Genomic DNA, 56,696 nt, shown 5'->3' on the forward strand with positions numbered 1-56,696 from the left:
AGACCGAGGGCGTGAACGAGCGCGAGCACTCCATCACCGGCACGGTGTTCGAGGGCACCTACCAGTGGTTCACCACCAGCCGGGAACTGCTCAGGATGACCTCGCCCTACTTCGTGCCGGACGACAAGGCCCTGCAATCGCTGGCCGAAGCACGCCAGCACGGGGTGCGCCTGCAATTGGTGACCAACGCGCTGGCCGCCACCGATGAGCCCTGGGTGCATGTGGGCTACTCGCGCCAGCGCCGGGCGCTACTCAAGATGGGGGTCGAGATCTTCGAGATCAGCCCCAGCCTGAGCGCCAAGCGCCGGCGCCTGGGCGTGATCGGCAAGAGCCTGAGCGCCCTGCACATGAAGAGCGCCATCCTCGACCACCGGCAGGTGTTCCTCGGCTCGATGAACCTCGATCCGCGCTCGGTGCGGCTGAACACCGAGCTGGGCCTGATCATCGACAGCCCCGAGATGGCCGCCCAGTTGGAGGCCATGAGCGACCTGGCCAGCGTCTACCAGCTGCGGCTGGCCGCCGATGGCCAGGGCATCGAATGGATAGAACGCAATGGCGAGGGCCAGGAGACGGTGCACTCCGAAGAGCCCGAGACCAGCCCCTGGCTGCGCTTCAAACTGTGGCTGCTGGGGCCGCTGGTGCCCCTGGGCGAACTCTGAACTCTGAACTCTGAACTCTGAACTCTGAATCGTGGCGTGACGCTCAGCGCAGGCTGCCCTGCACACCCTCGACCAGCCAGTTCAGGCTCAGGATCTGCTCGTCGCTCAGGGCCTGGCCGGGCTCGATCACGGTGTGGCCCTGGTTGTCGCGCACCGGCTGGGCCCCGGCCTTGAAGGGCTGCAGGCGGCCGGCCGCCATGTCCTTCTGCCGCGCCAGCACCTCGTTTTGCACTGCTTGGGGCACCTGGGGCCCGAAGTCGCCGACCCGGATCATGCCCTCGCGCACGCCGCCCCACAGGGCCGTGGGCTTCCAGCTGCCCTCAGCCACCGCCTTCACGCGGGCCGTGTAGTAAGCGCCCCACTCGTGGGTCACGGCCAGGATCTGCGCCTGTGGCGCCACCTTGCGCATGTCCGAGTGGTAGGCCACGGCCAGCTTGCCACGCTCCTGCGCCGCCGCCATCACGGCCGACGAGCCGGTGTGGAAGGCCAGCACGTCGGCGCCCTGGTTCATCAGCGTCATGGCGGCATCGCGCTCGCGCGGTGGGTCGAACCAGGCGTTGAGCCACACCACCTTCACGCTGGCCTGCGGATCGACCGAGCGCATGCCCAGCGTGAAGGCATTCAGCCCTTGCAGCACCTCGGGGATGGGAAAGCCCGCCACATAACCCGCCACATGGGTTTTGCTCAGGCGGCCGGCCGCGATGCCCGCCAGGTAGCGCCCCTCGTAGTAGCGGGCATTGGCCACCGCCACATTGGCCGCCGTCTTGTAGCCGGTGATGGACTCGAACTTCACCAGCGGAAACTCCCGCGCCACCTTGAGCGTGGGCTCCATGTAGCCGAAGCTGGGCGTGAAGATGATCTGGTGGCCCTGCTGGGCCAGGTCGCGGATCACGCGCTCGGCGTCGGCCCCCTCGGGCACGTCCTGCACATAGGTGGTCTTCACCCGGTCGCCCAGCGCGGCCTCGACCGCCAGGCGCCCCTGCTCGTGCTGGCGCACCCAGCCGGCCTCGGTGATGGGAGCCACATAGACAAAGGCCGCCTTGACGGGGGGCGTAGCGGGGGCCGCAAGAGCGGCTTGGTGAGTGACAAGGGGCGTGAAAAAACAGGCGGCCATGAGGGCGCTGCGGCCCCTGGCGGCGAGGTTTTTGTACATGGTGTTCCTCGACATGGCCCCGGAATGCAAAAGCCCCAGCGGCCGGGGCACCCGCTGGGGGTCGTGATTTTAAGCCCCGCCCCGATCGCGATGGCAGGGCCCGCAAAGCGGCAAGAGACAAGGCCGGCAGCGCCATGAACAATGCCTGCATGAACACCCCACCCTCACCGGCACCCACCGGTTCAGCCCATTGGAAACGCAACCTCTGGGTCTGCATGTTCGGCTCCTTCACCACCATCGTGGCCATGACCCTGCTGCTGCCCTTTTTGCCGCTGTACGTGGAGCAACTGGGCGTGCACGACCCGGCCGCCATCGTGCAATGGTCGGGGGCGGCGTATGCCGCCTCCTTTCTGTCGGCCGCCCTGGTGGCACCGCTGTGGGGCCGGCTGGCCGACCGCTATGGCCGCAAGCTGATGCTGATCCGCGCCAGCCTGGGCATGGCCGTGGCCATGGCCCTGATCGGCCTGGCCAGCAATGTCTGGCAACTGGTGCTGCTGCGCCTGCTGGCGGGCTTTCTGGGCGGTTATGCCTCGGGCTCGACCGTGATGGTGGCCACCCAGACGCCCAAGGCCCAGTCGGGCTGGGCGCTGGGCACGCTGTCGTCCGCCGTGATGGCGGGCAGCCTGGTCGGCCCGCTGGTGGGCGGCGTGCTGCCCCAGTGGATCGGCATCCGCTGGACCTTCTTTGCCGCCGGCGCCGTGATCTTTGTGGCCTTCATCGCCACCTGCACCCTGATCCGTGAAGACGTGCGCCCTCCGGCCCGCCCGGCCGCCGGGGCCCCCAGCCGCTGGCAGGCCATTCCCGACCGGCGCCCGCTGCTGGCCATGCTGTTCACCGGCATGCTGCTGATGCTGGCCAACATGTCGATCGAACCCATCATCACCGTCTACGTGGCCACCCTGGCGCCCGACCCGGCCCAGGTCACCCTGCACGCGGGCCTGGTGATGTCGGCCGCCGCGCTGGGCAGCATCGTGTCGGCCTCGCGCCTGGGGCGCCTGGCCGACCGGGTGGGCCACTGGAACGTGATCATCGCCTGCCTGGTGGTGGCGGCCCTGCTGCTGCTGCCCCAGGCCTTCGTCACGGCCACCTGGCAACTGGTGGGCCTGCGCTTTCTCATGGGCCTGTCGCTGGGCGGCCTGCTGCCCTGCATTGCGGCGGTGATCCGGCACAACGTGCCCGAAGGCACGGCCGGCCAGATGCTGGGCTACTCCACCTCGGCCCAGTACACAGGGCAGGTCACCGGCCCCATGCTGGGCGGGCTGATCGGCGGCCACCTGGGTATGCGCTGGGTGTTCCTGGGCACCAGCGTGCTGCTGGCCTTGGGGGCGGCCTGGAACTGGCGCACCCAGCGCCGCATCCGCTAGACCAGCGGCAGGGCCTCTCGCAGCAGCCGCGCCAGTTGCTCCACCACCGGCGGCACCTGGGACTCGCCCCGGTAAAGCACCAGGCTGATGGAGGGCAGGGCCGGCAGGCCGCAGGCCGCGGCCTCCAGCCTTTGCACCCCGGGCGGGCAACCCAGCGCCGTGCGCACCGTCAGCCCCAGGCCCGCCGAGCTGGCCGCCCACAGGGCCGCCAGGCTGGCACTGGTGAAGGCATGGCGCCAGGCGGTGCCCTGGGCATCCAGGGCCGCCATGGCCATGCGCCGCACCGGGCAGGGTTCGTCCAGCAGCACCAGGGGCAAGGGTTCATCGCTGCGCCAGCCGGCTGCATCGGCGCCCCACCAGGCCGGTCGATCGCTGCCATGGGCCTCGGCCGGCCCGATCCAATGCAGCGGCGTCTCCAGCCAGCGCTCGGCGCCCGGCAACAGGGGCTGATCGCCCGTCTCCCACACCAGGGCCAGGTCCAGTTGGCCCTGGCTCAGCCGCTCGCGCAAGCCGGCGCACCGCATCATGCTGGCCTCGATGCGCACCTGCGGGTGGGCCCGGGCGAAGCGCCCCAGCACCTGGGGCAGCAGCACCTCGCCGAACTCCTCCTGCAGGCCCAGGCGCACACGGCCCTGCAGGTGCAGCCCTCGCAGGGCCGCGCTGGCCTCGTCGTTCAGGTCGATCAGGCGCTGGGCATAGGCCAGCAGGGTCTCGCCCGCCTCGGTCAGGGCCAGTCCTCGGCCTGCCTTGCGGAACAGCACCGCCTCGGCCTGGGCTTCCAACTTCTTGAGCTGCGCGCTCACGGCCGAGGTGGAGCGGCCCAGCCGGTCGGCGGCCTTGGCATAGCTGCCCAGGCGCACACCGGTCACGAAAGTGCGCAGAACGTCCAGGTCAAACAAGGCTTGCGGCATTGAATCGTCCCATTTTTCAAAACAATTGATCCTGAATTTTCTGATTTTCAAAATCATTGTGCCAGCCCACACTGCGGGCCATGTCCTGTCCCCTTCCCTTGCCCCTGGTCTCCCGCCCGCCGCTTCACCGATGGAAAGTGCTTGCCGCCGGGGTGGCGGCCAATGCGGCTTTTTCCGTGGCCTTCAGTGGCCTGCCCATGACGGCCGTGCTGCTGCGCCAGGCCTACCAGCTCGACAACGCCCAGCTGGGTCTGATGCTGGGCCTGATGGGCCTGGGCATCGCACTGAGCGAACTGCCCTGGGGCCTGCTGACCGACCGATTGGGCGACCGCCCCGTGCTGCTGGCGGGCCTGGGCGGCACCGCACTGGCCCTGCTCGCCCTGGCCGGGTGGGCCGCGCCGGGCGCCCCCTTGTGGGCGCTGGGCGCCGGCTTGCTGGGGGTGGGCCTGTTGGGGGGCAGCGTCAATGGCGCCAGCGGCCGGGCCGTGATGGGCTGGTTTCCGGCCTCCGAGCGCGGCCTGGCCATGAGCATCCGCCAGACCGCCGTGCCCCTGGGCGGCGGCGTGGGGGCCTTGCTGCTGCCCTGGCTGGCCTGGCAGGGGGGCTTTGCCTGCCTGTTCGGGGTGCTGGCCGGCCTGTGTGGCGCAGCGGCCCTGCTGTGTGCGGCCTGGGTGCACGAGCCCGCCCATGACGCCCCCGCCCCGGGTGCCGGCCCGCTGGCCCCGGCCCCACGCGCCCTGCGCGACCGCCGGGTGTGGCGCCTGGCCAGCGGCATCGGCCTGCTGTGCGCGCCGCAATTCGCCGTGATCTCGTTCGGCACGGTCTTCCTGCACGACTTCGGCGGCCTCAGCCTGCCGGCCTGCACCGGGGCCATGGCGCTGGTGCAGGTGGGCGCCATGGGCCTGCGGGTGTGGAGCGGCCGCTGGACCGATCGCCACGGCAACCGCCCGGCCTACCTGCGTGCCTGCGTCGCTGCGGTGATCGCGGTGTTCCTGGGCCTGGCGGCGCTGAGTGCCCTGCAACAGGCATCACCGGGCGGCGGCTGGGGGCTGTTGACCCGCACGCCCCAAGCGCTCCCACTGCTGCTGGCCGCCTGCCTGGTGCTGGCCGGCCTCGTGGTGTCGGCCTGGCACGGCGTGGCCTATGCCGAACTGGCCACCCTGGCCGGGGCCCGGCAATCCGGCACCGCCCTGGGCCTGGCCAACACCTGGGTGTTTGTGGTGTGCTTTGTCACCCCCAGCGTACTGCCCGGCTTGCTGCAGTGGCAGGGCTGGCCCGCGGTGTGGCTGGCGGCCAGCGCCTGCGCGGCCCTGGCCGGTCCCTTGTTGCTGGGGCCTGGGGCCAGTGTCAGTAATCGTTCTCGGAAAAGCTCAGGAACACCTCTTTGAGCTCGCGCTCCCACTGGTGGCGCTGGGCCTCGGTGACAAAGCTGGCCTCGAAGCTGTTGCGCGCCAGCGTGTAGGCATGGTGGGCGTCCAGCCCGGTGGCGGCAAAGGTCTGCACGAAGTTGTCGTTCAGGTAGCCGCCAAAGTAGGCCGGGTCGTCGGAGTTGACGGTGGCCACCAGGCCCGCATCGAGCAGCTGGCGCAGGTTCGAGCTGGCCAGGTCGGGGAACACGCACAGCTTGACGTTGGAGAAGGGGCACACGGTCAGCGGGATGCGGTCCTGGGCCAGGCGCTGCATCAGGGCCGGGTCTTTCAGGGCCTGCACGCCGTGGTCGATGCGCTCGACCTTCAGCACGTCGAGGGCGCTCCAGATGTAGGCCGGCGGGCCTTCTTCGCCGGCGTGGGCCACCAGGCGCAGGCCCAACTCGCGGCAGCGCGCAAACACGCGGGCAAACTTTTCGGGCGGGTGGCCCAGCTCGCTCGAATCCAGGCCCACGCCGATGAAGTGCTCACGCCAGGGCAAGGCCTGCTCCAGCGTGGCCAGGGCGTCTTCCTCGCTGAGGTGGCGCAGAAAGCACAGGATCAGCGAGGCATCCACCCCCAGCTGGCTGGCCGCGTCGGTGCAGGCCCGGTGCAGGCCCTGGATCACGGTGGCCATGGGCACGCCGCGGGCGGTGTGGGTCTGGGGGTCGAAGAACAGCTCGGCATGCACCACGTGGTCGGCCGCGGCCCGCTGCAGGTAGGCCCAGGCCATGTCGTAGAAATCCTGCTCGTGCAGCAGCACGCTGGCGCCGGCGTAGTAGATGTCGAGAAAGCTCTGCAGGTTGGTGAAGGCGTAGGCCCGGCGCAGGCTGTCCACATCGGCGTAGGGCAGGCTCACACCATTGCGCTGGGCCAGGGCAAAGATCAACTCGGGCTCGAGCGAGCCCTCGATGTGGATGTGCAGCTCGGCCTTGGGCATGCGGCGCAGCAGCTCGGGCAGGCGGGCTGGGGCGATGTGGGGAATCTTGAACATGGGGGCCTTCCGGAGAGTTTGAAGTTTTTTACCACAGCGCCCAGGGCGCGACAGAGCGTTTTCCCGCCCTGCGGCCCTGGCCGATGCGCTGTCTTGCGCTGCGTCAGATCACGCCGAAGCGAACACCGCGGCGCGCCAGCATGCGGCGATAGGCCACCGACACCCGGTCGGTGGCGGCATGGCGTTCGGCCTGCAGGTCCAACGGCAGTCGCTTGGGGGTCTGCGACTCGAGCACCGGCTGGTCCTGGGTGAAGATGGTGTGCTGGAAAGCAGCCAGCTTCTCGTCGGGTGATTCGAAATCGGCCACCGCCAGGCGGAACCAGACCCGGCTGGTCTCGGGCGTGAGCGGGCAGATGTAGAGCGCGATCGACTCGCGCCACCCTGCCACCGCCGTGGTGCCGGCCTCGGGCACCTTGGTCAGCAAGGCGCAATAGGGGTCGGTCACCTCGTAGCCGTACTCCACCTGGGCCGGCGCGGTGGAATGCAGGTTGGACTGGGGCTGCCAGGCCTTGCAGCCGGTGGCGCGCAGGCCCCGCGGGGTGTCGTGCACCTCGTAGGCATCGATCTCGGGCCGCGCACGCAGGCCCAGCCAGCCCTCGTGCACGAACGAGAAATGCGCCATGTCCAGAAAGTTCTCGACGATGCGCGGGGCGCTGGCCGCCACGTCGTAGGGGCCGCAATTCATCTTGCGCAGGGCGGCATCGGCCTCGGCCTCGAACGGAGGCAGTCCCGGGTCTTCGCCGGTGGCCTCCAGCCGCACCCAGACCAGGCCATGGGCTTCGCGGCAGGCGTGGGCGGTGGCGCAGTGCGAGGCCGGGGGCGTGAAATCCGGCAGGGCCGGCACCTGCACGCAGCGCCCGCCCGACTCGAACTGCCAGCCGTGGTAGGGGCATTCCAGCCGACCCGCCTGCACCTGGCCGAGCGACAGGCGCGCACCCCGGTGGGGGCAACGATCGGCCCAGGCCTGCACCCGGCCATCGGCGTCACGCCACAGCACCAGAGGCTGCTCCAGCAGGGTCACGGCCACCGGGCCGGGTTGCACCGCGCTGGCCAAGGCCACCGGGTGCCAAAGAGTTGTTTCCATGGCTACTCCTGAACTTTTCAACACCCCAATCGAAAAGAGCTGCCCGGAGGCAGCTCTTGCAAGGCCTGGGGCCGAGGCCCACAGGGGTTCAGTCTTACTTCTTGTCGCCGCCGGGGACCTTGCCTTCCACGCCCTTGACGTAGAAGTTGATGCCGCCGAGGAACTTGTCGTCGGCCACTTCGTCCTTCTTCAGCAGTTCCTTGCCGGCCTGGTCCTTGATCGGGCCCTTCCAGATCGCGAAGCTGCCGTCGGTCAGGCCCTTCTTGATCTCTTCGACCTTGGCCTTGGTTTCAGCCGGCACGTCTTCGGCGATCGACACCAGGTCGATCGCGCCTTCCTTCACACCCCACCAGCTTTGGCCGGTTTCCCACTTGCCTTCGAGCACGTCCTTGGTGGCCTTGATGTAGTAAGGGCCCCAGTTGATGATCGAGGAGGCCAGGTGGGCCTTGGGACCGTAGGCGGTCATGTCGGAATCCCAGCCGAAGGCACGCTTGCCTTTTTCTTCGGCGGTCTTCAGCACGGCCGGCGAGTCGGTGTTCTGGAACAGGATGTCGGCGCCGCCGTTGATCAGGGCGGTGGCGGCTTCGGTTTCCTTGGGCGGGCTGAACCATTCGTTCACCCACACCACCTTGGTCTTGATCTTCGGATTCACGCTCTGGGCACCCAGGGTGAAGCTGTTGATGTTGCGGATCACCTCGGGGATCGGCACCGAGCCCACCACGCCCAGCGTGTTGGTCTTGGTCATGGCGCCCGCGATCACGCCGGCCATGTAGGCGCCTTCGTAGGTGCGGCTGTCGTAGGTGCGCATGTTGGGCGCCGTCTTGTAGCCGGTGGCGTGTTCGAACTTCACGTCCGGGGTGTCGGCGGCGACCTTGAGCATGGTCTCCATGTAGCCGAAGGTGGTGCCGAAGATCAGCTTGTTGCCCTGGCCGGCCATGTCGCGCAGCACGCGCTCGGCATCGGCCGATTCAGGCACGCTTTCCACGAACGAGGTCTGGACCTTGTCACCGAACTCTTTTTCGAGCGCCTTGCGGCCGTTGTCGTGGGCGAAGGACCAGCCGCCATCACCCACCGGGCCGACGTAGGCGAAGGCGATCTTCAGCGGCTCGGGCTTGGGTGCCGGGGCAGCTGCAGCCGGGGCCGGAGCAGGCGCCGGTGCCGGCTCTTCCTTCTTGCCGCAACCCACCAGGGCCGCTGCGGCAACCGCAGACAGGGCGGCTACCTTGAGCAGGGAGCGTTTGTTCAGGTCAGTCATGTCTAATCCTTGTTGAGGTCGGTGACGAGGGTTGAAAAATTGATTATCCAGTCAGGAAAAACAAAACAGCAAGGCCTTTGCCCCGCTTCAGGCGCCGGGATAGAAAGGCTTGCCCAGTGATGCCGGCATGTTCACGCGGATCCACACCGGGTTGCGCGAGATCAGGGCCAGCACCACCACGGTGGCGAGGTAGGGCAGCATGCTCAGGATCTGGCTGGGCACGTTGACCCCCACCCCCTGCAGATGGAACTGCAGCATGGTGACGCCACCGAACAGATAAGCCCCAAGCAACACCCGTGCCGGGCGCCAGGTGGCGAAGGTGGTCAGGGCCAGGGCGATCCAGCCGCGCCCGGCCACCATGCCCTCCACCCACAGCGGGGTGTAGGAGATCGAGATGAAGGCGCCAGCCAGGCCGCACAGCGCGCCGCCCACCACCACCGCCCCCAATCGGATGCGCCGCACCGGGTAACCCAGCGCGTGGGCCGACTCGGGCGACTCGCCCACCGAGCGCAGCACCAGGCCGGCGCGTGAGCGGTACAGGAACCAGCTCAGGCCCAGCATCAGCGCGATGGCCCCATACACCAGCGGGTGCTGGCGGAACAAGGCCTGGCCCAGCAGCGGGATGTCGCCCAGCAGCGGGATCGAGAACTGCGGCCGCTCGGGCAGCTTGGCCTGCACGTAGTTGATGCCGGCAAAGGCCGAGAAGCCCACCCCGAACAGGCTCAGCGCCAGCCCGGTGGCGTACTGGTTGGTGTTGAGCCAGATCACCAGCACACCGAACAGCGCGGCCAGCACGGCGCCCGCACCCATGCCGGCGGCAAAGCCCAGCCAGTCGCTGCCCGTGTGCGACACGGTGGCGAAGCCGGCGATGGCCGCACACAGCATCAGGCCCTCGGCGCCCAGGTTGACGATGCCGGCCTTTTCGTTGATCAGCAGGCCCAGGGCCGCAATGGCCAGCACGGTGCCCGCATTCAGCGTGGCCCCCAGAAGCAGTGCATAGGACTCCATCAGCGGGCCCCTCCCGTGGAACGCGTGGTGACAAAACGGACCCGGTACGCAATCAGCGTGTCACAAGCCAGCAAAGAGAACAGCAGCAGGCCCTGGAACACCCCGGTCAGCGACTTGGGCAGGCCCAGGCGCGACTGCGCCAGCTCGCCACCGATGTAGAACATGCTCATCAGGATGGCCGAAAACACCATGCCCACCGGGTGCAGACGCCCCACATAGGCCACGATGATGGCGGCAAAACCGTAGCCCGCCGGCACATAGGGCGTCAGCTGGCCGATCGGGCCGGCCACCTCCAGCGCGCCAGCCAGGCCGGCTGCGCCGCCCGACACCAGCAGCGCCAGCCACAGGGCGCGGCGCGACGAAAAGCCTGCGTAGCGCGCCGCAGCCGGGGCCAGCCCGCCCACCTGCTGGGCAAAGCCCGCCTTGGTGCGGAACAAAAACACCCACAGCGCGGCCGAGCCGGCCAGCGCGATCAGCAGGCCCACGCTGACGCGCGAGCCTTTCATGAGGCGCGGGATCTGGGTGGCCGCATCGAACATGCGGGTCTGCGGAAAGTTGTAGCCCGCCGGGTCTTTCCAGGGGCCGAACACCAGGTAGCTCAGCAGTTGCACGGCCACGTACACCAGCATCAGGCTGACCAGGATCTCGCTGGCATTGAAGCGGTCGCGCAGCAGCGCCGTGATGCCGGCCCACACCATGCCGCCCAGCACGCCGGCCAGCAAAATGGGCACGATGATCCAGCTGCCCGTGCCCTTGTCGGCCAGCAGGGCCACACCGCCCGCGGCCAGCGCGCCGATCACGAACTGGCCTTCGGCCCCGATGTTCCAGACATTGGAGCGGTAGCACACGGCCAGGCCGAGTGCAATCAGCAGCAGCGGCGTGGCTTTGACCATCAACTCGCCGATGGCGTAGGCGCTTTTCAGGGGCTCCCAGAAGAACACCTGCAGCCCGCGCAGCGGGTCTTTGCCCAGCAGCATGAACAAGGCTACACCGATCAGCACGGTGATGGCCAGCGCCAGCAGCGGCGAGCCCAGGCCCCACCAGCGCGAGGCCTGCGGCCGGGGTTCAAGCTTGAACATGGCTCACCTCCGCTGCGGCACCATGGGCCTGGTCCAGTTCGGCCAGGTGGGCCTGCACGTCTTCATTCCAGAGTCCACTCATCCATTCGCCTATCTTTTCCACCGTGGCCTGGGTGCGCGCCACCGAGGGCGACAGACGGCCCTTGGCGATCACATGCAGCCGGTCACTGATCTCGAACAATTCATCGAGCTCCTCGCTCACCACCAGCACCGCGCAGCCCGCATCGCGCAGGGCCAGGATCTCGCCGCGGATCTGGGCCGCCGCGCCCACATCCACCCCCCAGGTGGGTTGCGAGACGATCAAAAGCCGGGGCTTGGCGTCAATCTCGCGGCCCACGATGAACTTCTGCAGATTGCCACCCGACAGCGACTTGGCCGCCGCCTGGGGCCCACCGGCCTTGACGTTGAAGCGGCGGATGATGTCGGCCGCCTGCGCCTCGAGGGCGCCCAGCTTGAGCCAGCCGCCCCCGCCCACCGCCTCGTCGCGGGTGAGCAGCAGGTTGTGCGCCAGGCCCATGGTGGGCACCGCCCCCCGGCCCAGGCGCTCTTCAGGCACGAAATACAGGCCCAGGGCACGGCGCCGCTGCGGTGGCAGTTGGCCGGCCGCCTGCCCGGCCACGCTGATGGCCGCCGGCGCGGCACGCGTGTCTTCGCCCGACAGGGCATACAGCAGCTCCTGCTGGCCGTTGCCGGAGACGCCGGCAATGCCGACCACCTCGCCGGCGCGCACCTCCAGGTTCACGTCGATCAGGTCGACACCGAACTGGTCCAGGCGCGGCAGCGACAGGCCCGACACCCCCAGCACCGTGGCGCCCAGCTTGGCGGGCCGGTGTTCGAGTGCCGGCGGCTCGGCACCGATCATCAGGCGCGACAGCGAGGCATTCGATTCTTCGGCCGGGTTGCACACCCCGGTCACCTTGCCGCCGCGCAGCACGGTGCAGGCGGTGCAGAGTTCACGGATCTCGTGCAGCTTGTGGCTGATGTAGAGGATGCTGCAGCCCTCGGCCGCCAGCTTCTTGAGCACCACGAACAGCTTTTCGACCGCCTGCGGGGTCAGCACCGAGGTGGGCTCGTCCAGGATCAGCAGCTTGGGGTCGGTCAGCAGGGCGCGGATGATCTCCACCCGCTGCATCTCGCCCACCGACAGGGTGTGCACCGGGCGACTGGGGTCGATGTCCAGCCCGTATTCAGAGGCCTTCTGGGTGATGCGGCGCGTCACCTCGGCCAGCTTGAAGTGCTTGTCCAGGCCCAGCCACACGTTTTCGGCCACGGTCAGGGTGTCGAACAGGCTGAAATGCTGGAACACCATGCTGATGCCCAGGGCCCGCGCCTCCTGCGGGTTGCGCACATTCACGGACTGCCCATTGAACAGCACCGTGCCCTCGTCGGGCTTGACCGAGCCGTAGATGATCTTCATCAGGGTCGACTTGCCGGCGCCGTTCTCGCCCAGCACGGCATGGGTTTCGCCGGGCTGCACGGTCAGCGAGACCCCGCTGTTGGCCACCACCGAGGGGTAGCGCTTGGTGATGCCCTGCAGCACCAGGCGGGCGCTGGGCGGGGGTGAAGCGTGCGTGTTCATGCCGCGGATTTTCTCAAAGTTTGGCGGGTCACAAGGGGCTCCTGTGGGGGATCTGTTGCTACTCTTTTCGAAGCGAAGCGGCGACCGACTTGACCCGGTCGCGCAGCCAGGCCGCCGCCACCGAGGTGTGCGTGCGCTCGTGCCAGAGCTGGTAATACATGAGCCGCGGAAAGGCCACCGGGCAGGGCAGGATGCGCAGCGGGTAGCGGTCCACAAAGCGTTCGCAGAACTGCCGGCCCGTGGTCAGCACCAGCAGGCTGGAGGCCACCATGGCCGGGATCAGGCTGAAATGCGCGCAGCGCGCCGTGATCTGCCGCTGGACGCCCAGCGTGTCGAGGTGATCGTCGATCACACCCCGTGCACCGGGGTGGGTGGGCGTGGGGGCGATGTGTTCGGAGGCCAGCCAGGCGGCCTGGTCCCAACCCCGGCGCACCGCCGGGTGCTCGGCCGCCACCAGGCACACCACCTCGTCGCCGAACAGGCGCCCCATGTGCAGGTCCTCGGGCGGCTTGGGCCAGTTGCCGATCACCACGTCGAGCTGGCCCTGGGACAGGTGGGCGTGGTAGTGCGTGTCGGCCGACAGCGGGTGGATCTCGATCTGGCAGAACGGGGCCTGCACCTTGATCTGCGACACCAGCTGGGGCAGGAACAGCGGGTCGAGGTAATCGCTGGCCGCCACCCGGAAGGTGTTGCTGGCCGTGCGCGGGTCAAAGCCACGCACATCGGTGAACAGCACCTCGGCCGCCCGCAGGATGCTGGCGGCCGGCTCGACCATGCGCAGGCCGGCGTCGGTGGGCGTCATGCCCGAGCCCGAGCGCACCAGCAGCGGGTCGTCGGCCAGATCACGCAGGCGCTTCAGCGCCGCCGAGACGGCGGGCTGGTGCATCCCCAGGCGGATGGCGGCGCGAGAAACGCTGCGTTCGGTTAACACGGTGTGCAAGACCCTTATCAAATGGAGGTCTATCTTGTCGAAAAGGGCTTGGTCTCTCATAGCAGGGGCTGCATTCTTGTCATACGTCAACGCTTATGCTGGCGACCATGGCTCGCCCTACCCTCTGAACCAGACGGCAGTCATCCAGGGGATTTCCCCAGGCTGCCAAACACCACTCCAGGGATCACACACCACCCATGCAACACAGACCGATTCGCTTTCTGCGCCGTGGCCAGCTTGTCTCGCTGGGCAATGTAACACCCACTCACACCTTGCTGGGGCTGCTCAGGGAAGACCTGCACTGCACCGGCACCAAGGAAGGCTGCGGCGAAGGCGATTGCGGCGCCTGCACCGTGGTCCTGGGCGAGTTGGACCCAGCTCAAGGCCCGGATGCAATCAAATACCGTGCCATCAACAGCTGCATCCGCCTGGCCCACTCGGTCGACGGCATGGCGCTGTGGACGGCCGAAGACCTGGCGCAAGACCCGCTGATCAAGCCCGACGCAGGAGAACCCGAGGCCGAGGCCCTGCACCCGGTGCAGCAGGCCCTGGTCCAGTGCCATGGCTCGCAATGCGGCTTCTGCACCCCGGGCTTTGTGATGAGCCTGTTCGGGCTTTACCAGAACCAGGTCTGCCAGCAGGGCCAGCCCGTGAGCCGCACCCAGGCGGTGGAGGCCTTGTCGGGCAACCTGTGCCGCTGCACCGGCTACCGCCCGATCTTCGATGCCGCCGAGGCCATGGCCGACCTGCCGCGCCGACGCGTGGACGAGGCCGCCCTGGCCCAGCAGTTGCGCGCCCTGCAAGCCGAGCCAGCCGAGCCAGCGGATGGCGCGGAAGGCCCCAGCTACCTGGCCCCCACCACCCTGCAGGCCTTGCTGCAGGCACGCCAGCAGCACCCGCAGGCCCAGGTGGTGGCCGGCTGCACCGATGTGGGGCTGTGGGTGACCAAGCAGCACCGCCAGTTCAAGCAAGTGCTGGACGTGACCCGGGCCGCCGAGCTGCGGCGCGTCGAGCCCTACCCCCACCACATCGCGATCGGCGCGGCCGTGCCCCTGGCCGATGCCTTTGCCGCGCTGGAGGCCGACCGCCCCGGTCTGCATGGCTTTGCCGCCCGCTTTGCCGGCCTGCCGGTGCGCAACTCGGGCACCTTGGGCGGCAATGTGGCCAACGGCTCGCCCATCGGCGACTCGATGCCGCTGCTGATCGCCCTGGGCGCCAACGTGGTGCTGGTGCGCTGGGAGCCCGCACCGGGCAATCGCTCTGGCCGCCGCCCGGGCCGCATCGTGCACCGTGAAATGCCGCTCGAATCGCTCTACACCGGCTACCGCCAGAACGTGATGCGGCCCGACGAGCTGCTGGCCTGGATCAAGGTGCCCCGCCCCGCCCCGGGCGAGCTGCTGCGCGCCTACAAGATCTCCAAGCGCCAGGATGACGACATCTCGGCCGTGTGCCTGGTGCTGCGCCTGCACCTGGCCGAGGGTGGGGTGCAGAGCGCCTCCATCGGCGTGGGCGGCGTGGCCGCCACCCCGGTGCGGGCCCGCGCCACCGAGGCCGCACTCGCCGGCCAGCCCTGGACCGAGGCCACCGTGGCCGCCGCCACCGAGGTGCTGCGCGGCGAGTTCTCGCCCATCTCCGACATGCGCGCCAGCAGTGCCTACCGCCGCGAGGTGCTGGGCAACCTGCTGCGCCGCCTGTGGCTGGACAGCCAGGGCCTGCAGACCGTGGAGCTGCAACGCCTGGACCCCGCCACCCTCGACACGCAACCCCTGTCCGGGGCCCAGCCTTTGACCCGCAAGGAGGCCGCATGAACGCCAGCACCAGCCCCCACCAACCCCAGACACTGGCCGCAGGCCGCTCCCAGCAACACGAAAGCGCCGCCGCCCAGGTGGCCGGTGCCGCCACCTACATCGATGACCTGCCCGAGGTGCGCGGCACCCTGCACGCCGCGCCCATCCTCTCGCCCGTGGCCCATGGCCGCCTGCGCGGGCTGGACACCCGGGCCGCCCTGGCCGTGCCCGGCGTGCGCGATGTGATCGTGTCGGCCGATGTGCCCGGCGACAAGTTGCTGGCCGCCTTTGCCCACGACGAGCCGGTGTTCGCCTTCGACACCGTGCAGCACGTGGGCCAGGTGCTGGGCCTGGTGGTGGCCGACAGCGTGATGGCCGCCCGCCGTGCCGCCCGTCTGGTGAAGGCCGACATCGAAGCCCTGCCCGCGGTGCTGACGCCGCGCGCCGCGCACGCGGCCCAGAGCTATGTGCTGCCCCCGGTCACGGTGCGCCGCGGCGAGCCCGAGGCCGCGCTGCAAGGCGCCCTGCACACCCTGAGCGGCAGCCTTGAGGTGGGCGGTCAGGAGCACTTCTACCTGGAAGGCCAGATCGCCTACGCCCTGCCGCTGGAGCAACACCAGTGGTGGATCTACTCCAGCACCCAGCACCCCGGCGAGGTGCAGCACTGGGTGGCCCACGCCCTGGGCCTGGCCAACCACGATGTGCGGGTCGAATGCCGGCGCATGGGCGGTGGCTTTGGCGGCAAGGAGACCCAGGCCGGCCACCTGGCGGTGTGGGCCGCGGTGGCCGCGCACAAGCTGAAACGCCCGGTCAAGCTGCGCCTGGACCGCGACGACGACTTCATGGTCACCGGCAAGCGCCACCCCTTTGCCTACGACTACACGGTGGGCTTTGACGAACGCGGGCGCCTGAGCGGCCTCAAGCTGCAGATGCTGGCCAACTGCGGCTTCAGCGCCGACCTCAGCGGGCCGGTGGCCGACCGCGCCATCTTCCATGCCGACAACGCCTACTTTCTAGAAGACGTCGAGATCGTCTCGTACCGCTGCAAGACCAACACCCAGAGCCACACCGCGTTCCGCGGCTTCGGCGGGCCGCAGGGCGTGATCGTGATCGAGAGCATCCTGGGCGACATTGCCCGCCACCTGGGGCTGGACCCGCTGGATGTGCGCCGCGCCAACCTGTATGGCATCGACGATCGCAACGTCACCCACTACCAGATGACGGTGGAGGACAACATCCTCGAGCCCCTGCTGAGCCGCCTGGAGCAGACCGCCCGCTACCGCGAGCGCCGCCAGGCCATCGAGGCCTGGAACGCCCGCGAGCCGGTGCTCAAGCGCGGGCTGGCCATCACGCCGGTGAAGTTCGGCATCTCCTTCACCGCCACCCTGTTCAACCAGGCCGGCGCCCTGGTGCATGTGTACACCGACGGCAGCGTGCTGGTGAACCACGGTGGCACCGAAATGGGGCAAGGCCTGCACACCAAAGTGGCGCAGATCGTGGCCGACGAACTGGGCGTGCGTTTCGAGACGGTGCGGGTCAGCGCCAGCGACACCGCCAAGGTGCCCAATGCCAGCGCCACCGCGGCCAGCAGCGGCACCGATCTGAACGGCCGGGCCGCCCAGTTTGCCGCCCGCCATGTGCGCGACAACCTGGCCAGCTTTGTCTGCGGGCTGGATGGCTGCGGCGCGGGCGCCATCCGCTTCGTCGATGGACAGGTGATCTCGCCGGTGGCCACGCGGCGCTTCGAGGACGTGGTGCAGATGGCCTACGCCAACCGCATCCAGCTGTGGAGCGACGGCTTCTACCGCACGCCCAAGATCCATTACGACAAGACCACGCTGACCGGGCGCCCCTTCTATTACTTCAGCTACGGCGCGGCCTGCACCGAGGTGGCCATCGACACCCTGACCGGCGAGAGCCGGGTGCTGAAGGTGGACATCCTGCACGACGTGGGCCACAGCATCAACCCGGCCATCGACATCGGTCAGATCGAGGGCGGCTTCGTGCAGGGCATGGGCTGGCTGACCACCGAAGAGCTGGTCTGGAACGACAAGGGTCACCTGGCCACCCACGCGCCCAGCACCTACAAGATCCCGGCCACCGGCGACATCCCGGCGCATTTCAAGGTGGACCTGTGGCCCGAGCCCAACCGCGAGGACAACGTGCTGGGCAGCAAGGCGGTGGGCGAGCCCCCGTTCATGCTGGCCATCAGCGTGTTCGAAGCCTTGAAGGATGCCCTGGCCCAGGCGCGCAGCCTGGCGGGCCGCCCGGGCCCGGTGCAACTGGAGGCCCCGGCCACGGCGGAGCATGTGCTGCAGGCGCTGAACCTGCCCTGAAGCCGGCGATGAAGTGAGGGCAGAGCGGGCCTTCAGCCGCCCGCCACCGACAGCCCGGCCCGCGTGACCACCACCTGGTTGCGCCCGCCGCGCTTGGCCTGGTAGCAGGCCATGTCGGCCGCATGCAGCACCGCGGCCACGTCGGGGTACTGCGGGCCCAGCTCGATCAGACCGATGCTGCAGCCGATGGCATGGGCCTGGGTGCCCTGCTCGAGGGGCAGATGGATAGGCAGGGCCTCGATGTGGCTGCGCAAGGCCTCGGCGATGTGGGTGGCGCGTTCCAGCGTGCAGCCCGGCAGCAACAGGGCAAACTCATCCCCGCCCAGGCGGCCCACCGTGTCGGTCTGGCGCACCAGGCCCTCCATGACCCGGGCCACCTGGCGCAACACCTGGTCGCCTGCAGCGTGGCCAGCCAGGTCATTGACGGCCTTGAAGTGGTCCAGATCGACAAACAGCACACAGCCCCCAGCCTCAGCCACCTCACCCGCCTCGTCTCGCGACAGGGCCGCGGGACCGGCCTGAACTCGATGCTGCAACTGCAGCAGCAGCCGATGCTCCAGCTCACGCCGATTGACCAGACCGGTCAGGCTGTCGTGGCTGGCGCTCCAGGACAGGGCGCGGCGCGCCTCGCGCTCGGCGGTGATGTCGTCAAAGATCCAGATCGTGCCGCCCTCGGGGTCGCCCGGCACCACACCGCGGCCCAGCATGTGCACCCAGAAATCGTGGCCATCCTTGCGCCGGAACACCAGCTCACCGTCAAAAAAGCCCTGGCCGCCGAACTGCTCACGCACCTGGCGCCCCAGTTCCTCGTAGGCGGCATCGCTGGGGTACAGCACACGGGCCGGCTGCCCATGCAGCTCGCCGGGGGCATAACCCATCATGGCGCTGGCCCGGTGACTCAAGAGTTCCAGCGTGCGGTGGCGCGTCACCACGATGCCCACCGAGGCGTGCTCGAGAATGGCCTCCAACTGCCCCACCATCACGCGCAGGCTTTGCTGCTCGCGCTCCTGCGCCGTGGCCACCTGGCGCAGCATGGCCACCAACTGCCCCAGCTCGCCACCCACCTGAGGCCAGTTGCGTGCCGCCGGCACCGAGCGGTCCAGCACCTGGTGCATGCGCCGGAGCACCTGGCTGATGGGCCGCGTCAGCCACAGGATCAGCCAGCCCCCCAGCGCGGCACACACCAGGGCCACACCGGCGGTCAAGCACCAGGCCCAGCGCCCCACCTCCTGGTAAGGGGCCAGGGCCTGCTGCAGGGGGGTGACCCGGGCCACGCCCCAGGGGGCCACCGACAGGCCAGCCAGGCTGCTCAGGTGGCGGGCGTCCAACAGGCTCTGTGCCTCGGTCGCCATCGGGCTGCCCTGGGCCTTCCAGCGGGTCAGCAACCCGGCCAGACCCGGCTCCTCGTGGGCCTGCCCCAGCAGCCTGGCGGCGCTGGGATGGGCCAGCAAGACCCCGTCGGCATTGAAGACCATCACCGCCTCGCCCCCCAGCGTGGCCCGGGTGAGCTGGGGCGGCAGGAGTTGGGCGGAGTACAGCGACACCCCGCCCACCAACACCGCCTGCAGCTGGCCCGCAGCGTTCTTCAGGGGCTGGGCCAGCAGGACCAGGGGCTTTTCATCTGGCCAGCGCCCCACGGGGGCCCACACATGGGCCTGACCATCGGCCAGCGCCTGCAGGCGGACCTGCTCCACCGCAACATCCAGCGACTGAGGCAGCGCCGGGGCCTGGACATGGCGCAACACGGGCACACCGTCGGCCCGGGCCAGGTCCAGAAAATCAAACACGGGAAAGGCTTGGCGCTGTTGCGCCCAGGCCTCTGGCAGGCCGGCGGGATGCTGCAGGCGTTCGGGGCTCACGGCCTGCCCCAGTAGGACCAGCAGGGCCTCGATGTTCTGCAATCGGGCATCGAGCAGGGCGGCCAGCAACTGCAGCTCCTGCGCCTGCTGGCGGCTGGCGCTGCCCAGGGCCTCGTGCTCGCTGGCCTGGAGGATGAAGAAGACCGACACCGCGCTGGCCAGCCAGCCCGACAGCACGGCCACCACCACCACCCGCAGCTTGAGCGTGTCGGTGGCCCGATGCAGCCCTGCGCCCAGGCGCCGCGCCCAGCGTGTCCATGTCACAGCCGCAGGCCTCCACCCACAGCAGCGCCCGTCTTGACACATACCCAGCAGCAATCAGGACGAGACACCGGCAAAAAGCACTTCCGCATTTGTAACAATGCGCCGACTATAAGGAGTTGCGCCCGGTACAACCAGACGGTCTAGGGACAACCCCTAGCGGAGGCCCGAACCGGGGCCAGGGCCGCTTCAACCGCCCGCCAGGCTTTGCAGGCCGCTGGGGTCCAGCAAAGTGAGGTTGCGCCCGGAGCCTGCGATCAGGCTGCGCTCGCGCAGGTGGCGCAGCACGCGCGACAAGGTTTCCGGGGCGATGCCCAGTTCGGCAGCGATCAGGCGCTTGCGCTGGTTCAGCAGCACGTTCACCACGCCCTGGCTGGCCTGCTCGGCATGGTTGAGCAGCCAGCGCGCGCAGCGCGCCTCGGCGTCCATGGCCAGGCGGCTCACGGCCAGTTCGGTCTGCTGGCGCTGGGAGCGCGACACATCCTGCAGCAGCTTGCGGGCCGGCGGCGCCAGGGTGGCCAGGGTGCGCTGGAAGGCCGGCAGGGGCATGCGGCGCACGATGACGGGGGTATCGCTCATGGCGTCCACCACCTCCGGCAGGCCGAGCACCGCCGAGGCGGCTTCCAGCCAGAAGGGCCCTTCGACCACGCCCAGCTGATGGCTCATCTCGGAGCCGTCATACAGGCCGAGGACCACGCGCCCTGAATCGATGAAGTGCACCCAGGGTGAGGTGGTCTGGCGCGCGAGCAAGACCTGACCCGGGGGGACAACCTCGTGTTCGAGGGACAAACCGAAATACTCAGAGGGCAACATGGAGGCGACTTTGCCCGACCCGCCTGCGCCCGATATTGAGGCATGTCAAAGGGCCTGACTGGGCTCGCGCCCGACCATGCCCCTGTTTGATCTCACTGCGTTCGCCGCGCCCACGTGCGGCACGGCGCGCCTGAGCGGGGGTCACGGCCTCTGGACGAAGCCCAGTTGCCGTGCCAGGTGATCGGCCAGCCGCAGGCCCAGGGCCACGGCCAGCAAGGTCGGATTGGCCTCGCCCGAGGTGCAGAACACGCTGCTGGAGGCGATGTACAGGTTGTCCAGCCCATGCACGCGCAGTTGGCCATCCACCACGCCCTGGGTCGGGTCCGCGCTCATGCGGGTGGTGCCGATCTGGTGAAAGCCGTCCGTCGCCTGCTCGAACACATGGGCCGCGCGCTCAGCTTCGGGCCGCTCGTACTCGAGGTGGCCCAGGCCGGCCGCGCGCAGGTCGTGGTCCAGCAGGGCATGGGCGCGCAGCACCGAGTCGACATCCTGCGGCTGATAGCAGAAGTCGACCCGCAGGTCGCCCGCCTCGTTTTTCAGGGTGACGCGGCTGTCGGGGTGGGGAATCTGCTCGGCGTGGTAGACCAGCGCATAGGTGCCCCCGGCGTTGCGCAGCACAAAGCCCGGCTTGCGCACCGACGACAGGTAACGGTTGCGCAGGATGTCGATCACATCGAGCGCGGCGCGCCAGGGGCGGCGCGCGATGTTGAGGCCATGGGCCAGCCAGCGGTAAGGCCGGGGTCCGATGTGCTTGAGGCGCATCGCCTCGGCCACCAGGCGGCGACCGATGGGCGCAATGGCCAGACCCATGAACACCGCCGACAGCGTGGGGTTGCGGTGGCTGGGCTCGTAGAAAGGGGGGTTGTCGATGTAGAACGAGGTGTTGAGCAAGCCCTGGGCACGCTGCAGGGCCGGGCTGGGCGTCAGGCGGCGGCGCACATAGGTGCCGCAGCTGTCGCGGCTGAAATCCAGCCAGCGCACATCCTCGGGCTGCTTCAGCACCAGGCGCGCGATGCTGCCCAGGATGTGGCCCATGTAATGGCGCCCCAGCGGCCCCTCCGGGCCGCCAAACAGTGCCGGCCGGCCGGCCTGGGCCTTCAGCAGCAGGCGGGTCACGCCCAGGGCGCCGCCCGCCAGCACGAAGGCGCGCGCGCGCAACTCGACACGCTGCCCCCGGCATTCGGCCTGCAGGGCCTCGAGCCGCCCTCCGTCCGGGCTGAAGACCAGCGCCTCGACCCGCGTGTCGAACAACAGATCCAGGCCCTCGCAGGCCAGGGCCTGCTGGCCCAGGCTGCCCAGCAGACGCGGTTGATGGGCCCAGCGCTCGATCTGCGTCAGCTCGAAATCCGTGAGCCGGGTGACCGGGCCCCGCGCCTCGGAGGGCAGCGGCCGGCGGAACTCGGCCGAGCCGCAATCCACACAACGGGCGGCCGCCTGGTACCAGGGCTGCACCTCGGGCCAGCTCAGCGGCCACTGCACGCCCGGCACCTGCGGCCGCACCTCGAAGTCGTGCGCCTCGAACGGCACACAGCGCCCGCCCCACAGCCAGGTGGTGCCGCCCAGACCGGTGTGGGTGGCCAGTTCCAGCGGCGCGTGGTGCTGCGGCTTGACACAGGTGGAGCCGCTCCAATCGGGCGCCGACTGGGCCGGGTCCAGGCCACCGCCCTCCACCACCAGCACCCGCAGGCCTGATGCCTGCGCTGCCAGTGCCAGCGACAGGCCCACCGGGCCGGCCCCCATCACACACAGGTCGTAAACCACGCGCTCGCCCGGAGCCTGTTGCAGCACGCTCATGACAGCAGCCCCCGCCACAAGACCACGTTCAATGCAGGCGCGTGCGGCAGCCGCACAGCTTTCAGAAGGGCATAGGAGGTCATCGCAGGCATGCAGAATCGGGTGAGGTGAGCGCTGCGCCAGCAAGCCGTCCAGGCCGGGCGAGGGGCCTGCCGGAAGCGGCTGACCGCTCCAAATTTTACAGTTTGCAACAATACCGGCCCATGAATGCCTTGGCCCGGCCATGACAGACATCACGAAAAGCGGCCGATTCCGGTCACCATTCAAGCCCGCCCTTCAATCCGTTCTTCAACCCGCCCTCCGCCCGGCCCTGCCCAGCCACCGCCCATGTCCGCCAGCCCCGACGCCCTGCCCGCTCTCCCCGCGCTTGAACAAGGCCGCCAGCAGATCGCCCGCCTGCAGGCCGCCCTGGCCCAGGCGGGCCTGAGCCTGCGCCCACCGCCGCCCGAGCCCCAGACCTGCTGCGGGCGCGGCTGCAACGGTTGTGTGTGGGAGGGCTTCTACGCCGCGCTCGCGTTCTGGTGCGAAGACGCCGAGGCCTTGCTGGCGGGCTCGGTGAACAGCTGAGATCTGCCCGGCACCCAGGGCCGTTGACCACCCTCCGTCAACACCGCAGCGGGGCCAAGAGCGGCCGCTGGAGGTTATGCACGGCCGGCATGGGATCAGCCGGACTTGGCATTTCTCTTGCATGACGCTTACAACAACAATACCGCCCACCACGCTGCGGGGCCCGCCTGCGAGATCCGTGGGGTCACCGGGGTGATCCGGGAGTGGGCTCAGGGGTTTTCCTGGGTCCGGGCTTGGCGCGGGTGGCAGAACATTGGCATTGCAAACGGCAGGGCGGCGCACGCCACACATGCTGAAAGCCAGGCATCAGGGACTTGTTTTCTTTTCAAGGTTTTTCACATGAGCGCTCTCAAGTCTTTGTCCCTCAGCCATCGGCTCAGCCTCGGTTTCGGCAGCGTGCTGGCGCTGTTGCTGGTGGTGGTGGCGGTGGATCAGTGGTCGGCCAGGGATTTGCATGGGCGGCTGCAGCGCATCACCAGCACCAGCGCCGAAAAGACCCGGCTGATGAACAACATGCTGCAGGATGTGGACTCGCTGGGTCTGCGCGGCCGCTCGGCGGTGATGCTGTCGGAGAGCGACACCAAACGTTCGACCGAGCAGGCCGACAAGCTCAAGGCCACGCTGGACCAGTACCTCAAGCAGCAGACCGAGCTGGCCACCCTGGCGCGCGCCAGCGGCGCCAATGCCGATGAGCTGAAACTGCTGGACGACATCAAGGCGATCGCCGATGCGACCCTGCCCGAGCTTCAACAGTCGGTGAAGACGGCCCTGGAGGGCGACAACGTGGGCGCCTCGATCGCGATGATGAACCGGGTCGAGCCCAGCGAGGTCAAGTGGCGCGCCCGCCTGAGCGACCTGATCGAGTACCAGAACCGCCTCAACCAGGCCGAGGCCCAGGGCGCCGAAGACAGCATGGCCCGCGCCCAGATCACGGCGGCCCTGCTGGTGCTGACCTCGATCACGGTTGGCGTGCTGGTGGCCTGGCGCATCACGCAAAGCGTCACCGCGCCGATCGGGCGCGCCGTGGTGGTGGCCGAGCGCATTGCCGCGGGCGACCTGACCTCCCAGGTGGAGGTGCGCATCCATGACGAGACCGGCCGCCTGCTGGAGGCGATTGCCGCCATGCAGCAGCGCCTGCGCGAACTCGTGGGCGAGATCGGCGGCACGGCCGAATCGATCAAGGACGCCAGTGCCGAGGTGGCTGCCGGCAACCTGGACCTGAGCCAGCGCACCGAAGAGGCCTCGCACAACCTGCAGACAGCCGCCCACACCCTGACCGACCTGACCCAGATGGTGGGCCACAGCACGGCCTCGGCCCGCGAGGTGAACCGCCTGGCGGCCACCGCCTCGACCCACGCCATCAGTGGCGGGCAGATGGTATCGGAGGTGGTGCAGACCATGGAGGGCATCAGCGTGAGCTCGCGCAAGATCGCCGACATCGTGGGTGTGATCGACGGGATTGCCTTCCAGACCAACATCCTGGCGTTGAACGCGGCGGTCGAAGCGGCCCGGGCCGGCGAACAAGGCCGCGGCTTTGCCGTGGTGGCCAGCGAGGTGCGGCGCCTGGCCGGCCACGCCACCAGTTCGTCGAAAGAGATCAAGAGCCTGATCACCGACAGCGTGGAGCGCGTGGCCGTGGGCGAAGACCTGGTGCGCCGTGCGGGCGACACCATCCACGAGCTGGTGAGCTCGGTGCAGAACGTGTCCTCGATCATGTCCGAGGTGGCGGCCGCGGCCGACGAGCAGAGTGGCCGCATCGCCGACATCAGCGCCACCGTGGGCAAGCTCGACGAGGTGACGCAGCAGAACGCAGCCCTGGTCGAGGAGAGTGCGGCGGCGGCCGACAGCCTGCGCGATCAGGCACACCGGCTGACCGAGATCGTGCACACCTTCCGCCTCAGCCGCGACACACCGGTGGCGGCACCGGCACCGGCGCCCGCGCTGGCGCGCGCCCCGCAGACCTTGCGCCTGAGCTGATCAAACGGGTTTCTGGCCCACTTCGAAGTTCGACAGCCGCTCGAGCGCTTTGACCATGCCCGAGTGATCCCAGGCGGCACCGCCCTGGGCCACGCAGGCGCTGAACAATTGCTGGGCCTGCGCCGTGGCAGGCAGGGCCAGGCCCAGGGCGCGGGCACTGTCCAGCGCCAGGCCCAGGTCTTTCTGGTGCAGGGCAATGCGAAAGCCCGGCTCAAAGCTACGGCGGATCATGCGCTCGCCATGCACCTCGAGGATGCGCGAGGCGGCAAAGCCGCCCATCAAGGCCTGGCGCACCTTGGCCGGGTCGGCCCCGGCGCGTGAGGCGAACAGCAAGGCCTCGGCCACCGCCTCGATGTTGAGGGCCACCACGATCTGATTGGCCACCTTGGTGGTCTGCCCGGCGCCGTTGGGGCCCACCAGGGTGATGTTCTGCCCCAGCAGCTCGAACAGCGGCCTGGCCCTGGCAAAGGCGGCCTCGGGCCCGCCCACCATGATCGACAGCGTGCCCTTTTGCGCCCCCACCTCGCCACCTGACACCGGAGCATCGAGGTACTGGCAGCCCAGTTGTTCGATGCGCCGGGCAAAGTCCTGCGTGGGCAGGGGCGCGATCGAGCTCATGTCGATCACCAGCTTGCCCGGGCTCAGGCCCAGGGCCAGGCCGTCATCACCGAACAGCACCTGTTCGACATCGGGGGTGTCGGGCAGCATGGTGAAGACGATGTCGGCCCGTTCGGCCACGCCGCGGGCGCTCAGGCATTGGGTGGCCGGGGTGTCGGCCAGCGCGGCCGATACCTTGCCGCGGGTGTGCACAAACAGCTGGTGGCCGGCGCGGATCAGGTTCAGGCACATCGGCGTGCCCATGATGCCCAGGCCGATGAAGCCGAGTTGAAGCGGTTTTTGAGTCATGAGAGGTCTCCGTTGTCAGGTCACAGTTGATTGAAAGCGGTCTGTTCAGGCCATGGCGCGGCGCCAGCCCAGGCCGGCCAGGGTGTCGGCGGCGGGCTTGTACTCGCAGCCGATCCAGCCCGCATAGCCCAGCCGGTCGATGTGGCGCAGCAGCCAGGGGTAGTTGATCTCGCCCGTGCCGGGCTCATGCCGACCCGGGTTGTCGGCCAGCTGGATGTGGCCGATGCGCGGCAGGGCCCGTTGCAGCGTGGCCGCCAGTTCGCCCTCCACGCGTTGGGCGTGGTAGATGTCGTACTGCACGAACAGGTTGTCGGCCCCAACCTCGTCGAGCAGGGCCAGGGCCTGGTCGGTGCGGGTGAGGTAGAAGCCCGGGATGTCGAAGGGGTTGATGGGCTCGATCAGCAGGCGCAGCCCGGCCTGGCGCAGCGCCGCGGCGGCAAAGCGCAGGTTGCTCACCAAGGTCTGGTGCAGCAGCGGCTCGGCCACGCCGGCTGGCGCCTTGCCGGCCAGGCAGTTGAGCTGGGGCACGCCCAGTGCCTGGGCATAGGCCAGGGCCTGGCCCACGCCGGCCCGGAACTCGGCCACCCGGGTCGGGTCGCAGGCGATGCCGCGCTCGCCCGCGTCCCAGTCGCCCGCGGGCAGGTTGTGCAGCACCAGTTGCAGCCGGTGCTGATCGAGGCGCGAGCGGATCTCGCTCACCTCGTAGGCGTAGGGGAACAGAAATTCGACGGCCTCGAAGCCGGCGTTCGCCGCGGCTTCAAAACGGTCCAGAAAAGGCCGTTCGGTGAACAGCATGGTGAGGTTGGCAGCAAAGCGGGGCATGGGTGGGCTCTCCCTGAAGATTGGACAAAAACAGACGGCCGGGGGGCGCTCAATCGAGCATGGCAATCGCGGTGGGCGCGTCCGCCGCACTGCCAGCCAAGTCTTCGAACTCGTTGATCTGGTCGATCTCGGTGCCCATGGCGATGTTGGTCACCCGCTCCAGCAACAGCTCAATCACCACCGGCGTGCGGTGCTCGGCCATCCAGGCCTCGGCCTGTTGCACCGCGGGGGCAAACTCGTCGGGGCGGTGCACGCGGATGGCCTTGCAGCCCAGGCCCTCGACCACCTTCACGTGGTCCACGCCGTAGCTGCGGGCCGGCTCGTCGGCCTCGGTGTTGAGGTTGTCGAAGGCCAGTTGCACGCAGTAGTCCATCGAGAAGCTGCGCTGCGCCTGGCGGATCAGGCCCAGGTAGCTGTTGTTGACCAGCACATGGATGTAGGGCAGCTTGAACTGCGCGCCCACGGCCAGCTCTTCGAGCATGAACTGGAAGTCGTAATCGCCCGACAGCGCCACGATCTTGCGCGCCGGGTCGGCCACCCGCACGCCCAGGGCAGCCGGCAGGGTCCAGCCCAGCGGGCCGGCCTGGCCGCAGTTGATCCAATGCCGCGGGTGGTAGACGTGCAGGAACTGCGCGGCCGCGATCTGCGACAGGCCGATGGTCGAGACATAGCAGGTGTCGCGACCAAAGGCGTTGTTCATGCACTGGTAGACGCGCTGCGGCTTCATGGGCACTTGGTCGAAGTGGGTCTTGCGCAGGTAATCGAGGCTTTGCTTGCGGGCCTGGCATTCGGCCAGCCAGGCGCTGCGCGGGCGCAGGCGGCCTTCGGCCAGCCACTCGCGGGCCACCTCGACCAGCAGGGCCAGGGCTGCACCGGCGTCGGACACGATGCCGTAGTCGGGGGCGAACACACGGCCGATCTGGGTGGGCTCGATGTCGATGTGCACGAACTTGCGCCCCCGGGTGTAGACCTCGACCGAGCCGGTGTGGCGGTTCGCCCAGCGGTTGCCGATGCCCAGCACGAAGTCGCTGGCCAGCAGGTTGGCATTGCCGTAGCGGTGGCTGGTCTGCAGGCCGCACATGCCCACCATCAGCGGGTGGTCGTCGGGGATGCTGCCCCAGCCCATCAGGGTGGGGATCACGGGCAGCTGCAGCAGCTCGGCCAGTTCGACCAGCAGGCCGCAGGCATCGGCGTTGATGATGCCGCCACCGGCCACCAGCAAGGGGCGATCGGCCTGGCTCAGCAGCTGCAGCGCGTGCTCCACCTGGGCCCGGGTGGCCTGGGGCTTCCAGGCCGGCAAGGGGGCGTAGGTAGCGGGGTCGAAGTCGATCTCGGCCAACTGCACATCGATCGGCAGGTCGATCAGCACCGGGCCGGGGCGGCCCGAGCGCATCAGGTGAAAGGCCTGCTGGAACACCCCCGGCACCTGGGCCGGCTCCATCACGGTGGTGGCCCATTTGGTGACCGGGCGGGCAATGGCGCTGATGTCCACGGCCTGGAAATCCTCCTTGTGCAAGCGGGCCCGTGGCGCCTGGCCGGTGATGCACAGAATCGGGATGGAGTCGGCACTGGCCGAGTACAGCCCGGTGACCATGTCGGTGCCGGCCGGACCGCTGGTGCCGATGCACACGCCGATGTTGCCGGCCACGGCGCGGGTGTAGCCCTCGGCCATGTGCGAGGCGGCCTCCACGTGGCGCGCCAGGATGTGGCCGATGCCACCGTGCGCCTTGAGCGCCGCATACAGCGGGTTGATGGCGGCGCCGGGCACGCCGAACGCCACACTCACACCTTCTTTTTCGAGGATGCAGACCGCTGCCTCGATCGCCTTCATTCTTGCCATGTCGTCTCCTTGGGTGAACCCTGTCGGGGTGGACGAAATTTAGGCGGCACCGGCCCTGGCCGGAATGCCCGGGCGGGCCATAAAATTTATTCGCTGCTGGAATGACTGCCGGATCGACGGCAGCGCACACTGCAAGCCCCAAGAAGAGCCAGGAGACTGCGATGGACCGTTTCGACGCCATGAATCTGTTTGTGCGGGTGGTGGAATCCGGCAGCTTCACCAAGGTGGCGAAAGAGTTCGCCACCACCCAGCCCACCGTCACCAAGCAGGTGGCGGCCCTGGAGGCCCAGCTCAAGGTGAGGCTGCTCAACCGCAACACGCGCGGGGTCAGCCTGACCGAGCCCGGCGCGCTGTACTACGAGCGTTGCAAAGCCATCCTGGGCCAGGTGAGCGAGGCCGAAGAGGTGGTCCAGGTGCGCCAGACGCAGGTGAACGGTTTGCTGCGCGTGGGCAGTTCGGTGGCTTTCGGCAGACGGGTGGTTGTGCCCTTGGTGCTGGAATTCATGGCCCGCCACCCGCAGGTGAAGGTGGACCTGAGCTTTGACGACCGCTACACCGATCTGGTGGCCCAGGGCATCGATGTGGCGATCCGCCTGGGCAAGCTGGCCGACTCGGGTCTGGGCGCGCGCAGCCTGGGCCAGAACCCCTGGGCCCTGGTGGCCTCGCCGACCTACCTGCGGCGCCATGGCACGCCGCGCAAGCCCACCGAGCTGCGCGGGCACGACGCGCTGATCTACAGCAGCGTGCAGGGCGACGACTTCTGGCGCCTTCGCACGCCGGCGGGTGAGCTGGTGAACGTGCCGGTGAGCGGGCGCATGCGCTCCAACAACCTGTCGGCCCTGCTGGCGGCCACCCGGGCCCACCTGGGGGTGGCCGCCCTGCCCCGCTATGTGGCGGCCGAATCACTGGCCAGCGGCCGGGTGGTGGAGGTGCTGAAAACCTGCCAGCTGCCCGAGCAGGAGATCCACGCCGTGTTCCCTTCGCCGCGCCTGTTGCCGCAGAAGGTCTCGTCCTTCGTGGCCTTCATGCAGGGGCGTTTCGAGGCGCGCTGGTGGGAGCAGCTGAAGTGATCCCGCCGCACCGATGCATCAATCCAGGATCAGCATCGCCCGGAAGTCGTTCACATTGGTGTGGGTGGGGCCGGTGATGACCAGATCGCCCAGGGCCTCGAAGTAGCCATAGGCGTCGTTGCGGTCCAGGAACTGCTCCACCTTCAGGCCCAGGGCCTGGGCGCGGGCCAGGGTGTCGGGGCTGACGCAGGCGCCAGCGTTGTCTTCCACCCCATCGATGCCGTCGGTGTCCGCCGCCAGGGCCCAGACGCGGGCCTGCCCCTGCAGGGCCTGGGCCAGGCCCAGACAGAACTCGCCGGCGCGGCCGCCGCGCCCCCGCGGGCTGCCGACGGGCTGCGGGCGGATCGTCACCGTGGTCTCACCGCCCGACAGGATGACGCAGGGCCGGGCGAAGGGCTGGCCATGCTGGGCCACCGATCGCGCCAGTGCCGCGTGCACCTTGCCCACCTCGCGCGATTCGCCTTCGATCTCGTCGGACAGCACATAGGCCGCGATGCCGGCCGCGCGGGCCACCTCGGCCGCCACCTCCAGGGACTGGCGCGGGGTGGCGATCAGCTGCACCTCATGGCCGGCGAACACCGCGTCACCGGGCTTGGGGGTTTCGAGCGCACCGGCCTGCAACTGAGCGTGCACCGCCGCAGGCACCTCGATGCCGTAGCGGGCCAGGATGGCCAGCGCCTCGGCGCAGCTGCTGGCATCGGGCACGGTGGGGCCACTGGCGATCACCGAGGGGTCGTCGCCCGGCACGTCGCTGATGGTCAGCGTGAGCACCTTGGCCGGCGCACAGGCCGCGGCCAGGCGCCCACCCTTGATGCGCGACAGGTGCTTGCGCACGCAGTTCATCTCGCCGATGCTGGCGCCGCTGTGCAGCAGCGCGCGGTTGATGCGCTGCTTGTCCTCCAGGCTCAGGCCCTCGGCCGGCAGGGTCAGCAAGGCCGAGCCGCCACCCGAGATCAGGCACAGCACCAGGTCGTCCTCGGTCAGGCCTTCGGTCAGTTGCAGGATGCGCTGGGCCGCGGCCAAGCCGGCCGCATCGGGCACGGGGTGCGAGGCCTCGACCACTTCGATGCGCTCGGGCAGGCCGGCGGGGCGCGGCGGAATGTGGTGGTAGCGCGTGACCACCAGGCCCGACAGCGGCGCCTCGGCCGGCCACAGCGCCTCGACCGCCTGGGCCATCGAGGCCCCGGCCTTGCCGGCCCCGAGCACCAGGGTGCGCCCCTTGGGCGGCTGGGGCAGGTGGCGTGCCAGGCCTTGCAGCGGCAGGGCGCGCCAGACGGCCTGCGCATACAGGTGTTGCAAGAAGGCCTGCGGATCCGCGCTGGGGCTGGGGCAGACAGCGCCCTGCAGATCGAGGGCGACGCGATGTTGGGGGGCTTGTGGGGCAGTCATGGCCCGATTGTGCCAAGCCTTGCGCAGCGGGTCGGCCCCCGGGCCGGTCACAACAGCTTTGCCTGGCGTCACGCACCGGTCACAGGCGGGGTTCAGAATCCTGCGTCTTGGTCCATCCTCAGGAGTGCGCTTGAACCGATCCTCATTCGAAGCCCAGGCCGTGGCCCGGGTGGTGACGCCGGAACATGGCCTGAGCCTGGCGCCCGGTCGCCTGGCCACCCTGATGGAGCAGCAGGCGCTGCATTGCGTGTTCCAACCGATTGCCGACCTGCGCAGCGGCTCGATCTTCGGCCATGAGGCCTTGATCCGTGGCCCGGCGGGCACCGAGTGGGAGCGGCCTGATGTGCTGCTGGCACTGGCCCAGCAGGAAGACCTGCTGTTCGAGTTCGAGCTGTTCTGCGTGCACACGGCCCTGCTGCAATGGGGCCAGGCGGGCGAGCCCGGGCGGCTGTTCGTCAACATCAGCGCCGACGCGCTGGTCGAGGCCATGCGCCTGCAAGAGGCCGAATCGCTGATCGAGGCCGCACGCCGCTGCGGGGTGTCGCCCCGCATGCTGGTGATGGAGATCACCGAGCACGAGCGGGTGGGCGACATGGAGCAGTTGCACGCCGCCGTGCAGCACCTGCACGCCGCCGGCATCACCCTGGCCCTGGACGATTTTGGCGACGGGCGCTCCAGCCTGCGCCTGTGGTCGGAGGTCAAGCCCGCCTACGTGAAGATCGACAAGTACTTCACCCGGGCCCTGGACCAGCGCACCGAATGCCTGCAGGTGGTCAATGCGCTCAAGGGCATTGCCGAGGTGTTCGGCTCGGTGCTGATCGCCGAGGGCATCGAAACCACCGATGACCTGCGCGTGCTGCGCGACCTGGGCATTGCCTATGGTCAGGGCTACCTGCTGGGCCGCCCGGCGCGCGAGGTGGCACAGGCGGTGGTCGAGGCCGCGCTGAACGTGATGCACGACCGCCGCGTGTCGGTGTTGCCACAGCTGCAGCAGACCGCCCGCCCCGGCGTGCTGCGCCACCTGCCCGTGATCCAGGCCCCGGCCGTGGGCATGGGCTGCACCAACAACGAGTTGGCCGAGGTGTTCAAGGCCCGGCCCGAACTGCACGCGCTGGCCATCGTGGACGGAGAACGGCCGGTGGGGCTGATCAACCGCCAGCAGTTCATGAACCATTACGCCACCCTGTACTTTCGTGAGGTGCATGGCCGCAAGCCTTGCCTGGCCTATGCCAACCACTCGCCTCGGGTGGTGGAGCTGGACTACGACGTGGACGAACTGGTGGGCATCCTGACCTCGCAGGACCAACGTTACCTGAACGACGGCTTCATCGTCACCGACAACGGCCGCTACGTGGGCCTGGGCACCGGTGACCAACTGGTGCGCTCGGTGACCGAGGCGCGCATCGAGGCGGCCCGCCACGCCAACCCCCTGACCTTTCTGCCCGGCAACATCCCGATCAGCATGCACATCGACCGCCTGCTGGCCAGCGGCAGCGAGTTCGTGGCCTGCTACGCCGACCTGAACCACTTCAAGCCCTTCAACGACCAGTACGGCTACTGGCGCGGCGACGAGATGATCCGCCTGGTGGCCCGGCTGTGCGTGAGCCACTGCGATGCCCGGCGCGACTTTGTGGGGCATGTGGGCGGCGACGACTTCATGATCCTGTTTCAGAGCAACAACTGGCAGCAACGCTGCGAGGCCATCATCGCGGAGTTTGCGCGCGAGGCCATGGCCTTGTTTGACGAGGTGGCCCGGCAGGCCGGTGGCATCGAAGCCGAGGACCGGCACGGCGTGAAGCGCTTTTTTCCGTGCACCACGCTGTCGATCGGCGCGGTCCGGGTGCTGCGCGGCCAGTACGAGTCGGCCGAGCAGGTGGCCAACGAGGCCGCCCTGGCCAAGCACGATGCCAAGCAGAGCCACAGCGGCCTGCATGTGCGCGGGCCTCAGTTGCCCGGGCCCCTGATGGCTCAAGCGCCGCTGCAGCGGGCCGCCTGAGCCGCCCCAGGCCCCCGCTTCAAATCGGCGCCCAATCAGCGCCGGCCCAGGGCCGTCACCGCCAATTGCAGGGCCAGGCGGTTGTGGCGCTCGATCAAGGGGGGCAGATCGAGCGTGGTGAGCTGCCCGTCACGCACCACCACCCGGCCGTTGACCACGGTGTGGCGAGCCTTGGCCGGCGCACACAGCAGCAGCGCGCCCACCGGGTCATGCACGGCGCCGCCGGCAAAGTCGAGGCTGCCCAGGTCGAACACCGCCAGGTCGGCACACTGGCCCACGGCCAGCGAGCCGATGTCGGCACGGCCCAGCACCTCGGCCCCACCGCGGGTGGCCAGGGCCAGGGCGTCGCGGGCCTTCATCTCGGCGGGGCCGGCATCGCAGCCAAAGGGCTCCAGGGCACGGCCGACCCGGGCCAGCAGCATGGCCTGACGCGCCTCGCCCAACATGTGGGCGCCATCGTTGCTGGCGCTGCCGTCCACCCCCAGGCCCACGGGCACGCCTGCGTCGAGCATGCGGCGGATCGGGGCGATGCCCGAGGCCAGGCGCATGTTGCTGCACGGGCAGTGCGCCACCCCGGTGCGGGTGCGGGCGAACAGCGACATGCCGGCCGCGTCGAGCTTGACGCAGTGGGCATGCCACACATCGTGCCCCACCCAGCCCAGTTGCTCAGCATATTCGGCGGGGGTGCAGCCGAACTTGTCGCGGCTGTAGGCGATGTCGTGGTCGTTCTCGGCCAGGTGGGTGTGCAGTCGCACACCGTGCGCCCGGGCCAGCAGGGCCGATTCGCGCATCAGATCGCGGCTGACGCTGAAGGGCGAGCACGGGGCCACCGCCACCTGCACCATGGCGCCGTGGCGAGGGTCGTGCCAGCGCTCGATCAGGCGCTGGGTGTCGCGCAGGATGGCGTCTTCGCGTTCGACCACTTCATCGGGCGGCAGGCCGCCCTGCGAACGGCCCACGCTCATGCTGCCGCGGGTGGCGACAAAGCGCATGCCGATGGCCTGGGCGGCTTCGATGCTGTCGTCCAGGCGCACGCCGTTGGGGTAGATGTAGAGGTGGTCGCTGCTGGTGGTGCAGCCGCTGAGCAGCAGCTCGGCCATGGCCACCTGGGTCGAGACCTGCACCATCTCGGGCGTCAAGCCGGCCCAGATGGGGTAGAGCCCCTGCAGCCACGAGAACAGCTCGGCATCCTGCACCGCCGGTATCGCCCGGGTGAGCGACTGGTACATGTGGTGGTGGGTGTTGACCAGGCCGGGTGTGACCAGGCAGCCGCGCAGGTCGAGCACCTCGTCGGCCTGCTCGGCCAAATCGGCCAGGTCGGCCGCAGGGCCGATGGCCTCGATGCGGTGGTCGCGGATGAACACCGAAGCATCGCTCAGCTCGCGGCGCTGCTCGTCAAAAGTGGCGACGCAACGGGCGTTGCGCAGCAGCAGGGTCTTGCTCATGACAGGCCAGCGATCAGGGGGTGGTGGGGGCACCGGCCTGGAACCAGGCGCCGATCAGGGCGCGCTCCTCGTCGGTGATGCCGGTGGCGTTGTTCATGGGCATGATCTTGGTGACCACCGCCTGCTGGTAGACCGCCTGGGCATGGGCCTTGACCTGCTCGGGCGAATCCAGGCGCACGTTCTTCATCTGCACGGCCTCGCCATGGCACATGTAGCAGCGCGCGGACAACACCTGCTGCACCTGGGCAAAGGTGACGGCCGGTTGAGCCGCCGAGGCGGCCACGGGCGCCACCGGGGCCGGACGCAGCCAGACGATCAGCCCCAGCAGCACCACCACGCCGGCGGCGGCATAGGGCCAGGGGTGGGCGTTGCGGCCCAACTTGAAACCGTGGCGCATCACAAAGAACTGGCGGATGGCGGCGCCGGCAAACATCATGCCGATCAACACCAGCCAGTTCTGCGGGTGGGTGTAGGTGAAGCTGTAGTGGTTGGACAGCATGGCAAACAGCACCGGCAGCGTGAAATAGGTGTTGTGCACGCTGCGCTGTTTGCCACGCTTGCCGTGGATGGGGTCGACCGGCAGGCCGTCCTTGATCTGCTGCACCACGGTGCGCTGGCCTGGGATGATCCAGAAGAACACGTTGGCACTCATCGAGGTGGCGATCATGGCGCCCATCAGCAAGAAGGCGGCACGGCCGGCAAACCAGTGGCAGGCCAGCCACGAGGCCACGCAGACCAGCACCAGCACCAGGGCGCCCACGATGGCGTCGCCATTCTTGCGCTGACCGAACACCCGGCAGATGCCGTCGTACAGCAGCCAGAACACCACCAGAAAGCCCAGCGCCACGGCAATCGCCTCGGCAGGGGCCCAGTCCATGCGCGACTTGTCGATCAGGTAGGTGCTGGCACTCCAGAGGTAGGAGACGGTGAACAGTGAGAAGCCGGTCAGCCAGGTGCTGTAGCTCTCCCAATAGAACCAGTGCAGATGGCCGGGCAGCTTGGGCGGTGACACGGCAAACTTGACGGGGTGGTAGAAGCCACCGCCGTGCACGGCCCACAATTCACCGCTCACGCCCTGGCGTTTCAGTTCGGGGTCTTCGGGCGGCGTGAGGCTGCTGTCCAGAAAGACGAAATAGAACGAGGAGCCAACCCAGGCGATGGCGGTGATGACGTGGACCCAGCGCAGCAGCAGGTTGGCCCAGTCCAGGAAATAGCTTTCCATTCTCAACTCCGGTGCCCCTGAACCAACAGGGCGGCACTTTGATGGTCTGCTCACCACTGCGGGCGCTGTGAGCAGAAGTTGGGGCCGCGGCCATGGGTTGGAAGAACCCCAGCTCCGCTGCGACCGGATGCAGGAAGGAGGTCGTTGTCACGGCCTCCAGGCGGCAAAGTGTATACAGTTTTTGAGCACCGTGCAGGCGTATCGTCCGGCCCCGGATCAGGGCTTTCCCGAGGCGGCCCCGGTGCCCGGAAGCTTTTGCAATAACTGTGCCGCCACCGCCACGGCAATGACCTCCGGCTGCTTGCCGGTGATGCCCGGCACACCGATGGGACAGGTGATGTGATTCAGTTCCTCGGCGGTGAAACCACGCTCCTGCAGACGCCGCTGGAAGGTGGCCCATTTGGTCTGGCTGCCGATCAGACCGACAAAAGGCAGGTCACCGCGCTCGCGCTGGCGACGCAGGCAGGCGGCCACGATGTCCAGATCTTCGGCATGGCTGAAACTCATCACCAGCACCTGAGACCCCGGCACCAGGTCGGCCACCGCCCCTTGCACCGGGTCGGAATGCTCAGCCTCCACGTTCTCGGGCAGTTCGGGCGGGAAGATGCCGTCGCGGCTGTCGATCCAGCGCAGGCGAAACGGCAGCGGCGCCAGCACCCGCACCAGCGCATGCCCCACATGGCCGCCCCCAAACAAAGCCAGGGGCTGGCCGCCTTGCGCCAGTTCGGTGCGCAGGCGCTCACGGTCGGCGGTGGTGACCCGCTCCAGGCTCAGGTGCACCACACCGCCGCAGCACTGCCCCAGGCTGGGGCCCAGGGCATGGCGCTGCTGCTGCGGCCAGGGCGTGGCCGGGTCGCGCAAGCCTTCGCGGGCGGCCAGGGTGGCCACCAGCTCGAGGTGGCCGCCGCCGATGGTGCCCAGCACGGCCTCGGGCCACACCGCCATCCAGGCGCCCACCTCACGGGGCACCGAGCCCTGGGTGCGCGCCACGCGCACCAGGCAGGCGGGTTCATCGTTCAGGCGCTGCAGCAATTGGGACAAAGCACTCATGGGCGCTGATTTTGCGGTCATAAAACCCTTTATCCAGACAAAATGGCCTTACGGCAGATACGACTGGCAACAATCAGAACCGGTACGCAAAGGCACAATGCGCGCATGAACGGACCCGCCCCACGCCCAAGCCCGCTGCCAAGCCCCCAGTCAAACGGCCCCATGCAAGCCCTGATCCGGCGCCCCCTGTGGCTGATGGCCACGGCCTGGGCCGCGCTGCTGGCCGCCTGCGGCAGCAGCCCCACGCCGCCGCTGAGCGAGAACACGCCTGCCGCCGAAACGCCGGGCCCGGCCGGCAGCCCAGCCGGCAGCGGTGGAGCCCTGACGATCAGTCCGGCCTCGGCAGCCACCACCCCCAAGGCCTACCGCCAGGATGCGGCCCAGCACCTGTACAAGCTCAATGCCCAGCGCATCTACGCGGGCAAGCTGCCACCCATGCTGTACGCGGTGGGTGTGCTGCAGGTGAGCATCGACACCCGGGGGCAGGTCACACAGTTGCACTGGATGCGTGCCCCGCGCCACGCCCCGGAGGTGATCGCCGAGATCGAGCGCACGGCCCGCGCGGCCGCGCCCTACCCGGTGCCGGCCCGCCTGGGCAAGGTGGTCTACACCGACACCTGGCTGTGGGACCAGAGCGGCAAGTTCCAGCTCGACACCCTGACGGAAGGTCAGAGCGGCGGCTGAACCGCGCCGGCCTCAGGAGCCGCGGTAGGTGGAATGGCTCCAGGGGCTGACCAGCAGGGGCACGTGGTAGTGCTGATCGGCATGGGCGATGCCGAAGTCCAGCGTCACCTTGTCGAGGAAGGGGGGCTGGGGCAGGTCGACGCCGCGGGCGCGGAAGTAATCCGCCACCTCGAACACCAGGCGGTAGGTGCCAGGGCGCAGGTTGTTGTTGTCATACAGCGGGCCGTCGGAGCGGCCATCGGCATTCAACACAAAGCGGCGCACCAGGGTGGCGTTGTCGCCCTGGGTGGTGAACAGCGAAACCCCCATGCCGGCGGCCGGGCTGCCGTGCATGGTGTCCAGAACGTGGGTACTGAGGCCCATGGGTGATCCTTTCGGGTGACGAGACAAGAGACGGCCACCTGGGCGACCGGGTGAAGGCTGCCATGACGGCAATCGTGAACCAAAAGTGTATACACTTTTTGAATTGGCAGCTATCATGAACCCATGGACGCCCCCAACCCATCGACCACCCACGTCATCGTCGAGAGCCTGACCCGGGCCATCGTCGAACACCGGCTGCTGCCGGGCACCAAGCTGGCCGAACAGAAACTGGCCGACCACTTCGGCGTGTCGCGCACGCTGGTCCGCCAGGCCCTGTTCCAGCTGTCGCAAAACCGCCTGATCCGGCTGGAGCCGGCGCGCGGGGCCTTTGTCGCGGCGCCCTCGGTCACCGAGGCCCGCCAGGTTTTCGCCGTGCGGCGCATGCTGGAGGCTGAAATGACGCGTGCCTTTGTGCGCGATGTCACCCCTAGCAAGATCAAGGCCTTGCGCGAGCACGTGGCCCGCGAAAAAGCCGCCGTGCAGGATGGCGATGCCTCCGGTCGCACCGAACTGCTGGGCGACTTCCATGTGCGCATGGCCGAGTTGATGGGCAACGAGGTGCTGGCCCAATTGCTGGGTGAGCTGATTTCGCGCTGCGCCCTGATCACGCTGATGTACCAGTCGGCCAGTGCGGCCGAACACTCCCACGAGGAGCACGGCGAGATCGTCAAGGCCCTGGCGGCGCGCGACGAAGCCCTGGCGGTGCAACTCATGAACGATCACCTGACCCATGTCGAGGAAAGCCTCACCTTCGACCGCAAGCTGCCCACCAGCGACCTGTCCATGGCCCTGTCCTGAACTTCACACCACACCGTCAGCCCTCCGAGCCCGCCCATGAAGCCTTACGACACCACCCAACCCTACCCCCGTGACCTGATCGGCTACGGCCGCGATGTGCCCCACGCCCAGTGGCCGGGCCAGGCCCGCATTGCGGTCCAGTTCGTGCTGAACTACGAGGAAGGCGGCGAGAACGCCACCTTGCACGGCGACGCCGGCTCGGAGCAGTTCCTGTCCGAGATGTTCAACCCGGCCAGCTACCCCGACCGCCACATGAGCATGGAAGGCATCTACGAGTACGGCTCACGCGTGGGCGTGTGGCGCATCCTGCGCGAGTTCGAGAAGCGCGGCCTGCCCATGACCATCTTCGGCGTCGGCATGGCCCTGCAACGCCACCCCGAGCTGACCCAGGCCTTTGTCGAACTGGGCCATGAGATCGCCTGCCACGGCTGGCGCTGGATCCACTACCAGAACATCGACGAGGCGACCGAGCGCGAGCACATGCGCGTGGCGCTGGACGCGATCGAAAAGCTCACCGGCCAGCGCCCCACCGGCTGGTACACCGGGCGCGACAGCCCACGCACCCGCCGCCTGGTGGTGGACGACGGCCGGCTGGAGTACGACAGCGACTACTACGGCGATGACCTCCCCTTCTGGATGAAGGTCGAGCGCAGCGACGGCGCCGTGGTGCCGCACCTGGTGGTGCCCTACACCCTGGACACCAACGACATGCGCTTTGCGCTGCCGCAAGGCTTCTCGCAGGGCGACGACTTTTTCACGTACCTGCGCGACAGCTTCGACTGCCTGTACGCCGAGGGCGACCCTGCCGGCGAGAACCGCCCCAAGATGCTGAGCATCGGCATGCACTGCCGCCTGCTGGGCCGCCCCGGGCGCATGGTGGCGCTGCAGAAGTTTCTTGACCACATCCAGCGCCACGACAAGGTCTGGGTGTGCCGCCGCATCGACATTGCCCGCCACTGGCAGCAGGTGCACCCCTTCACCGAACAGAAAGCAGGCTGACCATGGCCCTCACCCTTGCCGAATTCAACACCGCCCCCGCCGAGCAAGCCCTGCAATGGCTCGATGGCCTGTACGAGCACTCACCCTGGATCGTCGAGCGCGTGCTGCCGCAGCGCCCTTTCCAGTCGCTGGCCCAGCTCAAGCACGCGCTGACCCAGGTCGTCAGCCAGTCCGGGCGCGACGCCCAGTTGGGCCTGATCCGTGCCCACCCCGAGCTGGCGGGCAAGGCCATGGTCAGCAAGAGCCTGACCGCCGAGTCCACCAACGAACAGGGCAAGGCCGGCCTGACAGACTGCACACCCGAAGAGTTCGCCCGCATCCAGCAGCTCAATGCCGACTACAACGCGCGCTTCGGCTTCCCCTTCATCCTGGCCGTGCGCGGCCCGCGTGGCCTGGGCCTCAACCGACACGAGATCATCGAGACCTTTGAGCGCCGGCTGCACAACCACCCCGACTTCGAGCTGGCCGAGTGCCTGCGCAACATCCACCGCATCGCCGAGATCCGCCTGAACGACAAGTTCGGCGTCGAGCCGGTGCAGGGCAACCTGGTGTGGGACTGGCAAGAAAAGCTCGCCCAGCACTCCGACCCCGGCTTTGCCGAGCTGGGCCAGCTCACCGTCACCTACCTGACCGACGCCCACCGGGCCTGCGCCCAGCGCATCGCCCACTGGATGCGCGAAGCCGGCTTTGACGAGGTCGGCATCGATGCCGTGGGCAATGTGGTGGGCCGCTACCACCCGGCCACGGCCGGTGCCCGCTACCTGATGACGGGGTCGCACTACGACACAGTGCGCAACGGCGGCAAGTACGACGGGCGCCTGGGCATCTTCGTGCCCATGGCCTGCGTGCAGCAGCTCAAGGCACAAGGCCGCCGCCTGCCCTTCGGGCTGGAGGTGGTGGGCTTTGCCGAAGAGGAAGGCCAGCGTTACAAGGCCACCTTCCTGGGCTCGGGCGCGCTGATCGGCGACTTCAAGCCCGAATGGCTGGACCAGCAGGACGCCGACGGCATCACCATGCGCGAGGCCATGCAGCACGCCGGCCTGTGCATCGATGACATCCCCAAGCTCCAGCGTGACCCGGCCGCCTACCTGGGCTTCATCGAGGTGCACATCGAACAAGGCCCGGTGCTCAACGAGAAGGACCTGCCCCTGGGCGTGGTCACCTCGATCAACGGCAGCGTGCGCTACCTCGGTGAAGTGATCGGCACGGCCAGCCACGCCGGCACCACCCCCATGGACCGGCGCCGCGATGCCGCCACCGCGGTGGCCGAACTGGCGCTGTATGTGGAGAAGCGGGCCGCCCAGGACGGCGACTCGGTGGGCACCATCGGCCAGCTGCAGGTGCCCAACGGCTCGATCAACGTGGTGCCGGGGCGCTGCAAGTTCTCGCTCGACCTGCGCGCCCCCAACGACGCCCAGCGTGACGCGCTGGCCCGCGATGTGCTGGCCGAGCTGGCCGCCCTGTGCGAACGCCGCGGCCTGCGCTACACCCTCGAAGAGACCATGCGTGCCGCCGCCGCCCCCAGTGCCCCGGCGCTGCAGCAGCGCTGGGAGGCCGCCGTCAGCGCCCTGGGCCTGCCGGTGTTCCGCATGCCCAGCGGGGCCGGCCACGACGCCATGAAGCTGCACGAGGTGATGCCCCAGGCCATGCTGTTCGTGCGCGGCCTGAACTCGGGCATCAGCCACAACCCGCTCGAATCGAGCACCAATGAAGACATGCAGCTGGCGGTGGACGCCTTCGCCCATGTCCTGAACCACTTCACCGCCGTCTGACACCATGACCGAAGCACACAACACCGCTCTCGACACCGCCCCTTCCGCCGCAGCGTACGCCGCCCTCGACGCCTGGATCGACGCCCACTTCGACGACGAAGTGCGCTTTCTGCAGGCCCTGGTACAGGTGCCCACCGACACCCCGCCCGGCAACAACGCCCCACACGCCGAGCGCACGGCCGAGCTGCTGCAGGCCTTCGGCTACGACGCCGAAAAGCACCCCGTGCCCGCCGCCGAGGTGCAGGCCTACGGCATGCAGAGCATCACCAACCTGATCGTGCGCCGCCCCTTCGGCCCGGCCGGCAGTGGCCGCACCATCGCGCTCAACGCCCACGGCGACGTGGTGCCCCCGGGCGAGGGCTGGACCCACGACCCCTATGGCGCCGAGATCGTGGACGGCAAGATGTATGGCCGCGCCACGGCCGTCAGCAAGAGCGATTTCGCGAGTTTCACCTTCGCCCTGCGTGCCCTCGAGGCCGTGGCCCGCCCCAGCCAGGGGGCGGTGGAACTGCACTTCACCTACGACGAAGAATTTGGCGGCGAACTGGGCCCGGGCTGGCTGCTGAAGAACCAGCTGACAAAGCCCGACCTGATGGTGGCGGCCGGCTTCTCGCACGAGGTGGTCACCGCGCACAACGGCTGCCTGCAGATGGAAGTGACCGTGCACGGCAAGATGGCCCATGCCGCCGTGCCCCACACCGGGGTCGATGCGCTGCAAGGCGCGGTGCACATCCTGAACGCCTTGTATACCCAGAACACCGAATACCAAAAGGTGAGCTCGCAGGTGGCCGGCATCAACCACCCCTACCTGAATGTGGGCCGCATCGAAGGCGGCACCAACACCAATGTGGTGCCGGGCAAGGTGATGTTCAAACTGGACCGCCGCATGATCCCCGAAGAGAACCCGGTCGAGGTCGAAGCCCGCATCCGCCAGGTGATCGAGCAGGCCGCGGCCGAGCGTCCCGGCATCAGCGTCGAGATCAAGCGCCTGCTGCTGGCCCGCTCGATGACCCCGCTGGCCGGCAACAAACCCCTGGTGGACGCCATCCAGCAACACGCCAAGGCGGTGCTGGGTGAAGACGTGCCCGCCGTGGGCACGCCGCTCTACACCGACGTCCGCCTTTACGTGGAGCGCGGCATCCCCGGCGTGATCTACGGCGCCGGCCCGCGCACCGTGCTCGAATCGCACGCCAAGCGCGCCGACGAACGCCTGGATCTGAACGACCTGCGCGCCGCCACCAAGGTGGTGGCCCGGGCCCTGAGCGACCTGCTGGCTTGAACGCCGAGCCTGCAGAACACCCACAGCCGCTCACCGTGCTGTGGCGCGACGAGCACCTGGTGGCCGTCTACAAGCCGGCAGGCTGGCTGGTGCACCGCACCGGGCTGGACGCTGGCGAGACCCGTTTCGTGATGCAGGCCCTGCGCGACCAACTGGGCCAGCACGTGTTCCCGGTGCACCGGCTCGACAAGGGCACCTGCGGCGTGCTGGTGATGGCGCTGCACAGCGAGGCGGCTCGGGCCCTGTCGCAATCCTTCGAGGCCCACCGCACGCGCAAGCATTACCTGGCCGTGGTGCGGGGCTGGGCGTCGCAGGCCATCGAGGTCGACCACGCGCTGCGCCCCGACGATGCCCCGCCCGACGCCCCCGTGCAGGAGGCCCACACCCGTTTCGAGCGCCTGGCCACGCTGGCCCTGCCGCCCGAGCCTGGCCGGCCGCCGGCCGACCCGCGCTACCCGGCCAGCCGCCTGTCCCTGGTGCAGGCCTGGCCCAGCACCGGGCGGCGCCACCAGATCCGCCGCCACCTCAAGCACCTGGCCCACCCCATCATCGGCGACGCCACCCACGGCAAGGGCCCGGTCAACCGCTGGTGGGCCGAGCGCCTGGGCCTGCAGCGCCTGTGGCTGCACGCCGCCACCCTGGACATCCCCCACCCCCTGAGCGGCGAGTGGCTGAGCTTCTCCAGCGGGCTGCTCCAGCCGGGGCCGGGCACCGAGCAGCCCCCACCGCCGGATCTGCTCGATTGGCGGGCCTTGCGGCAACACCCGGCCTGGCAGGCTGACGCGCCGGCCCCCCTCAGCCCGGACACCTGTGAGACAAGGACCTGACCGGCGGATCATGCAGGGCGATAACATGCAGGTCACGTTGACACCCCCTGATCTGCCCCACACCGCTTCATGACCTACGCCCCCCTGTCCCTGCGCCTGAGCGGCGCCAGCAACTTCCGTGACCTGGGGCGCTACCCTGCCCGGGGTGGCCGGGCCATGCGCCCCGGCCGCATCTACCGCTCGGATCATCTGGCCCACCTCACGCCCGAGGACCAGGCCCGCTTGCAGGCCCTGGGGGTCACGCGCACGGTCGATTTCCGGGGCCTGGGCGAACGCGCCGCGCTGGCCTACGAGCTGCCCGGCGTGCAGCAGCACGCGCTCTCCATCGAGCCCACGGTGGTGCAACGCGCCAAGGCCTTGCAAGAGAGCGGCCAGCAACTCACGCCCGAGCATGCCGCCGAGCTGATGGAGCAGACCTACCGCGATTTCGTGCTGCACAACTCGCCCCGTTTTGCCGAACTGTTCCGGCTGCTGCTGGAAAGCGACCAGCCCCTGGTCTTCCACTGCACCGCCGGCAAGGACCGCACCGGCTTTGCCGCGGCCCTGATCCTGCACGCACTGGGCGTGGAGCGCCCCGTCGTGCTGCACGACTACCTGCTGACCAACGAGCTTTACCAACGCCCCACCGGCCTGATCGGGCAAGGCCCCGAAGAGGTGATGCAGGTGATCTGGCGGGTGCAGCAGAGCTTTCTGGACGCCGCCCTGGACACGGTGCAGCAGCACCACGGCGGCCTGACACCGTATCTGCAGGACGTGCTCGGCGTGGGCCCGGCTGAAGTGCGCCAGCTCGAATCGCTCTACCTGCTCTGAGCGGAAGGCATCGGCGGGCGCCAGCCCGTCGGCCACGCCCCGCCGCCCCCACGCCTCAGCCGGCCCCTGTTCGGTCCGGGCCGCACCATGTCAGCCCAGAACACAGAGGCGCCGCGCCAAATCGGTGCAGCCAGCCTCGAAACTCCCCTTTTCGGTGCCTGGACACCGCTGCAGCCCGCGTGAAAACCCTGTATTCATGGGCACGACTTTTGCCTACATTGCTTGCATACAAGATTTGCAAACCACATCTCTTTCCAACCTTGGAGCAGCCATGTCACGCATTTACAAATCCCTCTTCGGCCAGGTGGTTCTGGCCCTGGTGGTCGGCGTCATCGTCGGCCTGATCTGGCCGGAACAGGCCGTCAAACTCAAACCCCTGGGCGACGGCTTCATCAAGCTGATCAAGATGCTCATCCCCTTCATCGTCTTCGGCGTGGTGGTGCATGGCATTGCCGGCACGGGCGACCTCAAGCGGGTGGGCCGGGTGGGCGTCAAGGCCCTGATCTATTTCGAGGTGGTCACCGGCATCGCCCTGGTGCTGGGCCTGGTGCTGGCCTGGGTGTTCCAGCCCGGCGCGGGCATGAACATCGACCCCAGCACGCTCGACGGCTCGGCGCTCGCGTCCTACAAAGAGAACGCAGGCAAGCTCACCGGCGGCGGCTTCACCGAGTTTGCGCTGCGCCTGATCCCGACCACGGCCCTCAGCGGCTTTGTGACCGGCGACGTGATGCAGGTGCTGCTGGTGGCCATCCTGTTCGGCTGCGCCCTGGCCCTGCTGGGCCCCAAAGGCCAGCGCATCACCTCGCTGATCGACGACCTGTCGCATGCCCTGTTCAAGACCATGGGCCTGCTGATCCGCCTGGCCCCGCTGGGCGTGCTGGGCGCCATCGCCTTCACCGTGGGCAAGTACGGCATCGGCTCGCTCAAGCAACTGGGCATGCTGGTGGCGCTGTTCTTCGGCGCCACCCTGTTCTTCGTGGTGGTGGTGCTGGGTCTGATCATGCGCGTGTCGGGCTTCAGCCTGTTCAAGCTGCTGCGCTACCTGCGCGAAGAGCTGATGGTGGTGTTTGCCACCACCTCCTCGGACAGCGTGCTGCCGCAGATCATGGCCAAGCTCAAGGCCATGGGCATCCGGGACTCGACCGTGGGCCTGGTGATCCCCACTGGCTATTCCTTCAACCTGGACGCCTTCTCGATCTACATCACGCTGGCCGCCGTCTTCATTGCCCAAGCCACCAACACCCCGATCTCCACCGCCGATCTGTTGGCCATCCTGGCCATCTCGCTGGTCACCTCCAAGGGCGCGCACGGTGTTCCGGGCTCGGCCATCGTGGTGCTGGCCGCCACCCTGCAAGCCATTCCGGCCATCCCGGCGATCGGGCTGGTGCTGGTGCTGTCGGTGGACTGGTTCATGGGCATTGCCCGCGCCCTGGGCAACCTGATCGGCAACTGTGTGGCCACCGTGGCGATTGCCGCCTGGGAAGGCGACATCGATCGCGAGCGGGCCCACGCGGTGCTGGACGGCCGCACCAGCGGCACCTCGGCCGACTGATGCCCCCGGTCTGATGATCCAGGACAGATGCCCAAGCTCTGCCTGCCGCCGGCCCTACTGGGCCTGGCGCCACCCGGCGAAGGCGGGTGGCTTCAGACCGTCATACAGCGCCAGTAAAGTCGGCCCCCTCCCCACACCGAAGTTCTCCCCATGCTGAGTTCCCTGCGCACCAAACTGCTGCTGATCACGACCCTGTCGGTCGTGGTGGCCTTGAGCCTCACAGGCGCCATCACCTATGTCCTGCTACACGCCAGCATCACCCAGACCGCAGCGCAGCAACTGAGCGCGGCCAGCGAAGGCAACGGCATGGCCATCGACCTGTGGGTGGCCGCCAAGACCACCTCCGTGCAGGCCGCCGCCAACGCGGTGCAGCATGGCGACCCGCAGGGCATCGTGCTGCACATGAACAAGGCCGGTGGCTTTCCGGTGACCACCGTGGGCTGGACCGACAAGAGCTACGTCTCCAGCAGCTCCACCACCCCCGCCAATTACGACCCGACCGGCCGCCCCTGGTACAAGGCCGCCGCCCAGGCCGGCAAGCTGGTGGTCACACCCCCCTATGCCGACGCCTCGACCGGGGTGGCTTTTGTGTCCTTTGCCGCACCGATGCTGCGCGACGGCGCACTGGCCGGGGTGGTCAGCGGCGCCGTGCCCCTGGACGGCGTGCGCCAGGTGGTGAACGCCGTGCACCCGACGCCCAACAGCCTGGCGATCCTGGTCACCCGCAGCGGCCAGTTGCTGGCCCACGCCGATGCCAAGCTGACCCTGAAGCCCGCCTCGGAGCTGTCTCCGGCCTTGGCCGGCGACTCGCTGGCCAAGCTGCTCAGCGCCACCACCCCGCAGGAGGTGGAACTCGGCGGCGTCAGCAAGCTGCTGCAGGCGCGCGCCATCCAGGGTACCGACTGGTACCTGATCGTGGCGCTCGACAAGGCCGACGCCACCCAGGCCCTGGGCGAGGTGTCGCGCGGCGTGCTGCTGGCCACCCTGGTGCTGGCCCTGCTGGCCGCGGCAATGAGCTCGGTCTTCACGGCCCGAGCGTTCCGCCGGCTGGCCCAGGTGCGCGACGCCATGGCCGACATCAGCTCCGGTGGCGGCGACCTGACGCAGCGCCTGCCCATCTCGGGGCAGGACGAGGTGGCCCAGGTGGCCCGCTCCTTCAACACCTTCGTCGACAAGATGGCGGTGGTGCTGCGCGACATCCGCCAGGGCGCCGAATCGGTGCGCCTGGCCAGCGACGAGATCCGCAACGGCAACCACGACCTGTCCAGCCGCACCGAAGGCGCGGCCAGCAGCCTGGAGCAGACCTCGGCCGCCCTGGTGCAGCTGACCGCCAGCGTCCAGCAGTCGGCGGAAGCCACGGTGCGTGCCACCCAGCTGGCCAGCGAGGCCAGCCAGGCCGCAGCCAAAGGCGGTGAGGTGGTGGCCGGCGCCGTCAGCACCATGGACGAGATCAACCAGTCGTCCGCCCGCATCAGCGACATCATCGGTGTGATCGACGGCATTGCCTTCCAGACCAACATCCTGGCCCTGAATGCGGCCGTCGAGGCCGCCCGCGCCGGCGAAAACGGCCGCGGCTTTGCCGTGGTGGCGGCCGAGGTGCGCAGCCTGGCGCAACGCAGCGCCACCGCCGCCAAGGAAATCAAGGGCCTGATCAGCACCTCGGAAGAGCGCGTCAGCACCGGCACCCAGCGTGTGCAGGCCGTGGGCCAGACCATGGACACCATCATGGACAGCATCCGCCGCGTCAGCCAGTTGATCGGAGAGATCAATGGCGCCATGCACGAGCAAAGCAATGGCATCGGCCAGATCAGCCAGGCGGTCGCCGAAATGGACCGCTCCACGCAGCAAAATGCGGCCCTGGTCGAAGAATCGGCCGCTGCCGCGTCGGTGCTCAACGACCAGGCCCACCACCTGGCCCAGGCCGTCGGCGCCTTCAAGCTGGGCGATGCGCCCCTGCCGGGCACAGCGCTTGCAGGACCTTCGGCATCGACCTTCACCGCACCTCGCCTGCACTGACCCCGAAACTCCAGGACCCCATGAGCAGCTCCCAGACCGAAATCGCACAACAGGTGGTCGAATCCATCCTGGCCCAGAAGCTGGCCCCCGGCGAACGCCTGGGTGAACAAGCCCTGGCAGACCTCTTCGGCGTCAGCCGCACCCTGGTGCGCGAGGCGCTGATGCAGCTGCAGGCACGTGGCTTTGTGGAGGTGCGATCGCGGCGCGGCTGGTACGTGGTGGAGCCCTCGGTGGAAGACGCGCGCGATGCGTTCTCGGCGCGCCGCATCGTGGAAGCCGGCATCCTGGCCAGCGCGGGCGACGAAGGTCGCCCCCTGCAGGCCGTGACACGGCGCCTGCGCCAGCACATCGCCGACGAGAAAAGCGCCATCGACGGCGCCGATGCGGCGGCCCGCGCCTTTCTGTTGGCCGACTTCCATGTCTGCCTGGCCGAAAGCATGGGCCACCGCAGCCTCACCGACGTGTTGCGCGACCTGACCGCCCGCACCACGCTGGCCGCCTCGCTGTACCAGTCGCGCCACGAAGCCAGCCAGTCGTGCCAGGAGCACGAGGCCATCGTCGAGGCCATCGAAGCCGGCGATCTGCCCCTGGCTCGCGACCGTCTGTTGGCCCACATCGGCCATGTGGAGGAAGCCTTGCGCCCCGACACGCCGCGCATCCACGACCGGCTGCGCGATTCGCTGAGCCCGGTGCAGCGCACGCCGGGCTGATCGTCCCAACAAGCCCGCCCAGCCCCTCACCGGGGTTGTCCGGGGCTTGTCCATGAGTTCTGGCCTGCTTCTTGCAGGCTGCTGGCGCTCGGGTTTTCACTGAGCTTCGCACGGATCGGTCTGTATACACTTTTCACATACAACTATGTGCACGAAGTGCGCAGGTCCCCCGCGCGGCGGTCTCAGGTTCACCACGTTCCGCCCCTTCCAGCCCTCAAGGAAATCAGCATGAATCCAGCGGTCCATCCCGTCGACGAACGCCTTCCCATCAACCGATTGGCCGCCCTGGGCCTGCAGCACGTGCTGGTCATGTACGCCGGCGCGATTGCCGTGCCGCTGATCATCGGCCGCGCCCTCAAGCTCGACCCCGAGCAGGTGGCCATGCTGATCTCGGCCGACCTGTTCTGCTGCGGCCTGGTCACGCTGATCCAGGCCCTGGGCGCCACGCCGTGGTTCGGCATCCGGCTGCCGGTGATGATGGGCGTGACCTTCGCCTCGGTCGGCCCCATGGTGGCCATCGCCAACAGCAACCCCGGCGTGGCCGGGGCCCAGCTGATCTTCGGCGCCATCATCGGCGCAGGCATCGTCTCCATCCTGATCGCGCCGGTGGTCAGCCGGCTGCTGCGCTTCTTCCCGCCCGTGGTCACCGGCACGCTGATCCTGGTGATCGGTGTCAGCCTGATGCGCGTGGGCATCAACTGGATCTTCGGCAACCCCGTGGGCCCCACCGCCCCCAGCGTGCCCGACCCCGAACACCTGCGCTGGCTGGCCGAAGCCGGCAAACTGGCCGCGGCCCCGGGCTCGGCCCTGCCCGCCATCCCCAAGGGCCTGGCCATCCTGCCCACCGTGCCCAACCCCAAATACGCCGACCTGATGGGCGTGGGCGTGGCCGCCCTGGTGCTGGCCTCCATCCTGACCATCAACCGCTTTGCGCGCGGCTTCGCGGCCAACATCTCGGTGCTGCTGGGCATCGTCATCGGCGGCGTGGTGTCGGTGGCCCTGGGGCTGATGACCTTCGAGAAGGTCGGCAAGGCCCACTGGTTCGACCTCGTGCTGCCCTTCGAGATCGCCACCCCGGTGTTCGACCCGCTGCTGATCCTGACCATGACCGTGGTCATGCTGGTGGTGATGATCGAATCGACCGGCATGTTCCTGGCCCTGGGCGAGATGACCGAGCGCAAGGTCGACAACAAGGCCCTGACCGCCGGCCTGCGCACCGATGGCCTGGGCACCCTGATCGGGGGCCTGTTCAACACCTTCCCCTACACCAGCTTCTCGCAGAACGTGGGCCTGGTGGCGGTGACCGGCGTGCGCAGCCGCTTCGTGTGCGTGGCCGGCGGCATCATCCTGATCGTGCTGGGCCTGCTGCCCAAGATGGCGGCCCTGGTCGAATCCCTGCCCACCGTGGTGCTGGGCGGCGCCGGCCTGGTGATGTTCGGCATGGTGGCGACCACCGGCATCCGCATCCTGGGCGGTGTGGACTTCAAGGACAACCGCCACAACGCGCTGATCGTCGCGATTTCCATCGGCGTGGGCATGATCCCGCTGCTGGCCCCCAACTTCCGCCAGTGGATGCCGCATGCCATCCACCCGCTGATCGAATCCGGCATCCTGCTGGCCACCATCAGCGCGGTGCTGCTGAACCTGTTCTTCAACGGTGCACGGCACGACGAAGAAGCGATTCGAGCCGCCGCTCGCCAAGCCGACAGCCACTGAATCTCCCCCCCTCCTGACAGTCAGCATGCCGTCAGGATGGGGTAAGCTGTTGGCCCGCGTACGCATCCGTAGGAACCCAATTCATGTCATCTTCCCTGTCTGCCGCCGAGCAAGCCTTGCGCGAAGCCGCCCTCGAATACCACCGCAAACCGGTGCGGGGCAAGATCTCGGTCACGCCGACCAAGCCCCTGTCCAACCAGCGCGACCTGTCGCTGGCCTACTCGCCCGGCGTCGCCTACCCCTGCCTGGACATCCAGGCCGATCCCTCGCTGGCCTTTGACTACACCTCGCGTGGCAACCTGGTGGGCGTGATCACCAACGGCACGGCCGTGCTGGGCCTGGGCGACATCGGCCCGCTGGCCGGCAAACCCGTCATGGAAGGCAAGGGCTGCCTGTTCAAGAAGTTCGCCGGTGTCGACGTGTTCGACATCGAACTGGCCGAGCGCGATCCCGACAAGCTGGTCGAGATCATTGCAGCCCTGGAGCCCACCCTGGGCGGCATCAACCTCGAAGACATCAAGGCCCCCGAGTGCTTCTACATCGAGAAGCAACTGTCCGACCGCCTCAACATCCCCGTCTTCCACGACGACCAGCACGGCACGGCCATCATCTCCTCGGCCGCCCTGCTCAACGGCCTGGAACTGGTGGGCAAGGACATCGGCGCCGTCAAGGTGGCGGTGTCGGGCGCAGGTGCTGCCGCCATCGCCTGCCTGGACGTGATGGTGGGCCTGGGCGTGAAGCGTGAGAACGTCTATGTCTGCGACTCCAAGGGCCTGATCCAGAGCGAGCGCGACGACGCCAAGAGCGGCCGCCTCGACGAGTCCAAGCGCCGCTACTGCCAGACCACCTCGGCCCGCACCCTGGCCGACGTGGTCAACGAGGCCGACGTGTTCCTGGGCTGCTCGGCCCCCGGCGTGCTGACCGCCGAGATGGTCAAGACCATGGCACGCCAGCCCATCATCCTGGCCCTGGCCAACCCCGAGCCCGAGATCCGCCCCGAACTGGCCAAGGCCGTGCGCCCCGATTGCATCATCGCCACCGGCCGCTCGGACTACCCCAACCAGGTCAACAACGTGCTGTGCTTCCCGTACATCTTCCGGGGCGCACTCGACTGCGGTGCCACCAAGATCACGGCCGAGATGAAGCGCGCCTGCGTGCGCGAGATCGCCGACCTGGCCAAGGCCGAGATGAGCGACGAGGTGGCCGCCGCCTACGCGGGCCAGGAGCTCAGCTTCGGCCCCGACTACCTGATTCCCACCCCCTTCGACGCCCGCCTGATCCTGCGCATTGCCCCGGCCGTGGCCAAGGCGGCGCAAGAGTCCGGCGTGGCCACCCGCCCCATCGAGGACATCGAGGCCTACCGCGAAAGCCTGTCGCGCTTTGTGTACGCCACCGGCATGTTCATGCGCCCCGTGTTTGCCGCCGCCAAGGCCGCCAACAAGCGCGTGGCCTATGCCGAGGGTGAAGACGAGCGTGTGCTGCGCGCCGCCCAGCTGGCGGTCGACGACGGCCTGGCCCGCCCCATCCTGATCGGCCGCCCGGCCGTGATCGCGGCGCGCATCGCCAAGGCCGGCCTGCGCCTGCAGCCGGGCCGCGACATCGAGATCTGCGACCCCGAAGACGATCCGCGCTTCCGCCAGTACTGGGAAACCTACCACCGCCTGATGGGCCGCCAGGGCGTGACGCCCGAGGCCGCCAAGGCCGCGGTGCGCCGCTCCAACACCTTGATCGCGGCACTGATGGTCAAGCTCGGTGACGCCGACGCCATGCTGTGCGGGCTGGTGGGCCGCTACGACAGCCATCTGGAGCACGTGCGTGACATCCTGGGCCTGCGCGAAGGCGCCTCGGGCTTTGCCGCGCTCAATGCCCTGATGCTGGACAAGCACACCCTGTTCATCGCCGACACCTACATCAACGAGAACCCCGACGCCCAGCAACTGGCCGAGATCGCGCTGGCCTCGGTCGAAGAGGTGAAACGCTTCGGCCTGCCGCCCAAGGTGGCCTTCCTCTCGCACTCGAACTTCGGCTCGTCCAAGCGCGCCTCGGCCGTGAAGATGCGCGAAGCCCGCGAGATCTTTGCCCGCCTGGCCCCCGATGTGGAGTGCGATGGCGAGATGCACGGTGACGCGGCCCTGTCCGAAGACGTGCGCAGCCACTCGCTGATGGACAGCAGCCTGAGCGGCGAGGCGAATGTGCTGATCTGCCCCAACCTGGACGCGGCCAACATCCTGTTCAACGTGCTCAAGACCACGGGCGGCCACGGCGTGACCATCGGCCCCATCTTGCTGGGTGCAGCCGCTTCGGCCCACATCATGACGCCCTCGTCCACCATGCGCCGCGTGGTCAACATGACCGCGCTGGCGGCGGCCAATGCCGGTGTGACCCGCTGAAAACCTGACGCCGAAGCCACCCCGGTTCGTTGTAGCCTGGGTGGCTTTGTCAGGCCAGAAATTTCAAGCCGTGCTTCTGCACGATGAAGAGCAGTTTCAAGGCCATGCCGCTGGGCCTCTTGGCACCGGCCTCCCATTTCTGGACGGTCGATTCGCTGGTGTTCAGGATGCGGGCGAATACGGGTTGGCTCACCTGATTCTGTTCCCTGAGCTTTTTGATCTGCTCTGGCCCCAGGGCCGGCGGCCGGTCCAGACACAGGGCGTCCAATTCACGCAGCGTGGTTTTCTCCAGCGCCCCGACCTTGAACAAGGCCTGGGCGGAAGTGTGAGCGGCCTCCAGGGCATCACTCTTGTATTTGAGCTTGGTCTTCATGGCAAATCTCCATCAGATCCTGTTGCGCCAGAAGCACTGCGATCTGAGCCTCGGACAATGCAGCGTAGGCCTTGGCCAACGAGCGAAAAGCCAGCAGTTCGTCTGCGTCAATATTGCTTCGCAGGTTTTTGGCAAACAGGTACTCGTACACCCAGTGGCGACCACCCTTGGCCAGGATGATGGAACGATGCGTGTTGTCGTTCAAGCGTTTCTTGAAAACGCCACCACCCAGGTCTTCGGCCAATCCGAGCATGGCCTGGTGCATCGCCGCGCACAGTGCAGGGTCGCGCACCTTGGCTTTTCGCGCTGCCTTGGCAAACCAGGCAGTCTTGAACACCCGACTTCGGCTGAGCTTTTGCGCTGAATTCACCATGCCAAATCGTAGCACCTGGTGCTACTAAAAACAGGCCGCCTGTCGCATCAAGGCGTTCGGCTGCCCCCCCCCAGAAAAAAACACCTGCCCAGGAACTCGCAGGCCCATCGGGGCCTGCCACGGCCCAATTGCAAGGGACAGGCCCAGGCACTGTTTTTGCTTGACACCGTGACATCCAACGGAGCCTGTGTCGATGCAAAAACGTAGCTTTATCCAAGCGGGTCTGGCCCTGAGCCTGGCCCTGGCCCTGGGCAGCGCCCAAGCCCAAAATACCCCCATCAAGTTCCAGCTCGACTGGCGCTTTGAAGGCCCTGCCGCGCTGTTCCTGCTGCCCGCCGCCAAGGGCTACTTCAAGGACGCCAAGCTCGATGTCACGGTGGATGCGGGCAACGGCTCGGGTGGGGCGGTGCAGCGCGTGGCCTCGGGCAGCTATGACATGGGCTTTGCCGACCTGGCCGCCCTGATGGAATTCCAGGCCAACAACCCCGACGCCCCCAACAAGCCGGTGGCCATCATGATGGTCTACAACAACACCCCGGCCTCGGTCATGGCGCTCAAGAAGAGCGGCATCACCAAGCCAGCCGACTTGAATGGCAAGAAGCTCGGCGCCCCGGTGTTCGACGCAGGTCGCCGGGCCTTCCCGATCTTTGCCAAGGCCAACCAGGTGGGCAGCGTGCAATGGACCGCCATGGACCCGCCGCTGCGCGAGACCATGCTGGTGCGCGGCGACATCGACGCCATCACCGGCTTCACCTTCACCTCGCTGCTCAACCTCGAGGCGCGCGGCGCCAAGGCCAGCGACGTGGTGGTGATGCCCTACTCGGAACTCGGGGTGAAGCTTTACGGCAACGCCATCATCGCCTCGCCCAAGCTGCTCAAGGAGAACCCCGCGGCCGTCAAGGCTTTCCTGCTGGCCTTCACCAAGGGTGCCAAGGAAGTCATCGCCAAGCCCGAGGCCGCCATCGAGTACGTGAAGCAGCGCGACGGCATCATCAACAGCGAGCTGGAAGCCCGCCGCCTGAAGCTGGCCATCGACACCGTGATCAACAGCCCCGACGCCCGCGCCGAAGGCTTTGGCCAGGTGAACGCGGCGCGCCTGTCGCTGATGGCCTCGCAGGTGTCCGATGCCTATGCCACCAAGACCCGGGCCAACCCCGACACCGCCTGGACCGGCGCCTACCTGCCCTCGGCCGCTGAACTCAACATCCTGCCGCGCAAGTAAGCACCCCCTGCACAACCGGTCCGCTGCGGCGGGCCGGCTGCAGCGCCTTTCGCCCTTGTTCACCCCCGCCCCCGCGTCCGGAGAGTCTGCATGTCCGCCCCCCTAGCCACCCCAGAGGCCCCCTACTTCGTCGACTTCCGTGATGTCTGGCTCGCCTACAACGACGAGCTGCTGGCGCAAAACCACTTCGCCGTCGAAGGCATCGATCTGCAGGTGCGCCAGGGCGAGTTCATCGCCATCGTCGGGCCCTCGGGCTGCGGCAAGTCGACCTTCATGAAGCTCACCACCGGGCTCAAGATGCCCTCGATGGGCCGCATCCTGATCGATGGGCAGCCCGTCACCGGGCCGCTGAAGATCTCGGGCATGGCGTTCCAGGCGCCCTCGCTGCTGCCCTGGCGCACCACGGTGGACAACGTGCTGCTGCCGCTGGAGATCGTCGAGCCCTACCGATCCAGCTTCAAGCAAAAGCGCAAGGAGTACGAGGCCCGTGCCCGCGCCCTGCTGCAGAAGGTGGGCCTGGCCGGCTACGAGGACAAGTTTCCGTGGCAGCTCTCGGGCGGCATGCAGCAGCGCGCCAGCATCTGCCGTGCGCTGATCCACGAGCCCAAGATGCTGCTGCTCGACGAGCCCTTCGGCGCCCTGGACGCCTTCACCCGTGAAGAGCTGTGGTGCATCCTGCGCGACCTCTGGACCGAGCAGAAATTCAACGTCATCCTGGTCACGCACGACCTGCGCGAATCGGTCTTCCTGGCCGACACCGTGTACGTGATGAGCAAGAGCCCGGGCCGCTTCGTGGTCAAGCGCGAGATCGAGCTGCCACGCCCACGTGAGCTCGAGCTCACCTACACCAAAGAATTCACCGACATCGTGCACGAGCTGCGCGGCCACATCGGCGCCCTGCGCAAGGCCGGCGCGGTCATCAACCAGTAAGGCAGGCATTCATGGCCCACAACAAGAAAATGATCGAACGCTGGTCGCCCTGGCTGCTGCTGGTGGCGGTGCTGGTGACCTGGCAGGTGCTGTGCTCGGCCTTCAATGTGTCCGAGTTCATCTTCCCCAGCCCGGCACGCATCGGCAGCCAGTTCATGGAGTTCAAGTGGATCATCGCGGGCCACGCCTGGCGCACCTTCTGGGTGACGATGGCGGGCTTTGGCCTGGCCATCGTGGTGGGCGTGCTGCTGGGCTTTGTGATCGGCAGCTCGCGCCTGGCCTATGCGGCGGTCTACCCGCTGATGACGGCCTTCAACGCCCTGCCCAAGGCCGCCTTTGTGCCCATCCTGGTGGTGTGGTTCGGCATCGGCGTGGGCCCGGCCATCCTGACCGCCTTCCTGATCAGCTTCTTCCCCATCATGGTCAACATCGCCACCGGCCTGGCCACGCTGGAGCCCGAGCTGGAAGACGTGCTGCGCGTGCTCGGCGCACGCCGCTGGGACGTGCTGATGAAGGTCGGCCTGCCGCGCTCCATGCCCTACTTCTACGGCTCGCTCAAGGTGGCCATCACGCTGGCCTTCGTGGGCACCACGGTGTCCGAGATGACGGCTGCCAACGAAGGCATCGGCTACTTGCTGATCAGTGCCGGCTCGGCCATGCAGATGGGCCTGGCCTTTGCCGGCCTGCTGGTGGTGGGCGCCATGGCCATGGTGATGTATGAGCTGTTCAGCCTGATCGAGAAACGCACCACCGGCTGGGCCCACCGGGGCTCGCACGGCGAGTAAGGAAGACGCCATGCCCCCTCTGAGCCCCGAACAAGCCCTGCAGGCCCTGCGCCGGGCCAACGAGGTGGCCCGGCGGGCCATGGCCGAGGGGCGTCACCCCTTTGGCGCCCTGCTGCTGGGCGCGGATGGTGTCACCGTGCTGGCCGAGCAGGGCAACATCGACACCGTCAACCACGCCGAATCCACCCTGGCCCGCGAGGCAGCGGCCCGCTGGAGCCCCGCTGAACTGGCGCAGTGCACCCTGGTCACCACCTTCGAACCCTGTGCCATGTGCGCCGGCACGATCTACTGGGCCGGCATCGGGCGGGTGGTCTATGGGGCGTCTGAGACCGATCTGCTGAGCTTGACGGGTGATCATCCCGAGAACCCCACCCTGGACCTGCCCTGCCGCGAGGTGTTCTCCTGCGGCCAGCGGGCGGTGCAGGTGCTGGGGCCCTTTGCCACCCTGCGTGAAGAGCTGCTGGCCCCGCACCAGGGCTTCTGGGCCGCGCGCTGATCGTGCCCGGCCCCAGCCCGACCCGGCTCAATACGGCTTGAAGT

General features: G+C 68.3%; 48 protein-coding genes (2 of these 48 only partly in view). 25 read left to right on the forward strand and 23 right to left on the reverse strand.

The features are described 5' to 3' along the window. Positions 1-659: the end of a phospholipase D family protein gene (locus L880_RS0126170; RefSeq protein WP_245615380.1), read on the forward strand. It extends 988 nt beyond the left edge of the window; the window shows 659 of its 1,647 coding nt (coding positions 989-1,647); the start codon falls outside the window, past its left edge; the stop codon is at positions 657-659. A gap of 43 nt (positions 660-702) precedes the next feature. On the opposite strand, the gene L880_RS0126175 is transcribed toward L880_RS0126170, so the two are convergent. Continuing rightward, positions 703-1,812, reverse strand: a complete 1,110-nt coding sequence (locus tag L880_RS0126175) for a BMP family ABC transporter substrate-binding protein (protein ID WP_027478114.1) — start codon at positions 1,810-1,812, stop codon at positions 703-705. A 149-nt stretch (positions 1,813-1,961) separates the two neighbouring features. On the opposite strand from L880_RS0126175, the gene L880_RS0126180 reads away from it, so the two are divergent. Beyond that, complete coding sequence (locus tag L880_RS0126180; RefSeq protein ID WP_043330873.1) at positions 1,962-3,176, forward strand: MFS transporter; 1,215 nt, start codon at positions 1,962-1,964, stop codon at positions 3,174-3,176. On the opposite strand, the gene L880_RS0126185 is transcribed toward L880_RS0126180, so the two are convergent. Next, positions 3,173-4,087 carry a LysR substrate-binding domain-containing protein gene (locus L880_RS0126185; RefSeq protein WP_027478116.1) on the reverse strand — a complete coding sequence of 305 codons (915 nt, stop codon included), beginning with the start codon at positions 4,085-4,087 and terminating at the stop codon, positions 3,173-3,175. The two genes, L880_RS0126180 and L880_RS0126185, sit on opposite strands and share 4 nt — an antisense overlap. Positions 4,088-4,167: 80 nt before the next feature. On the opposite strand from L880_RS0126185, the gene L880_RS0126190 reads away from it, so the two are divergent. Then, positions 4,168-5,475: an MFS transporter gene (locus L880_RS0126190; protein WP_051443613.1), complete on the forward strand. Its 1,308-nt coding sequence runs from the start codon at positions 4,168-4,170 to the stop codon at positions 5,473-5,475. Here the strand turns inward: L880_RS0126190 and L880_RS0126195 are convergent. From L880_RS0126195 to L880_RS0126225, 7 genes are all read right to left on the reverse strand, one after another. Further along, the gene (locus L880_RS0126195; protein WP_027478118.1) at positions 5,435-6,487 is read right to left on the reverse strand and encodes an adenosine deaminase; all 1,053 of its coding nucleotides are present in this window, start codon (positions 6,485-6,487) and stop codon (positions 5,435-5,437) included. The genes L880_RS0126190 and L880_RS0126195 overlap by 41 nt on opposite strands. A 103-nt stretch (positions 6,488-6,590) precedes the next feature. Further along, on the reverse strand, positions 6,591-7,571 hold the full coding sequence (locus L880_RS0126200; RefSeq protein ID WP_027478119.1) for an aromatic ring-hydroxylating dioxygenase subunit alpha: 981 nt from the start codon (positions 7,569-7,571) through the stop codon (positions 6,591-6,593). Between the two features lie 94 nt (positions 7,572-7,665). Then, positions 7,666-8,826, reverse strand: coding sequence for a BMP family ABC transporter substrate-binding protein (locus L880_RS0126205; RefSeq protein WP_027478120.1), 1,161 nt, complete (start codon positions 8,824-8,826; stop codon positions 7,666-7,668). A gap of 87 nt (positions 8,827-8,913) precedes the next feature. Next, on the reverse strand, positions 8,914-9,834 hold the full coding sequence (locus L880_RS0126210; RefSeq protein ID WP_027478121.1) for an ABC transporter permease: 921 nt from the start codon (positions 9,832-9,834) through the stop codon (positions 8,914-8,916). Continuing rightward, on the reverse strand, positions 9,834-10,913 hold the full coding sequence (locus L880_RS0126215) for an ABC transporter permease (RefSeq protein ID WP_027478122.1): 1,080 nt from the start codon (positions 10,911-10,913) through the stop codon (positions 9,834-9,836). The genes L880_RS0126210 and L880_RS0126215 overlap by 1 nt, the downstream gene beginning before the upstream one ends. Then, positions 10,900-12,492, reverse strand: a complete 1,593-nt coding sequence (locus tag L880_RS0126220; protein ID WP_027478123.1) for an ABC transporter ATP-binding protein — start codon at positions 12,490-12,492, stop codon at positions 10,900-10,902. The genes L880_RS0126215 and L880_RS0126220 overlap by 14 nt, the downstream gene beginning before the upstream one ends. Before the next feature lie 58 nt (positions 12,493-12,550). Further along, the gene (locus tag L880_RS0126225; protein ID WP_027478124.1) at positions 12,551-13,483 is read right to left on the reverse strand and encodes a LysR family transcriptional regulator; all 933 of its coding nucleotides are present in this window, start codon (positions 13,481-13,483) and stop codon (positions 12,551-12,553) included. 137 nt (positions 13,484-13,620) lie between these two features. On the opposite strand from L880_RS0126225, the gene xdhA reads away from it, so the two are divergent. Then, entirely contained in the window at positions 13,621-15,231 is a 1,611-nt protein-coding gene (xdhA, locus tag L880_RS33700; protein WP_051443614.1) for a xanthine dehydrogenase small subunit, read from the forward strand. Continuing rightward, on the forward strand, positions 15,228-17,546 hold the full coding sequence (gene xdhB / locus L880_RS0126235; protein ID WP_027478125.1) for a xanthine dehydrogenase molybdopterin binding subunit: 2,319 nt from the start codon (positions 15,228-15,230) through the stop codon (positions 17,544-17,546). Before xdhA ends, xdhB begins: the two co-directional genes overlap by 4 nt. Positions 17,547-17,578: 32 nt before the next feature. Here xdhB and L880_RS0126240 read toward each other — a convergent pair whose 3' ends face one another. From L880_RS0126240 to L880_RS0126250, 3 genes are all read right to left on the reverse strand, one after another. Further along, complete coding sequence (locus L880_RS0126240; RefSeq protein ID WP_051443615.1) at positions 17,579-19,669, reverse strand: diguanylate cyclase domain-containing protein; 2,091 nt, start codon at positions 19,667-19,669, stop codon at positions 17,579-17,581. 186 nt (positions 19,670-19,855) lie between these two features. Then, entirely contained in the window at positions 19,856-20,479 is a 624-nt protein-coding gene (locus L880_RS0126245; RefSeq protein WP_027478127.1) for a Crp/Fnr family transcriptional regulator, read from the reverse strand. A 141-nt stretch (positions 20,480-20,620) separates the two neighbouring features. Then, positions 20,621-22,273 carry a GMC oxidoreductase gene (locus L880_RS0126250; protein ID WP_027478128.1) on the reverse strand — a complete coding sequence of 551 codons (1,653 nt, stop codon included), beginning with the start codon at positions 22,271-22,273 and terminating at the stop codon, positions 20,621-20,623. A gap of 327 nt (positions 22,274-22,600) precedes the next feature. On the opposite strand from L880_RS0126250, the gene L880_RS0126255 reads away from it, so the two are divergent. Beyond that, positions 22,601-22,840, forward strand: a complete 240-nt coding sequence (locus L880_RS0126255) for an oxidoreductase-like domain-containing protein (protein ID WP_043330775.1) — start codon at positions 22,601-22,603, stop codon at positions 22,838-22,840. A gap of 339 nt (positions 22,841-23,179) precedes the next feature. Next, a complete protein-coding gene (locus tag L880_RS33705; RefSeq protein ID WP_043330777.1) occupies positions 23,180-24,817 on the forward strand; it encodes a methyl-accepting chemotaxis protein in 1,638 nt (545 codons plus the stop codon). Here the strand turns inward: L880_RS33705 and L880_RS0126265 are convergent, their stop codons facing one another. Genes L880_RS0126265 through gcl form a run of 3 tightly spaced genes read right to left on the reverse strand, consistent with a single transcriptional unit; the run spans position 24,818 to position 28,385 of the window. Next, a complete protein-coding gene (locus tag L880_RS0126265; RefSeq protein ID WP_027478130.1) occupies positions 24,818-25,723 on the reverse strand; it encodes a 2-hydroxy-3-oxopropionate reductase in 906 nt (301 codons plus the stop codon). A gap of 45 nt (positions 25,724-25,768) precedes the next feature. After that, positions 25,769-26,545, reverse strand: coding sequence for a hydroxypyruvate isomerase (gene hyi / locus L880_RS0126270; protein WP_027478131.1), 777 nt, complete (start codon positions 26,543-26,545; stop codon positions 25,769-25,771). A 49-nt stretch (positions 26,546-26,594) separates the two neighbouring features. Next, complete coding sequence (gene gcl, locus L880_RS0126275; RefSeq protein ID WP_027478132.1) at positions 26,595-28,385, reverse strand: glyoxylate carboligase; 1,791 nt, start codon at positions 28,383-28,385, stop codon at positions 26,595-26,597. A 161-nt stretch (positions 28,386-28,546) separates the two neighbouring features. On the opposite strand from gcl, the gene L880_RS0126280 reads away from it, so the two are divergent. Then, the gene (locus L880_RS0126280) at positions 28,547-29,455 is read left to right on the forward strand and encodes a LysR family transcriptional regulator (protein ID WP_027478133.1); all 909 of its coding nucleotides are present in this window, start codon (positions 28,547-28,549) and stop codon (positions 29,453-29,455) included. Positions 29,456-29,473: 18 nt separating this feature from the next. On the opposite strand, the gene L880_RS0126285 is transcribed toward L880_RS0126280, so the two are convergent. After that, entirely contained in the window at positions 29,474-30,844 is a 1,371-nt protein-coding gene (locus tag L880_RS0126285) for a glycerate kinase type-2 family protein (RefSeq protein ID WP_245615382.1), read from the reverse strand. 223 nt (positions 30,845-31,067) lie between these two features. On the opposite strand from L880_RS0126285, the gene L880_RS0126290 reads away from it, so the two are divergent. Continuing rightward, positions 31,068-32,840, forward strand: coding sequence for a GGDEF domain-containing protein (locus L880_RS0126290; RefSeq protein WP_245615408.1), 1,773 nt, complete (start codon positions 31,068-31,070; stop codon positions 32,838-32,840). A 35-nt stretch (positions 32,841-32,875) separates the two neighbouring features. Here L880_RS0126290 and L880_RS0126295 read toward each other — a convergent pair whose 3' ends face one another. The 3 genes from L880_RS0126295 to xdhC form a co-directional block, all read right to left on the reverse strand. After that, positions 32,876-34,285: an 8-oxoguanine deaminase gene (locus tag L880_RS0126295; protein ID WP_027478136.1), complete on the reverse strand. Its 1,410-nt coding sequence runs from the start codon at positions 34,283-34,285 to the stop codon at positions 32,876-32,878. 13 nt (positions 34,286-34,298) lie between these two features. After that, positions 34,299-35,507: a urate hydroxylase PuuD gene (locus tag L880_RS0126300; RefSeq protein WP_019574768.1), complete on the reverse strand. Its 1,209-nt coding sequence runs from the start codon at positions 35,505-35,507 to the stop codon at positions 34,299-34,301. 216 nt (positions 35,508-35,723) lie between these two features. Continuing rightward, the gene (gene xdhC, locus L880_RS0126305) at positions 35,724-36,557 is read right to left on the reverse strand and encodes a xanthine dehydrogenase accessory protein XdhC (RefSeq protein WP_027478137.1); all 834 of its coding nucleotides are present in this window, start codon (positions 36,555-36,557) and stop codon (positions 35,724-35,726) included. Positions 36,558-36,719: 162 nt separating this feature from the next. Between xdhC and L880_RS0126310 the strand changes: the two genes are divergently transcribed. Further along, on the forward strand, positions 36,720-37,241 hold the full coding sequence (locus tag L880_RS0126310) for a hypothetical protein (RefSeq protein ID WP_084461679.1): 522 nt from the start codon (positions 36,720-36,722) through the stop codon (positions 37,239-37,241). Between the two features lie 12 nt (positions 37,242-37,253). Here the strand turns inward: L880_RS0126310 and uraH are convergent, their stop codons facing one another. After that, positions 37,254-37,604 carry a hydroxyisourate hydrolase gene (uraH, locus tag L880_RS0126315; RefSeq protein WP_019574771.1) on the reverse strand — a complete coding sequence of 117 codons (351 nt, stop codon included), beginning with the start codon at positions 37,602-37,604 and terminating at the stop codon, positions 37,254-37,256. 123 nt (positions 37,605-37,727) lie between these two features. Here uraH and L880_RS0126320 point away from each other — a divergent pair, with 123 nt between their 5' ends. From L880_RS0126320 to L880_RS0126370, 11 genes are all read left to right on the forward strand, one after another. After that, entirely contained in the window at positions 37,728-38,402 is a 675-nt protein-coding gene (locus L880_RS0126320) for a GntR family transcriptional regulator (protein ID WP_019574772.1), read from the forward strand. A 36-nt stretch (positions 38,403-38,438) separates the two neighbouring features. Beyond that, on the forward strand, positions 38,439-39,401 hold the full coding sequence (gene puuE / locus L880_RS0126325) for an allantoinase PuuE (RefSeq protein WP_027478139.1): 963 nt from the start codon (positions 38,439-38,441) through the stop codon (positions 39,399-39,401). Between the two features lie 2 nt (positions 39,402-39,403). After that, positions 39,404-41,173 carry a 2-oxo-4-hydroxy-4-carboxy-5-ureidoimidazoline decarboxylase gene (gene uraD / locus L880_RS0126330; protein WP_027478140.1) on the forward strand — a complete coding sequence of 590 codons (1,770 nt, stop codon included), beginning with the start codon at positions 39,404-39,406 and terminating at the stop codon, positions 41,171-41,173. Between the two features lie 4 nt (positions 41,174-41,177). Then, positions 41,178-42,452: a M20 family metallopeptidase gene (locus tag L880_RS0126335; protein WP_027478141.1), complete on the forward strand. Its 1,275-nt coding sequence runs from the start codon at positions 41,178-41,180 to the stop codon at positions 42,450-42,452. Beyond that, positions 42,449-43,279: a pseudouridine synthase gene (locus tag L880_RS33710; RefSeq protein WP_043330779.1), complete on the forward strand. Its 831-nt coding sequence runs from the start codon at positions 42,449-42,451 to the stop codon at positions 43,277-43,279. The genes L880_RS0126335 and L880_RS33710 overlap by 4 nt, the downstream gene beginning before the upstream one ends. Positions 43,280-43,348: 69 nt before the next feature. Beyond that, a complete protein-coding gene (locus tag L880_RS0126345; protein ID WP_027478142.1) occupies positions 43,349-44,089 on the forward strand; it encodes a tyrosine-protein phosphatase in 741 nt (246 codons plus the stop codon). Positions 44,090-44,360: 271 nt separating this feature from the next. Beyond that, positions 44,361-45,641, forward strand: coding sequence for a C4-dicarboxylate transporter DctA (locus L880_RS0126350; protein ID WP_027478143.1), 1,281 nt, complete (start codon positions 44,361-44,363; stop codon positions 45,639-45,641). 150 nt (positions 45,642-45,791) lie between these two features. Continuing rightward, positions 45,792-47,657, forward strand: a complete 1,866-nt coding sequence (locus L880_RS0126355; RefSeq protein WP_027478144.1) for a methyl-accepting chemotaxis protein — start codon at positions 45,792-45,794, stop codon at positions 47,655-47,657. A 20-nt stretch (positions 47,658-47,677) separates the two neighbouring features. Beyond that, a complete protein-coding gene (locus L880_RS0126360; protein ID WP_027478145.1) occupies positions 47,678-48,367 on the forward strand; it encodes a GntR family transcriptional regulator in 690 nt (229 codons plus the stop codon). 228 nt (positions 48,368-48,595) lie between these two features. After that, positions 48,596-50,083, forward strand: coding sequence for a nucleobase:cation symporter-2 family protein (locus tag L880_RS0126365; RefSeq protein WP_027478146.1), 1,488 nt, complete (start codon positions 48,596-48,598; stop codon positions 50,081-50,083). An 83-nt stretch (positions 50,084-50,166) separates the two neighbouring features. Beyond that, on the forward strand, positions 50,167-52,473 hold the full coding sequence (locus tag L880_RS0126370) for an NADP-dependent malic enzyme (protein ID WP_027478147.1): 2,307 nt from the start codon (positions 50,167-50,169) through the stop codon (positions 52,471-52,473). 49 nt (positions 52,474-52,522) lie between these two features. Here the strand turns inward: L880_RS0126370 and L880_RS0126375 are convergent, their stop codons facing one another. Continuing rightward, positions 52,523-52,846, reverse strand: coding sequence for a helix-turn-helix domain-containing protein (locus L880_RS0126375; RefSeq protein WP_027478148.1), 324 nt, complete (start codon positions 52,844-52,846; stop codon positions 52,523-52,525). Continuing rightward, positions 52,818-53,219: a type II toxin-antitoxin system RelE/ParE family toxin gene (locus L880_RS0126380; protein WP_027478149.1), complete on the reverse strand. Its 402-nt coding sequence runs from the start codon at positions 53,217-53,219 to the stop codon at positions 52,818-52,820. Before L880_RS0126380 ends, L880_RS0126375 begins: the two co-directional genes overlap by 29 nt. 193 nt (positions 53,220-53,412) lie before the next feature. On the opposite strand from L880_RS0126380, the gene L880_RS0126385 reads away from it, so the two are divergent. From L880_RS0126385 to L880_RS0126400, 4 genes are all read left to right on the forward strand, one after another. Next, positions 53,413-54,441, forward strand: a complete 1,029-nt coding sequence (locus tag L880_RS0126385; RefSeq protein WP_019574783.1) for an ABC transporter substrate-binding protein — start codon at positions 53,413-53,415, stop codon at positions 54,439-54,441. A 90-nt stretch (positions 54,442-54,531) separates the two neighbouring features. Further along, positions 54,532-55,371, forward strand: coding sequence for an ABC transporter ATP-binding protein (locus L880_RS0126390; protein WP_019574784.1), 840 nt, complete (start codon positions 54,532-54,534; stop codon positions 55,369-55,371). A gap of 11 nt (positions 55,372-55,382) precedes the next feature. Continuing rightward, positions 55,383-56,156: an ABC transporter permease gene (locus tag L880_RS0126395; RefSeq protein WP_027478150.1), complete on the forward strand. Its 774-nt coding sequence runs from the start codon at positions 55,383-55,385 to the stop codon at positions 56,154-56,156. Positions 56,157-56,166: 10 nt separating this feature from the next. Next, positions 56,167-56,652, forward strand: coding sequence for a nucleoside deaminase (locus L880_RS0126400; RefSeq protein WP_027478151.1), 486 nt, complete (start codon positions 56,167-56,169; stop codon positions 56,650-56,652). Between the two features lie 27 nt (positions 56,653-56,679). On the opposite strand, the gene L880_RS0126405 is transcribed toward L880_RS0126400, so the two are convergent. Next, a protein-coding gene (locus tag L880_RS0126405) for an isopenicillin N synthase family dioxygenase (RefSeq protein ID WP_027478152.1) crosses the window boundary here: on the reverse strand, positions 56,680-56,696 show its 3' end. 994 nt of this gene lie beyond the right edge of the window; 17 of the gene's 1,011 nt are visible here — the last part of the coding sequence; its start codon lies beyond the right edge, outside the window — the gene reads right to left on this strand; its stop codon occupies positions 56,680-56,682.

It is taken from the genome of Curvibacter gracilis ATCC BAA-807 (assembly GCF_000518645.1).
Classification (GTDB): Bacteria; Pseudomonadota; Gammaproteobacteria; order Burkholderiales; family Burkholderiaceae_C; genus Curvibacter; species Curvibacter gracilis.

What these genes read in the sequence shown, in the direction of transcription:
- L880_RS0126395 (WP_027478150.1), top strand. Translation starts at nt 55,383, where the DNA reads ATGGCCCACAACAAGAAAATGATCGAACGCTGGTCGCCCTGGCTGCTG.
- L880_RS0126175 (WP_027478114.1), bottom strand. Translation starts at nt 1,812, where the DNA reads ATGTACAAAAACCTCGCCGCCAGGGGCCGCAGCGCCCTCATGGCCGCC.
- L880_RS0126365 (WP_027478146.1), top strand. Translation starts at nt 48,596, where the DNA reads ATGAATCCAGCGGTCCATCCCGTCGACGAACGCCTTCCCATCAACCGA.
- uraD (WP_027478140.1), top strand. Translation starts at nt 39,404, where the DNA reads ATGGCCCTCACCCTTGCCGAATTCAACACCGCCCCCGCCGAGCAAGCC.
- L880_RS0126285 (WP_245615382.1), bottom strand. Translation starts at nt 30,844, where the DNA reads ATGACTGCCCCACAAGCCCCCCAACATCGCGTCGCCCTCGATCTGCAG.
- L880_RS0126380 (WP_027478149.1), bottom strand. Translation starts at nt 53,219, where the DNA reads ATGGTGAATTCAGCGCAAAAGCTCAGCCGAAGTCGGGTGTTCAAGACT.
- L880_RS0126220 (WP_027478123.1), bottom strand. Translation starts at nt 12,492, where the DNA reads ATGAACACGCACGCTTCACCCCCGCCCAGCGCCCGCCTGGTGCTGCAG.
- xdhA (WP_051443614.1), top strand. Translation starts at nt 13,621, where the DNA reads ATGCAACACAGACCGATTCGCTTTCTGCGCCGTGGCCAGCTTGTCTCG.
- L880_RS0126320 (WP_019574772.1), top strand. Translation starts at nt 37,728, where the DNA reads ATGGACGCCCCCAACCCATCGACCACCCACGTCATCGTCGAGAGCCTG.
- L880_RS0126400 (WP_027478151.1), top strand. Translation starts at nt 56,167, where the DNA reads ATGCCCCCTCTGAGCCCCGAACAAGCCCTGCAGGCCCTGCGCCGGGCC.
- L880_RS0126385 (WP_019574783.1), top strand. Translation starts at nt 53,413, where the DNA reads ATGCAAAAACGTAGCTTTATCCAAGCGGGTCTGGCCCTGAGCCTGGCC.
- L880_RS0126190 (WP_051443613.1), top strand. Translation starts at nt 4,168, where the DNA reads ATGTCCTGTCCCCTTCCCTTGCCCCTGGTCTCCCGCCCGCCGCTTCAC.
- L880_RS0126195 (WP_027478118.1), bottom strand. Translation starts at nt 6,487, where the DNA reads ATGTTCAAGATTCCCCACATCGCCCCAGCCCGCCTGCCCGAGCTGCTG.
- L880_RS0126310 (WP_084461679.1), top strand. Translation starts at nt 36,720, where the DNA reads ATGCAAGCCCTGATCCGGCGCCCCCTGTGGCTGATGGCCACGGCCTGG.
- L880_RS0126245 (WP_027478127.1), bottom strand. Translation starts at nt 20,479, where the DNA reads ATGTTGCCCTCTGAGTATTTCGGTTTGTCCCTCGAACACGAGGTTGTC.
- L880_RS0126255 (WP_043330775.1), top strand. Translation starts at nt 22,601, where the DNA reads ATGTCCGCCAGCCCCGACGCCCTGCCCGCTCTCCCCGCGCTTGAACAA.
- L880_RS0126300 (WP_019574768.1), bottom strand. Translation starts at nt 35,507, where the DNA reads ATGGAAAGCTATTTCCTGGACTGGGCCAACCTGCTGCTGCGCTGGGTC.
- L880_RS0126390 (WP_019574784.1), top strand. Translation starts at nt 54,532, where the DNA reads ATGTCCGCCCCCCTAGCCACCCCAGAGGCCCCCTACTTCGTCGACTTC.
- xdhB (WP_027478125.1), top strand. Translation starts at nt 15,228, where the DNA reads ATGAACGCCAGCACCAGCCCCCACCAACCCCAGACACTGGCCGCAGGC.
- L880_RS0126360 (WP_027478145.1), top strand. Translation starts at nt 47,678, where the DNA reads ATGAGCAGCTCCCAGACCGAAATCGCACAACAGGTGGTCGAATCCATC.
- L880_RS0126185 (WP_027478116.1), bottom strand. Translation starts at nt 4,087, where the DNA reads ATGCCGCAAGCCTTGTTTGACCTGGACGTTCTGCGCACTTTCGTGACC.
- L880_RS0126350 (WP_027478143.1), top strand. Translation starts at nt 44,361, where the DNA reads ATGTCACGCATTTACAAATCCCTCTTCGGCCAGGTGGTTCTGGCCCTG.
- L880_RS0126265 (WP_027478130.1), bottom strand. Translation starts at nt 25,723, where the DNA reads ATGACTCAAAAACCGCTTCAACTCGGCTTCATCGGCCTGGGCATCATG.
- L880_RS0126205 (WP_027478120.1), bottom strand. Translation starts at nt 8,826, where the DNA reads ATGACTGACCTGAACAAACGCTCCCTGCTCAAGGTAGCCGCCCTGTCT.
- gcl (WP_027478132.1), bottom strand. Translation starts at nt 28,385, where the DNA reads ATGGCAAGAATGAAGGCGATCGAGGCAGCGGTCTGCATCCTCGAAAAA.
- hyi (WP_027478131.1), bottom strand. Translation starts at nt 26,545, where the DNA reads ATGCCCCGCTTTGCTGCCAACCTCACCATGCTGTTCACCGAACGGCCT.
- L880_RS0126290 (WP_245615408.1), top strand. Translation starts at nt 31,068, where the DNA reads ATGGAGCAGCAGGCGCTGCATTGCGTGTTCCAACCGATTGCCGACCTG.
- L880_RS0126335 (WP_027478141.1), top strand. Translation starts at nt 41,178, where the DNA reads ATGACCGAAGCACACAACACCGCTCTCGACACCGCCCCTTCCGCCGCA.
- L880_RS0126210 (WP_027478121.1), bottom strand. Translation starts at nt 9,834, where the DNA reads ATGGAGTCCTATGCACTGCTTCTGGGGGCCACGCTGAATGCGGGCACC.
- L880_RS0126295 (WP_027478136.1), bottom strand. Translation starts at nt 34,285, where the DNA reads ATGAGCAAGACCCTGCTGCTGCGCAACGCCCGTTGCGTCGCCACTTTT.
- L880_RS0126250 (WP_027478128.1), bottom strand. Translation starts at nt 22,273, where the DNA reads ATGAGCGTGCTGCAACAGGCTCCGGGCGAGCGCGTGGTTTACGACCTG.
- xdhC (WP_027478137.1), bottom strand. Translation starts at nt 36,557, where the DNA reads ATGAGTGCTTTGTCCCAATTGCTGCAGCGCCTGAACGATGAACCCGCC.
- puuE (WP_027478139.1), top strand. Translation starts at nt 38,439, where the DNA reads ATGAAGCCTTACGACACCACCCAACCCTACCCCCGTGACCTGATCGGC.
- L880_RS0126215 (WP_027478122.1), bottom strand. Translation starts at nt 10,913, where the DNA reads ATGTTCAAGCTTGAACCCCGGCCGCAGGCCTCGCGCTGGTGGGGCCTG.
- L880_RS33705 (WP_043330777.1), top strand. Translation starts at nt 23,180, where the DNA reads ATGAGCGCTCTCAAGTCTTTGTCCCTCAGCCATCGGCTCAGCCTCGGT.
- L880_RS0126355 (WP_027478144.1), top strand. Translation starts at nt 45,792, where the DNA reads ATGCTGAGTTCCCTGCGCACCAAACTGCTGCTGATCACGACCCTGTCG.
- L880_RS0126370 (WP_027478147.1), top strand. Translation starts at nt 50,167, where the DNA reads ATGTCATCTTCCCTGTCTGCCGCCGAGCAAGCCTTGCGCGAAGCCGCC.
- L880_RS0126280 (WP_027478133.1), top strand. Translation starts at nt 28,547, where the DNA reads ATGGACCGTTTCGACGCCATGAATCTGTTTGTGCGGGTGGTGGAATCC.
- uraH (WP_019574771.1), bottom strand. Translation starts at nt 37,604, where the DNA reads ATGGGCCTCAGTACCCACGTTCTGGACACCATGCACGGCAGCCCGGCC.
- L880_RS0126375 (WP_027478148.1), bottom strand. Translation starts at nt 52,846, where the DNA reads ATGAAGACCAAGCTCAAATACAAGAGTGATGCCCTGGAGGCCGCTCAC.
- L880_RS0126345 (WP_027478142.1), top strand. Translation starts at nt 43,349, where the DNA reads ATGACCTACGCCCCCCTGTCCCTGCGCCTGAGCGGCGCCAGCAACTTC.
- L880_RS0126225 (WP_027478124.1), bottom strand. Translation starts at nt 13,483, where the DNA reads ATGAGAGACCAAGCCCTTTTCGACAAGATAGACCTCCATTTGATAAGG.
- L880_RS0126180 (WP_043330873.1), top strand. Translation starts at nt 1,962, where the DNA reads ATGAACACCCCACCCTCACCGGCACCCACCGGTTCAGCCCATTGGAAA.
- L880_RS0126200 (WP_027478119.1), bottom strand. Translation starts at nt 7,571, where the DNA reads ATGGAAACAACTCTTTGGCACCCGGTGGCCTTGGCCAGCGCGGTGCAA.